Genomic DNA, 56,576 nt, shown 5'->3' with positions numbered 1-56,576 from the left:
ACATGGCGCATCGCTATCCCGACCGCGACCGCCGCGCCGGAGAGGTGCTGTTCGAACTGCGGGGCTGGAACGTCTGGCATCCCGAACAGCGCGATCGCCAGATGATCCGCGACCTGTCGATGACCGTCCGCGCCGGAGAGGTCGTGGGCATCGCCGGGCTGATGGGGTCGGGCCGGACCGAGCTGGCAATGAGCGTCTTCGGCCGCAGCTATGGCCGCGACATCGCGGGACAAGCGCTGGTCCGGGGGCGTCCGGTGGACCTGTCCACCGTCGACCGCGCCATTGCCGCAGGGCTGGCCTATGTCACCGAGGACCGCAAGACGCTTGGCCTGATCCTGGACGAGACGATCCGCCGCAACACCATCCTGGCCAACCTGGACGGCGTCGCGCGCCGCGGCATCGTGGACGAAAGCCGCGAGACCGAGGTGGCCGAGACCTATCGCCGGCAGCTGCGCATCCGCACCCCGTCGGTGTTCCAGAAGGTCATGAACCTGTCGGGCGGCAACCAGCAGAAGGTCGTCCTGGCCAAATGGCTGTTCACCGATCCCGATGTGCTGATCCTGGACGAACCCACGCGCGGCATCGATGTGGGCGCGAAATACGAAATCTATAGCATCATCAATGACCTGAGTGCCGCCGGCAAGGGCGTCGTCATGATCTCGTCCGAGATGCCCGAGCTGCTGGGCATGTGCGACCGCATCTATGTGATGAACGAGGGCCGCTTCGTGGGCGAACTGACCGCGGATCAGGCCAGCCAGGAAGCGATCATGTCGCTGATCGTCAGGGAATAGAAAGGACATGGCCGTGGAACAGACGGACCGCGCGCCGGGCATCGGCATCGGCGACTACATCATGCGGCACATCCGCGAATACGGACTGCTGTTCGCGCTGATCGCGATCATGGTCTTCTTCCAGATCGTGACGGGGGGCGTACTGCTGCGCCCGGTGAACATCACCAACCTGTTCCTGCAGAACAGCTATATCATCATCATGGCGCTTGGCATGCTGCTGGTGATCGTGTCGGGCCATATCGACCTGTCCGTGGGGTCGGTGATGGGGTTCGTCGGCGCGCTGGCGGCTGTGATGATCGTCACCTGGGGCATGCCGGTCTGGGCCGCGATGGCGATCTGCCTTGTCATGGGCATGGCGATCGGCGCGGTGCAGGGCTATTTCGTGGCCTATTGGAAGATCCCGTCCTTCATCGTCACGCTGGCGGGGATGCTGGTCTTTCGCGGGCTGTCGCTGTGGCTTCTGGCGGGGCAGTCGGTCGGACCGTTCCCGGCGAACTTCCAGCTGCTATCGACGGGGTTCATCCCCGACATCCTGGGCATCGGGCGGCCGAACGGGCTGGCCATGGCCGTGGGCGTGATGGCGACGCTGCTGATCGTGTGGCTGGGCCTGCGCACCCGCGCCCGCAACGCCCGCTATGGCATTGAGGACGAACCCTTCGCCCTGTTCGTGCTGCGCAACGCCATCGTCGCCGCCGCGCTGCTGTTCGTGACGTGGAAGCTGGCCTGGTTCCGCGGCCTGCCCAACGTGCTGCTGTCGATGGTGGTGCTGACGGTGATCTATGTCTTCCTGACCGAACGCACGACGATCGGGCGGCGCATCTATGCGGTCGGCGGCAATGCCAAGGCCGCAAAGCTGTCGGGCATCCGCACCGAACGGCTGACCTTCCTGACCTTCGTCAACATGGGCCTGCTGGCGGCGCTTGCGGGCCTGATCTTCGCGGCGCGCCTGAACACCGCCACGCCCCGCGCGGGTTTCGCGGTCGAGCTGGACGTGATCGCCGCGGTCTTCATCGGCGGGGCGTCCATGTCGGGGGGCGTGGGCCGCATCGTGGGCGCCGTGGTCGGCGCCTTCATCATGGGCGTGATGAACAACGGCATGTCCATCATGGGCATCGGCATCGATTACCAGCAGGTGATCAAGGGCCTGGTCCTGTTGGCCGCAGTGTTCTTCGACGTCTACAACAAGAACCGCGAGGTCTGATCCATGTTCCTGTCGCAACTGTCCCTGACCAACGGCACCCGCGCCGTCGCCGCCCGCACCGACGGCGCGGCGCATCTGGTCCCCGGCGCGACCTCGACCCGCGGCCTGGCGCTGGCGGCGATCGCCGCGGGCCGGGACCTGGCGGCCGAGGTCGCGGCCCGCGGGCGGGGGGATGCGGTCGATCTGGCCGAGGCGCTGGACCAGGGCCGCCTGCTGGTGCCGCTGGACCATGACGACCCCGCGCATCTGCACCTGACCGGCACCGGGCTGACCCATCTGGGGTCGGCATCCACCCGCGACGCCATGCACCAGAGCGCGGTCGAAACGCTGACCGACAGCATGAAGATGTTCCGCATGGGGCTGGAGGGCGGCAAGCCCGACAAAGGGCGCATCGGCGCCCAGCCCGAATGGTTCTACAAGGGCAACGGCCATGCGGCGGTGGCCCCCGGCGCGCCCCTGACCTCGCCCGGGTTCGCCCTGGACGCCGGAGAGGAGCCCGAGATCGCGGGCCTTTACGTCATCGCCCCCGATGGCCGCCCGTTTCGGTTGGGCTTTGCCTTGGCCAACGAATTTTCCGACCACGTGACCGAACGCGGCAACTATCTGTGGCTGGCCCATTCCAAGCTGCGGGTGGCCAGCTTTGGCCCGGAACTGCGGGTGGGCGAGCTGCCTGCCGATCTGCGCGGGACCAGCCGCCTGGTCCGCGACGGCGCGGTGGTCTGGGAAAAGCCGTTCTTGTCCGGAGAGGCGAACATGTCCCACAGCCTTGCCAACCTAGAACACCATCACTTCAAGTACGACCTGTTCCGCCGGCCCGGCGACGTGCACGTGCATTTCTTCGGCACCGCGACCTTGTCCTTTGCCGACGGCATCACCACGCGCGACGGCGACAGCTTCCAGATCGAATGCCCGGATTTCGGCCTTCCGCTGGTCAATCCGCTGACGCAACGCCCCGCCGACGCGACGCCCGTCGCGGTCGCGGCCCTGTAGAGGTCCGGCCCATGACATTCACCCCCGCCCCCTGGCCCCGCCGTCTGCGTTCGCAGGAATGGTATGGCGGCACGTCACGCGACACGATCTATCACCGCGGCTGGATGAAGAATCAGGGCTATCCGCATGACCTGTTCGATGGGCGCCCGATCATCGGCATTCTGAACACCTGGTCCGACCTGACGCCCTGCAACGGCCACCTGCGCGAACTGGCGGAGAAGGTGAAGGCCGGCGTGTGGGAGGCGGGTGGCTTTCCGGTCGAGGTGCCGGTCTTCTCTGCCTCGGAAAACACGTTCCGGCCAAGCGCGATGATGTTCCGCAACCTGGCCGCCCTGGCGATCGAGGAGACGATCCGCGGCCAGCCGATGGACGGCGCGGTGCTGCTGGTCGGCTGCGACAAGACTACGCCCAGTCTGATCATGGCGGCGGCGTCCTGCGACATCCCCTCGATCGTGGTGACCGGCGGGCCGATGCTGAACGGCTATTTCCGCGGAGAGCGCGTGGGGTCGGGCACGCATCTGTGGAAGTTCTCGGAGGCGGTGAAGGCCGGAGAGATGAGCCAGGACGATTTCCTGGAGGCCGAGGCATCGATGTCGCGTTCCTCGGGAACCTGCAACACGATGGGCACCGCCAGCACGATGGCCTCGATGGCCGAGGCCTTGGGCATGGCGCTGTCCGGCAATGCCGCGATCCCGGCGGTGGACTCGCGTCGCCGCGTCATGGCGCAGATGTCGGGGCGGCGCATCGTGCAGATGGTCAAGGACGACCTGAAACCGTCCGACATCATGACCAAGCAGGCGTTCGAGAACGCCATCCGCGTCAACGGCGCCATCGGCGGGTCGACCAACGCGGTCGTGCACATGCTGGCCATGGCGGGCCGCGTGGGGGTGGACCTGACGCTGGACGATTGGGACCGCTGCGGGCGGGACGTGGCGACCATCGTGAACCTGATGCCGTCGGGCCAGTACCTGATGGAGGAGTTCTTCTATGCCGGCGGGCTGCCCGTGGTCATCAAGCACCTGGCCGAGGCGGGGCAGCTGCACAAGGGCGCGCTGACCGTCAGCGGCCAGTCCATCTGGGACGAGGTCAAGGGGGTGATGAACCACAATCCCGACGTGATCCGCCCCGCATCGAACCCGCTGACGCCCCAGGGCGGCATCGCGGTGCTGAAGGGCAACCTGGCCCCCCACGGCGCGGTGCTGAAACCGTCCGCCGCCAGCCCGCATCTGCTGGTGCACCGGGGCCGTGCGGTCGTGTTCGAGGACATCGACCACTACAAGGCGCGCATCACGGACGAGGCGCTGGACATCGACGAGACCTGCGTGATGGTCCTGAAGAATTGCGGGCCCAAGGGCTATCCCGGCATGGCCGAGGTGGGCAACATGGGCCTGCCGCCCAAGGTCCTGCGCCGGGGCATAACGGACATGATCCGCATCTCGGATGCGCGCATGTCGGGCACGGCCTATGGGACCGTGGTCCTGCACACCGCCCCCGAGGCGGCGGCAGGCGGGCCGCTGGCCGTGGTCCGCGACGGCGACATGATTGAACTGGACGTGCCGAACCGCCGCCTGCACCTGGACATCCCCGATGCGGAACTGGCCGCGCGGCTGGCCGCGTGGCGTCCGCTGCCCGATCAGCCGACCAGCGGTTACGCCTTCCTGCACCAGGCCCACGTGATGGGCGCCGATACCGGAGCGGACATGGACTTCCTGCGCGGGTGCCGGGGCAATGCGGTCGGAAAGGACAGCCACTGATGAAGATCGCCCTGGTCGGCATCGGCAAGATCGCCCTGGATCAGCACATGCCCGCGCTGGCCGCCAGCCCGGACTGGGACCTGGCGGCCACCGTGTCGCGCAGTGGGCAGGTTCCGGGCGTTCTGGCCTTTCACGACATCGACACGATGCTGGAGGCCCACCCCGAGATCTGCACGATCAGCCTGTGCCTGCCGCCGGTGCCGCGCTTTGCCGCGGCGGTGGCGGTGCTGCGGGCGGGGCGCCACCTGATGCTGGAAAAGCCCCCCGGCGCCACCCTGTCCGAGGTGCATGTCCTGCGCGACATGGCCGCGGCGCAGGGGCTGACGATCTTTGCCACCTGGCACTCGCGCATGGCCCAGGGCGTCGCCGCCGCCCGCGACTGGCTGGCGGGTCGCACCATCCGCGAAGGCCGGATCACCTGGCGCGAGGATATCCGCAAATGGCATCCCGGCCAGGACTGGATCCTGGACGCGGGGGGCATGGGCGTGTTCGATCCCGGCATCAACGCCCTGTCGATCCTGACCGCGATCCTGCCCGAACCTGTGCATCTGCAGGGCGCCGACCTGGACGTGCCCGCCAACCGCCAGGCGCCCATCGCGGCGCGGCTGCAGCTGTCGCAGGGCATCATCGCCGATCTGGATTTCCGCCAGCAGGGGCCGCAGACCTGGGACATCCGCATCGTCACCGACGACGGCACGCTGGTGCTGAGGAACGGCGGCAATATCCTGCAGATCGACGACCGCCCCGTGACGGGCGGCGACAGCATCATGCAGGAATACCCCGCCCTGTATGACCGCATGGCGCGGCTGGTGCGCCAGGGGGCGTCCGACGTGGACCTGGCGCCGATGGTTCTGGTCGCCGATGCCTTTACCTCGGGCCGGCGGCATGCCGTCGATCCGTTCGAATTCTGAAGGAGACCTTGATGACCCACCCCCGCGATGGACAGCACCTGATCCTTGGCCGCTGGCAGGACGCTAACGGCCAGGACGCCGTCGACGCCGCCGCCCGCGCGGCCGAGGCGGCGTTTCCGGAATTCGCCGCCCTGTCCCGCGACGCCCGGGCCGGGTTCCTGGAGGCCATCGCAGACGCGATCGAGGCGCGCGCCGACGCGATCACCGAAACCGGCGCGGCCGAGACCGGCCTGCCCACCGCGCGGCTGCAGGGTGAACGCGGGCGCACCACCGGGCAGCTGCGCCTGTTCGCGGACCACATCCGCAGGGGCGATTACCTGGACCGCCGCCACGACGTGGCGCTGCCTGACCGCCAGCCGCTGCCGCGCCCCGATCTGCGGATGATCCAGCGGCCGGTGGGGCCGGTCGCGGTGTTCGGCGCGTCGAACTTTCCGTTGGCCTTCTCGACCGCGGGGGGCGACACGGCATCGGCGCTGGCGGCGGGCTGCCCGGTCGTGGTCAAGGGCCACCCCGCCCATCCCGAAACCGGCCGCATCGTGGCCGAGGCGATCCTGGAGGCCGCCGGGCGGACCGGCATGCCGGCCGGGGTCTTTGCCTATCTGGACGGGGCGGGGCACCAGACCGGTCAGGCGCTGGTGCGTCATCCGCTGATCCGGGCGGTGGGCTTTACCGGCAGCCTGGGCGGCGGGCGCGCGCTGTTCGACCTGTGCGCCGCGCGGCCCGAACCGATCCCCTTCTATGGCGAACTGGGCAGCATCAACCCCTGCTTCCTGCTGCCCGCCGCCATGGCCGCGCGCGGCGATCAGATCGCCCAGGGCTGGGCGGCCAGCCTGACGATGGGCGCGGGCCAGTTCTGCACCAATCCGGGCGTGGTGATCGTTCCGGCGGACAGGGCCGACGCGTTCGCCGGTGCCGCCGCCGCCGCGCTGGCCGATGCACCGGCCCAGGGGATGCTGACCGACGGCATCGCGCAGTCGTTCCGCGACGGCGTGGCGGCGGTCGCGGGAGCGGCGACGCCCGTGACCGTGGCCGAGGCGTCGGGCCGGAACGCGCGTCCCGCCGTCTTTCGCGCGACCGCATCCGCGTTTCTGGACAACCCCGACTTGGCACATGAGGTGTTCGGCCCGCTTGGCCTGATCGTGGCCGCCGACGGTGATGCGCAGATGCTGGACGTGGCCCGCGCGCTGGACGGCCAGCTGACGGTGACGCTGCAGATGGATAACGGCGACACGGACCTGGCGGCGCGGCTGATGCCGGTCCTGGAACGCAAGGCCGGGCGCATCCTGGCCAACGGCTGGCCGACCGGGGTCGAGGTGTCCGATGCCATGGTCCATGGCGGCCCCTATCCGGCCTCCACGAATTTCGGCGCGACCAGCGTCGGCACTCTGGCGATCCGGCGCTGGCTGCGCCCGGTCTGCTTCCAGAACCTGCCCGACGCCCTGCTGCCGCACGACCTTCGCGACTGAGGGAAGACAGCCGCGCGGACAAAAGTCTAAACATATCCAGGGAGGATGTTCACATGACCCATGCAACCATGCTGACGACCGTCGCCGCGCTGGCCCTGTCGGCCGGGGCGGCCCTTGCCGAGGGAGAGACGATCGGCTTTTCGCAGATCGGTTCGGAATCGGGCTGGCGCGCGGCCGAGACCACGCTGACCCGCAGCCAGGCCGAAGAGCGCGGCTATCAGCTGCAGTTTTCCGACGCCCAGCAGCGGCAGGAGAACCAGATCGCCGCGATCCGGTCCTTCGTGGCCCAGGGGGTCGATGCGATCCTGCTGGCGCCGGTCGTGGCCACGGGCTGGGACAGCGTCCTGCAGGAGGCCGCCGAGGCGGAGATCCCCGTCGTCCTGCTGGACCGCCAGGTCGACAGCGCCGACGATCTGTACCTGACCGCCGTGGGCTCGGATCTGGTCCACGAGGGCGAGGTCGCGGGCCAGTGGCTGGTCGACGAGGTCGCGGGCGAACCCTGCCGTATCGTGGAACTGCAGGGCACCACGGGCTCCAGCCCCGCCATCGACCGCAAGACCGGCTTCGAGAACGCCATCGCGGGCCATGACAACCTGGAGATCGTGCGCAGCCAGACCGCCGATTTCACCCGCGCCCGCGGCAAGGAGGTCATGGAGAGCTTCCTGCAGGCCGAGGGCGGCGGCGCGGACATCTGCGCGCTCTATGCCCATAACGACGACATGGCGGTGGGCGCGATCCAGGCCATCAAGGAGGCGGGTCTGGCGCCGGGCACCGACATCCTGGTCGTGTCCATCGATGCGGTGCCCGACATCTTCCAGGCCATCGCGGCGGGCGAGGCCAATGCGACGGTCGAACTGACGCCCAACATGGCCGGCCCTGCCTTCGACGCGCTGGAGGCGTATTGGGCCGACGGAACCATGCCCGAAAAGTTCATCCAGACCGAATCCAAGCTGTACACGGCGGCCGACGATCCGCAGGGCGAATACGACCGCCGCAAGGACTTGGGCTACTGATACCGCGCGGGCGGGCCGCGACAGGCCCGCCCGATCCCTGAAAGGAATGCCGATGCTGCTGTCGATCCGGTCGCTGACCAAGCTGTTTCCCGGCACGCGCGCGCTGGACGATGTCGACCTGGACATCGCGGCGGGCGAGGTCCACGCCCTGCTGGGCGAGAACGGTGCGGGCAAGTCCACGCTGATCAAGTGCCTGACCGGCGCCTATCGCCGCGACGGAGGCACGGTCATGCTGGACGGCGCCCCGATCGACCCCCGTTCCACCCTGCAGGCGCAGGAACTGGGCATCGGCACCGTCTATCAGGAGGTGAACCTGCTGCCGAACCTGACGGTCGCGCAGAACCTGATGTTCGGCCATGAACCGCGCCGGTTCGGGCTGACCGACACCCGCGCCATGCGCGCCCAAGCGCGCCAGACGCTGGCCCGCTATGGCCTGGACATCGATGTGGACCGCGACCTGGGCCGCTATTCCGTGGCCATCCAGCAGATCGTGGCCATCGCGCGCGCGGTGCGCATTTCCGGCAAGGTGCTGATCCTGGACGAACCCACCGCCAGCCTGGACACGGCCGAGGTGCGGATGGTGTTCGACGTGCTGCGGTCCCTGCGCGACCAGGGGATGGCGATCGTCTTCGTGTCGCACTTCCTGGACCAGGTGTTCGATCTGGCCGACCAGGTGACGATCCTGCGCAACGGACGCCGCGTCGCCAGCCAGCCCATCGCCGGGCTGGACCGCATGACCCTGGTCGAACAGATGCTGGGCCGCGCGCTGGAGGATGTGGTGGCCGGCCCCGCCGCGGATGCCGCGCCCGCGGCCCCGATCCTGCGGTTCCAGGGGATGGGCCGGGCCGGCACCATCCAGCCCTTCGACCTGGACATGGGTGCCGGAGAGGTCGTCGGCCTGGCCGGTCTGCTGGGGTCGGGCCGGACCGAGACGGCCGAATTGCTGTTCGGCATCCGCCCCGCCCAGACCGGCACCGCCCGCGACGACGCGGGCCCCATCGACCTGCGCACCCCCCGCGCGGCCATCGCGGCGGGCTTTGGCTTTGCGCCCGAGGACCGCAAGACAGACGGCATCGTGGCTGACCTGTCGATCCGCGAGAACATCATCCTGGGCCTGCAGGCGCGGCGTGGCTGGGCGCGTCCCATCCCGCGCGCAGAGCAGAACCGGCTGGCCGACGATTACATCCGTCAGCTGGACATCCGAACATCCGGTCGCGAAAAACCCATCGGAGAGCTGTCGGGCGGCAATCAGCAAAAGGCCGTGCTGGCCCGCTGGCTGGCGATGAACCCGCGCTTCCTGATCCTGGACGAACCCACGCGCGGCATCGACGTGGGCGCGCATGCCCAGATCCTGCGCCTGATCCGCGACCTGACCCGGGGCGGCCTGTCCCTGCTGATCATCAGCAGCGAGCTGGACGAACTGGTCGCGGTGGCCGATCGCGTGATCGTGCTGCGCGACCGCGCCCATGTGGCCCAGCTGACCGGAGGCGCGGTCGGCGCGGATGCGATCATGCGCGCCATCGCCGGGACCGGAGAGGCGGCATGACCCTGATGTCGCGCATCGCCCCCCAGCTGATTGCCCTGGCGGCCCTGGTGGCGCTGGTGTCGGTCTTCTATCCCGGCTTCCTGTCCGTCGAGGTGCAGAACGACCGCCTGGTCGGCCCGGTCATCGACATCCTGAAGCGCAGCGCACCGGTCGCCTTGCTGGCGGTCGGCATGACGCTGGTCATCGCCACGCGGGGGATCGACCTGTCCGTGGGCACGATCATGGCGATCTGCGGCGCGGCGGCGGCCTGGGCGCTGACCGCGGGGCTTGGCGCGGGGGCGGCGCTGGCCCTGGCGCTTGGCGCGGGGCTGGTGGCGGGGCTGTGGAACGGCGTGCTGGTCGCGGTCGTGGGCATCCAGCCCTTCGTCGCGACGCTGATCCTGATGACGATGGGCCGCGGCGTGGCCCAGCTGATCACCGAAGGCCGCATCCTGACCTTCACCGATCCGGGCTTTTCCTGGCTGGGCTCGGGGACGGCCCTGGGCCTGCCGGTGCCGGTCTGGATCTGGCTGGCCACCGCCGCGGCCGCGGCCCTGCTGATGCGCCGCACCGCGCTTGGCCTGCTGGTCGAGGCGGTGGGCATCAACCGCCGCGCGGCCCTGCTGGCAGGGGTGAACGCCACGGTGCTGCTGATCGCCGTCTATGTCGCCAGCGGTTTCTGCGCGGCGCTGGCGGGGATCATCGTGACCGCCGACATTCGCGGCGCCGACGCCAACAACGCCGGCCTGTGGCTGGAGCTGGACGCCATCCTTGCGGTGGTGATCGGCGGCAACTCCCTGCTGGGGGGGCGGTTCTCCATCGCGGCATCGGTGCTGGGGGCGCTGATCATCCAGACCATCAGCGCGGGCATCCTGCTGGCCGGGTTCGCGTCCGAATACAACCTGATCATCAAGGCCGGGCTGGTGCTGGTGATCCTGATCCTGCAATCGCCGCGCATCGCCTCGGAATGGCGACTGTGGCGCGACAGCCACCGCGCCCAGGGGGACCGCGCATGAACGCCCGTGCCCTGCCGCTCTATGCGACGATCCTGATATTCGTCGTGGCCTATGCGCTGGCCTACAGCCAGTTCCCGAACATCCTGTCCACCCGGGTGATCGGCAACCTGCTGACCGACAACGCCTATCTGGGTATCGTCGCGGTGGGGATGACGCTGGTCATCCTGTCCGGCGGGATCGACCTGTCGGTCGGCGCGGTGATCGCGTTTTCGGGCGTGTTCATTGCCGTGATGCTGCGCGACACGGGGCTGCATCCGCTGGCGGTCTTTGCGGTCCTGCTGGCGCTGACGACCGCCTTCGGGGCGGCGATGGGGTTCCTGATCGACCGGCTGGCCATGCCCGCCTTCATCGTCACGCTGGCCGGGATGTTCCTGGCGCGCGGTGCGGCCTATCTGCTGTCGGTGCAATCCGTGCCCATCACGCACCCGTTCTTTGGCCAACTGCAGGGCGCCTATGTGCTGATGCCGGGAAAGGGGCGGCTGACGCTGATCGGGGTGCTGATGCTGGCGGTCTTTGCCGTCGGCATGGTCATCGCCCACCGCACGCGGTTCGGCACAAGCGTCTATGCCTTGGGCGGCAGCGCGCAGACCGCCCGCCTGATGGGCGTCCCGCAGGGGCGTACGACGGTGCTGGTCTATGGGTTCTCGGGGCTGATGGCGGGGCTCTCGGGGATCGTCTTCGCGGTCTATACCGGGTCAGGCTATTCGCTGGCCACGGTGGGGACCGAACTGACGGCCATCGCCGCGGTGGTCATCGGCGGCACGCTGCTGTCGGGCGGGTCGGGATACATGTTCGGCACGCTGGTCGGCGTGCTGACGATGGGGCTGATCCAGACCTACATCGTCTTCGACGGCACCCTGTCCAGCTGGTGGACCAAGATCGTGATCGGCCTGCTGCTGCTGGTCTTCATCCTGCTGCAGAAGGGTCTGCTGACGCTGTCGTCGCGCCGATAGGAATGGCGCGCGGGTTTTCCCCGCGCGCCCCCAGGGGCGTCAGCCCAGGATGCGGTTCAGCGTGGCTGACGGGCGCATCACCGCGGCGACCTTTTCCGGGTCCGCGTGGTAATAGCCGCCCAGATCGACGGGACGGCCGCGATCCGCGCGCAGTTCCGCCACGATCTGCTCCTCCAGGTCGGTCAGGTCGCGGGCGATGGGGCGGAACTCCTCGGCTAGGTCGGGGTCGGAAGTCTGCTGCGCCAGCGCCTGCGCCCAATACATCGCGAAATAGTAGTGGCTGTCGCGGTTGTCCGGGTCGCCCGCCTTGCGGCCGGGAGAGCGTTCGTGGTCAAGCACGCCCTGGGTCGCGGCCTCGGCCGCGGCGGCCAGGGTGCGGGCCTTTTCGTTGCCCGTGGCTTCGGCCAGGAAGTTCAGGCTTTCGCCAAGGGCGCAGAATTCACCCAGGCTGTCCCACCGCAGGTGGTTCTCCTCGGCCAGCTGCTGGACGTGCTTGGGGGCGGACCCGCCGGCGCCCGTCTCGAACATGCCGCCGCCCTGCATCAGCTTGACGATCGACAGCATCTTGGCCGAGGTGCCCAGCTCCAGGATCGGGAACAGGTCGGTCAGGTAATCGCGCAGCACGTTGCCGGTGACCGCGATGATGTCCTGGCCTGCACGGATGGTCTCGAAGGACAGGCGCGTGGCCTCGCGCGGGGCCAGAACCTGGAAGCGGTCGGTGACGCCCGCCGCCTCCAGCATCGGTTCGACATAGGCCAGCAGTTCGCGGTCATGGGCGCGGTCCCGGTCCAGCCAGAACACCGCCTTGCAGCCCTCCAGGCGCTGGCGGTCGATGGCCAGGCGCACCCAGTCCTCGATCGCGGCCTGACGGGTGGAACACAGGCGCCAGATGTCGCCCGTATCGACCGCGTGGCGGTGCAGCTCGTCGCCGTTGGCGGCGGTGACGGTCACGGTGCCGGCATGCGGGATCTCGAACGTGGTCGGGTGCGAGCCGTATTCCTCGGCCTTCTGGGCCATCAGGCCGACGTTCTGGACGGTGCCCGCGGTGCGCGGGTCCAGCGCGCCGGTTTCCTTGAAATAGCGGACGCTCTCGTCATAGACGTCGGCATAGGACGTGTCGGGGATCACGCAGTTGGTGTCGGCCTCGGCCCCGTCGGGGCCCCAGCCCTTGCCGCCGGCCCGCAGCAGCGCCGGGATCGACGCGTCGATGATCACGTCGGACGGCACGTGCAGGTTCGTGATGCCCTTGTCCGAGTTCACCATGTACAGCGGCGGGCGCTGCGCCATGATCGCATCGATCTCGGCGCGGATCGCATCGCCCTCGGGCATCTGCGCCACGCGGGCCAGCACGGTGCCCAGGCCGCCATTGGGGTCCGCACCCGCCGCGGCCAGCGCCGCGCCGTGACGTTCGAACACCGGCGCCAGCCAGGCGCGCACGACATGGCCGAAGATGATCGGGTCCGAGACCTTCATCATCGTGGCCTTCAGGTGGACCGAGAACAGCGTGCCTTCGGCCTGCGTCGCCTCGATCTCGGACTGCAGAAAGCGGGTCAGCTCGGCCACGGACAGGAAGCTTGCATCGACCACGGTGCCCGCGGGCAGGTCGGGGCCGTCCTTCAGCACGGTCACCTGGCCGTCCGCGCCGGTCAGCTGGATGCGCACGCGCCCGGCCTGTTCTGCCGTCAGCGTCACCGACGTCTCGTTGCGGCGGAAATCGCCTGCGGGCATCGACGACACGCGGGTCTTGCTGTCCGGGGACCACTTGCCCATCGAATGGGGATGCGCCTTGGCATAGTTCTTGACCGCCCGCGCGGCGCGGCGGTCCGAATTGCCCTCGCGCAGGACGGGGTTCACGGCCGATCCCTTCAGCGCGTCGTACCGGGCGCGGATCTCGGCCTGGGCGTCGTCCTGCGGATCGACCGGATAGTCGGGCAGGTCATAGCCCTGCGCCTGCAATTCCATGATCGCGCCCACCAGCTGCGGCACCGAGGCCGAGATGTTGGGCAGCTTGATGACGTTGGCGGCAGGCGTCTTGACCCATGCGCCCAGGCCCGCCAGATCGTCCGACTGCGCCTGTTCCGGTGTCAGCCGTTCGGGAAACGCCGCGATGATGCGACCCGCCAGAGAGATGTCGCGCGTCGCGACGGTGATTCCGGCCGCATCCGCAAAGCGGCGGATGATCGGCAGCAGCGATGCCGACGCCAGTTCGGGCGCCTCGTCCACCTTGGTATAGATGATCTGGGGTGTGTCGTTTTCGGCCATGGTCTGTTGATCCTCGTTCTTATGCGCGGGATTGTGCGTCGCGTCGGGGGGAAATGTCCACCATCTGACCCGCTATTCCGGGGGGATCGCGGGGCCCTTGGGGTCGATCAGCTGTTTCTGGACCGCCCTCAGGTGGTGATGCATCGCCTCTGCCGCGCCCGACAGGTCTCGTTGGGCGATCGCCGCGGCGATGCGGTCGTGTTCGGCAAAGGAATGGTGGTCGTCCGGCCGCCGTTGCCGCCCCGACCGCAGCGCCCCCCACACCACCGCCCGCCGCACCGCGTTCAGCGCATCGAACAACGCCAGCAGCAGCCGGTTGCCGGTGGCCTGCGCGATCAGGCGGTGGAACTCGTTGTCGGCGGTCTCGTACTGGCGCCAGGTCTGGGCGCTGCGCGTGCGCAGGATGCAGGCGGCCATCGCCTCGATATGATCCTGGGTGGCGTTCAGCGCGGCCTCGCGTGTCAGCATCGGCTCGATCAGCAGGCGGGCGCGCATGACCTCGGCGGGATTGGTCACGCGGTCGATCTCGGACAGGCTCATCACCTCGACGCGGCGCGACCCGATGAAGGTGCCCTTGCCGACATGCCGCCAGACCTGGCCCTCGGCCTCCAGCGTGGCCAGCGCCTTGCGCAATTCCCCGCGCGAGACGCCCAGGATCTCGGACAGGTCGCGTTCCGGGGGCAGGCGGGTGCCGGGCGCGAAATCATGGCGCATCAGCCAGGCGCGCAGCTGCACCAGCGTCGCGTGCCGCGAACCGCCGTCGTCGTCATGGGCCGGATATCCGGGCAGGTGGTCGGGGTTGCCGCGCAAGATCACCATCCGCAACCAATTTGTCAGTTTGGCTAGGATAACTCCAGATTGGTTTGAGGTAATCACGCATAAAAATCATATTATACAATATAAATACTCTGAACTGTCTCGTTGAGAAATTAACCAATCGGGCGCCATAAGCAAACCAATCGGGGTACGCTTGGAATTCACGCTCACATTGCCGCTTTGGGAGGAGCGGGATATGAGGGGTATGAGACCTTTGCACCCAATACGACCTGCCCGACCAGGCGCTGGCCGAGATCATCCCCTACTTCCAGGACGCGGTGGATGACGGCATGCTGCCCACGGCCGGCGGCGCCCAACAGTCATCGACAACCTGAGGTTCCTGGCAGCCGCGGGCCAAGTCCAGGCGCCAGAGTCCGGTCTGGACACCGCACAGTACTGGGATTTCGACCTGCCGGCGGCCGCTCGGGACTGATTGCCCGGCCATGGGCGGCATCCCCGCGGGGGCGCCGCCACCCCCCTGATCCGCGATCCGGCGGGCAGGGGACGCATCCCGCCTTGGGGGACCTGTATCCATGACATCCGCCAACATCACCGCACAGCGACCGCCGTCGCCGTCGGGCCCGGGCCTGCGCCTGTGGCAGTCGGGCCTTCACTGGAAGATCCTTTCGGTCGCCATCTTTGCCCTGATCTGGGAATTCGCCGCCCGGTCGGGATTCAATTTCGCCTTTCCCACCTTCACCGCGACCATGGCCGCCCTGTGGTCGATGATCGCCGACGGATCCAGGGGGCCACCTATCTGCGCACGATGGAGCCCCTCGTGATCGGGCTGATCATTTCGCTGACTGTGGGGATCAGCGCAGGCGTCGCGATGGGACTGCGCCAGACTGTCGAATGGATCACGCTGCCCGTGTTCTTCGTCATGCAGGCGGCACCCATGGCGGCGCTGACCCCGCTGGTCACCTTCGTCCATGGCATCGGGTTGACATCGAAGGTGCTGGCGGTGGTCATGCTGTCGATGCCGGTCGTCGCCATGAACAGCTACAAGGCGGTGCGCAATGTGCCGTCGTGGATGGTCGCGATGTGCGCATCCTACGCAGGAGTCAGACACTGATGCCCCACGATCTTTACCAGCCGACCGATTACGTGATCGCCCCCGCGCCCCCCGCGACCCTGCCGATCGAGGGCAGCGACCAGCGCTTTCCCGTCAACCGGGTGTTCTGCATCGGCCGCAACTATGCCGCCCACGCGGTCGAGATGGGCCACGACCCCGACCGGGAGCCGCCGTTCTTCTTTTTCAAGAGCCCGTCCAACCTGACGTCGGACGGCACCTTCCCCTATCCGACCCTGACATCGGACGTGCACCACGAGGTCGAGCTGGTCGTGGCCCTGTCCACCGGCGGCCGCGACATCGCGGCCGCCCGGGCGCTGGATCATGTCTGGGGCTATGGGGTCGGCCTGGACATGACCCGCCGCGACCTGCAGGGCGAGGCCAAGAAGATGGGCCGCCCGTGGGAGGTCGGCAAAAGCTTTGAGAAGTCCGGCCCCTGCGGCCCGCTGGTGCCGGCATCGCGGATCGGCCATCCCGATGCGGGCGCCGTGACGTTGGACGTGAACGGGGAACGCCGGCAGACCGGCGATCTGAACCAGATGATCTGGAAGATCCCCGAAATGATCGCCGAACTGTCGCGCTATTTCGACCTGCAGCCGGGCGACGTGATCATGACGGGCACCCCGTCGGGCGTGGGCGCGGTCACCCGCGGCGACGTGATGGACGCGCAGATCGAGGGCGTCGGCGCGATCCGTGTCACGGTGGTCTGAAGAAAGGCGCCGCCCCCGCGCGGGGCGGCGCGGCCTTACATGTTGTCGAAGATCTCGTCGATGCCCAGGGTGATGGCAAGCACGAAGGACGCGACCTTCAGGACGGTCTTGTAGGGCAGGTAATGCGCGCGGGCATAGACGTACTGCCCGCTGCGTGCGACCAGGCGGCTGATCTCCAGCCAGGCGCGATAGGGCAGGACGGTCAGATAGCGCGTCGCGGGATATTTCGACGCCCGCAGGTTCATCTGGATCTGCGACGCCGGTTCGTCGCGCTGGTCGACCGGCGGCGGGTCGACGAAGACCGCGCGCAGCCCGGCCAGGTATTCCAGGTCGAAGGCGATGTCATAGGACAGGCGCATCGGCATCAGCCGTCCCGTGATCCACCGGGCCGCGGCGCGGTTGATGACATAGGCGCCGGCGCCCTTTTCACGCGTGAAAGCCTTGGCCAGGCGGCGCCCGCCGGGCAGGTCTCGAAAGCCGAACTTGCGCCCGGTGTTCATCGTGCTCAGCCGCAGGATGTCCCAGCTGTCGTCCTCGGCCATGGCGGCGCGCAGGATTGCGGTGAAATCGGACGGAAAGGCCACGTCGTCCTCAAGGATCAGCGCATGCGTGTCCTGGCTGTCCAGCAGCCGCTGCGCGCAGGCGACATGGCTGAGATAGCAGCCGACCTCGGCCGGGATCACCCGGCGGCCGTGCAGATAGCGATAGCCCCAGGCATCGAAGGCCGGATGTGGAAAGCTGAGCGTCGACCCGTCTACCGCCGGGACCCGTTCGAAGGGCAGGCCCACGGCATCGCATTTCGCGGTCATCCGCGCCAGCCGGTCGACGGCCCGGTCAAGATTGATCAGATAGACCGACAATCCCGCGGGCAGTGCTTGATTCGACATCGGTATTCTCAATTCGATGGCAGACCGTTCCCGCATGTCGGCTGCGCGTCGATCCGTCAAGACGGATCGTCGGGATCGGGGGATCGGCGCATGTCGCGGCGGCGAAAATCGGCGGGGCGGATGCCGTGGCGCGTCAGCTTGTCATAGAAGGTCTTGCGCGGCACGTTCAGCGCGGCCATCGCGCCGGTGGCATTGCCCTGCGCCTCGCGCAGCGCGTCGCGGATCAGGCCGGCCTCGTAGGCCGCGACCAGGTCCGACAGGGGTGGTCGGTCGGGACCGTCACCCGCGGGGCCGATGGGCGACAGGCCCAGTACGTGACCTTCGGCAAAGGCCTGTAATTCGCGCAGGTTGCCGGGCCAGCCATGCGCCGCCAGCCGCGCCAGAACCAGGTCCGTCAGCGGCGGCACCTGCCGCGACAGCCGGTCCGCCGCGGCCTGCAGGAAATGCCGGAACAGCGCCGGGATGTCGTCGCGCCGCGCCGACAGGGGCGGCACCGACAGGCGGGCACGGGCCAGCCGGAAATACAGGCCCGGATGCATCCGCCCCTGCGAATCGTCCTGGGCCGTGGCCAGCAGCTGCAACGCCAGCGGGCGCGGGGCGGCGGCCCCCGCGGGCCAGTATTCGCCGGCCTCGACCAGGCTCAGCAGGCGGGCCTGCAGGTGCTGGGGCAGGGCGGGCGCGTCCTCCAGGCACAGCACGCCGCGATGGGCCTGCTCCAGAAGGCCGGGTCGGCGCGGACCGCGCGGGGTCTCGGTTCCCGACAGCAATGCGTCGAACCCCGCCTCGTCCACGGTGGCGCAGTCCAGCACCACCAACCCGCGGCCCCGTCGCGGCCCAAGGCGGTGGATGGCACGCGCCACCAGCGACTTGCCGGACCCGGACGGGCCGGTGATCAGGGCGTCGCTCTCTGCCTCGGCCACGCGGTCCAGGCCGTCGCGCAGGTGGATCATCGCCGCGCTGTCCCCCATCAGCGGCGGCGCGACGCGGGCGGCGTCCTGACCCGCGCGCCGCACCAGGCGGCGGTTCTCCAGCACCAGCGCCCGCGCCGAGAGCGCCCGGTGGCAGGAGGCGGCCAGCCGGTCCGCGCCAACGGGCTTGGTCAGAAAATCATAGGCGCCCTGCTGCAGCGCCGCGACCGCCATCGCCACGTCGCCATGCCCGGTCAGCAAGATCACCGGCAGGTCGGGGTCCATCCCGCGCAGATGCGAAAACAGCTGCAGCCCGTCCATGCCGGGCATCCGCACGTCCGACAGCACGATGCCCGCATAATCCGCGTCCAGCCCGGCAAGGGCCGAACGGGCATCGGAAAAGGCCTCGACCGCGATCCCGGCCAGCGTCAGCGTCTGCTCCAGCACCGCACGCAGGTCGTCGTCATCGTCGATCAGGCGGACGGTCCCGGTCATGCGGCACGCGGCAGGGTCAGGCGGAACGCGGCCCCCTGGCCCGGTTCCGGGGGCAGGGCGTCCAGCTCGCCGCCGAAGTCGCGGGCGATGTCGCGCGAGATGACCAGCCCCAGCCCCAGCCCCTGCGGCTTGTCCGTGGCAAAGGGCGTGAACAGCTGTGCGGCCATGTCGGGCGACAGGCCGGGACCATTGTCGCGGATGGTCAGCGTGACGCGGGCGTCGTCCGCCTGGACCGCGATGGCGATGCGGGGATCAGAGCGGCCCTCCTGCGCGTCATGGGCGTTGGTCAGCAGGTTGACCAGGATCTGTTCCAGACGCACGGCCTCGGCCCGGACGGCCAGATCCGGGGGCAGGTCGGGCAGCGCGAAATCCATCGCGCTGGTTCGCCGTCGGCTGGCCGTCAGCATCAGCGAGGCCTGGATCGCGTCGGCCAGCGCCACCCGCCCCACGGCCCCCGTCGCCTTGCGGGAGAAGTTGCGCAGTTCGGACGTGATCTGGCCGATCCGGTCGGTCATGCCGATGATCCGGTCCAGGTTCGCGGCCACAGGCGCCGGGTCGCGGTCCAGCATCGCGCGGCCGTTCTCCGCCAGCAGGCGGATCGTGGCCAGGGGCTGGTTCACCTCATGGGCGAAACCGGCGCTGACCTGCCCTAAGGTTGCCAGCTTGTTGGCCTGCACCAAATCGGATTGCAGCTGGACCAGACGCTGTTCGGCGGCGCGGCGCTCGCGCATCTCTCCGGACAGGTCGCGGGTGCGGGCCTCGACCGCGCGTTCCAGGTCGGCGCGATAGGCGGCCTCGGCCCGCGCGCGGCGGGCGGCGCGGCGCAGGCGGGCCATGATCACCGCAACCACAACCCCGGCCAGCAGCACGGCCAGCACGGCAGTCCCTGCCGCCAGCGACGCCACGCGCTGCGCCTCGGCCAGGGGACGGCGGACCAGCAGGGTCCAGTCGGTGCCGCGCACGCTGGCGCGGGCCTGCACCATGCCGCGGACATCCGGCAGGGCCCCAAAGCGCAGCGCCGGCTGGCCCGAGATGATCACCCGGTCCTGTCCGTCCACAACATGCGTGGCCCCGGTGTCGCGCGCCCATGCGGCCTCCAGCGGGTCGAACTCGACCTTGACCACCACCACGCCCAACAGCGTCGCCCCGTCGCGGATGTCATGGGCCAGGTACAGGCCGGGCCGCCCGCTGACCGTGCCAAGCGCGTATTCCTGGCCCGTGCCCTGCGCCACCGCCTGACGAAAATACTGCCGGAATCCATAGTCGTGGCCGATGAAGCTGGACGGCAGGTCCCAGTTCGACGCGGCCACCGACACGCCCCGGCGATCCAGCAGATAGATCACGTCGCTTTGTGTTTCCGCCCGCAGCAGGTCCATCTTGGCCGACACCGCGAAATCGCGGTCGGCGCCACTCTGCTGCAGCAACTGGATCACCTGCTGGTCGACGGCCAGGACGGTGGCGACCGCGCGCTGTCGGTCCAGGATGCTGTCCAGCGTCAACGCGCGGCTTTCGGCGGCGGCTTGCGCGTCCTGGTCTAGCTGCGCCAGCATCCCGTCGCGCGTCACCGTATAGGCGGCCCAAGGCCCCGCCAGCAGAGCCACGACCAGCACCAGAAGCGCGGGATGCAGCCGCCAGCGCGATTCCCGCAACGTCGCCGCCTGTTCCATCCCGTCCCCCGGACTGTTTCGGTTCCCACACTAGCACGCGGCATTTGTGCGGAAAACCACACATTATGGACCCCCGCAGGCCGATAGAAAGCCATGAAATCAACGCATTGCTGCCATGCGCGCGGAAGGCGGGCAGTCGGGTCCGATAGGCTATCCTGTGTCACGTCATCGTCACATGCAGGTCGGAGGAGACCAGATGCAGTTGAACGCCCCCGCGCATCCCCAAGCGCACGCCCCCAAGCCCTTTTACGCCCACCTGTACGTCCAGGTGATCTTTGCCATCGTCGCCGGCGCGCTGATCGGCCATTTCTATCCCCAGACCGGCGAGGCGCTGAAGCCCCTGGGCGACGCCTTCATCAAGCTGGTCAAAATGATCATCGCGCCGGTCATCTTCCTGACCATCGTCACGGGCCTGGCCGGAATGGGCACGCTGCGCGGCGTGGGATCGGTCGTGGGCAAGGCCTTCGCCTATTTCCTGACCTTCTCGACGCTGGCGCTGATCGTCGGCCTGATCGTGGCGAACGTCATCCAGCCCGGCCGCGGCATGAACATCGACCCGTCCACCCTGGATGCCAGCACCGTCACCGGCTATGCCGAGAAGGCGCACGAGACCAGCCTGGTGGGCTTCGTCATGGACATCATCCCGACCACGCTGGTGTCGGCCTTCGTCGAGGGCAACATCCTGCAGGTGCTGTTCGTGGCGATCCTGTTCGGCATCGGCATGATCATGGTCGGCGACCGCGCCAAGCCGGTCCTGTCGGTCATGGAATCGGCCAGCTTCGCGATCTTCCGCGTGGTCGACATCCTGATGAAGGCCGCCCCCATCGGCGCCTTCGGGGCCTTCGCCTTCACCATCGGCAAGTACGGGATCGGGTCCGTCGTGAACCTGGCGGCGTTGGTCGGCACGTTCTACCTGACCTCGGCCCTGTTCGTGATCGTGATCCTGGGCACGGTCTGCATGGTCAACGGGTTCTCGATCTTCCGGCTGATCTCCTATCTCAAGGCCGAGATCCTGCTGGTGCTGGGCACCTCGTCGTCGGAATCTGCGCTGCCCTCGCTGATGGAGAAGATGGAGAAGGCCGGCTGCGCCCGTCCCGTCGTGGGCCTGGTCGTGCCGACCGGCTACAGCTTCAACCTGGACGGCACCAACATCTACATGACGCTGGCCGCGCTGTTCATCGCCCAGGCCACGAACACCGACCTGTCGCTGCAGCAACAGGTCCTGCTGCTGCTGGTCGCGATGCTGTCGTCGAAGGGCGCGGCGGGCGTCACCGGAGCAGGCTTCATCACGCTGGCCGCGACACTGTCGGTCGTCCCGACCGTGCCGGTCGCGGGCATGGCGCTGATCCTGGGCGTGGACCGCTTCATGTCGGAATGCCGCTCGGTCACGAACTTCATCGGCAACGCGGTCGCCACGGTGGTGGTCAGCCGCTGGCAAGGCGCGCTGGACCGCGACCAGTTCGACGCCGCCCTGGCGGGTCGGCCCGTCGGACAGGCTCGTCCCGTGGGCGACCTGGTTCCCGCTCCCGCCGGCCTGCAGCTGGGCGAACGCAGCGCAGACTGATTAAGCCTCGGGGGGCGCTGCAATCCGGCGCCCCCGTTTTTACGAACCGCTGCGCCCGTCACCAAAAATTCCTATGCGCCGCGCAGGATGATTTCGGGCCAGATACAATCGCGCAACGGTTGCGCGCGGGTCGGATCGGTGCTGCGGGCGCCGGTCCGACCTTGCGGCATCGTGATCCGTGCAGGCGGTCCCAGATCGCGCTGAACACATGATCCGACCTTGTGACGGCATCTGGAAACCAACTGAAGAATCCCGGTACTATTATTTATTTTCAATAAGATGAATGCGGGTATTGAGCCATATTCGATCTGGCCGGGGGGCTGCGGTCCCGAACCGGGCCGCAAATTCCCCTGCCGGTAAACGCCTTGCCCGGATGCGCACCACGCTGTTAGAAATTCACGGTCCCCTTTGTCGGGGCAGTGCATGGAGGGCCGCCGGTGAAAAGACGTTCCGTACTGATGCTTGGCGCCGCCTTCGGGCTGCAGGTCGCTATCGGGATGCCACTGACCGCGCGGGCCGCGACACGCACCGAACCGGGGGGCATCGCGGTGGGGCTGTCGGGTATTTCTGACTGGGGGGCCTCTCAGCCATTCATCGACGTGATGCGCCAAAGCCGTGAATGGATGGGCCGGTCCGAGGCCGAGTTCGTGTCCCATACCAACGCCCAGCTGCGCGAGGGCGGGCATCTGGATGCCGACGGCTGGCCCATCAGCATCCCCGACGGCTCGACTGCCGTGGGCACGATCATCCTGTGCGACCTGTCCGCCGACGATATCAGTGTGAACGGCCATTACCGGATGACCTGGGACGGAACCGGCGACGTGCGCATCAACGGGACCGGCACGAACGTGACCACCGGGCCGGGATGGGCCGAGTTCGACTATGTCGCGTCGGACACGGGGATCGTGGCGATCGACATCGTCAGGCAGGACGCCGCCGATCCCGCGCGCAATTTTCGATGCATCCATCAGGACTTGCAGGCCGAATATGATGCAGGACAGATCTTTCGCCCCGAATGGCTGGCGCTGATCGGTGGGTTCCGGGTGATCCGCTTCATGGACTGGATGGCCACGAATGACAGCACGCTGTCCGAGTGGGACGACCGGCCGCGCCTGACCTCGGCCACCTGGACCCTGGGCGTGCCGGTCGAGGTGATGGTGGCGCTGGCCAACCAGCTGGGCATCGATCCGTGGTTCTGCTTTCCGCATCTGGCGACCGACGACCACATCACCCGCTTTGCTGCGCTGGTCCGCGACAGCCTGGATCCGGGCCTGACCGCCTGGTACGAATTCTCGAACGAGGTGTGGAATTTCCAGTTCGGCCAGACCCAGTGGGCCCTGCAGCAGGCCGAGGCGCAATGGCCCGGCCAGGGCGATGGCTGGATGCAGTATTACGGTGGCCGTGCGGCTGAAATGGCGGTGCTGCTGGATGCGGTCTATGCCGATGCGCCCGACCGCCTGCGCAAGGTCATCACCGCCCATACCGCCTGGATCGACCTGAACCATGCCATGCTGGATGCGCCCTTGTGGGTGGCGGACGGTCCGGACCGCCGGGCACCCAAGACCCATTTCGATGCCTATGCGGTGACGGGCTATTTCGACGGCGGCATCGGGCGTCCCGCGAACCTGTCGCTGATCCGGTCCTGGCGCGACATGGGGGATGCGCGGGCGTTCGACCTGATGTCGGAACAGGTGGCCGACGGGCGCCATGTTGCGGGCGAAGAGGGCGGCACCACCATCGCCACGCTGGAGGAGGTCTGGGCCGCCCAGCACGCCATCGCCCAGGAGGCAGGCCTGTCCCTGGTCATGTACGAGGGCGGCAGCCACATCGTCCCCGACCGGGCCGCCATCGACGCCGATCCCGAGCTGTTCGATTTCATCGAGCGGTTCCACTATTCGGATCAGATGGGCGCGCTGTACCGGCGCGCCATCGACGGCTTTGGCGCGGCGGGCGGGGCGTTCTTCAACGCCTTCGTCGAGGTGTCCGGTCCCGGGCCCGCGGGCTTCTGGGGCGCGCGGCGCCATGTCGGCGACGACAATCCGCGCTGGCGCGCCATCGCCGACAGCCGCGCCTGACGCCGTCGTCGCCGCACGCGGCGGCCGGACCTGGGTCAGCCCGAACTGCCGGGCTGTGTCGTGACCGCCTGTTGCCGCGCCAGGAAATGGTCGCGCAGCGCCTGCAGCCGTTCGGGGGTCCATCCGGGCGGGTCGGTGATCGCCAGCCAGGGGTCGATGTGATCGACATGGGCATAGACATGGCCATGCCCGATCGGCACCTCCAGCGCGATCGCCATGTCGAAGGCCAGCTGCAGCTGGGTGATGATCGGATACCAGCGCAGGTCGGGCGACACTTCGGGTGCGCGGGGGTTGGCCAGCCATTCGGGCGGGCGGATCGCGCTGTCGGACCGGAAGAACACGATGGGATCGCTGCCGTATTGCAGGAACACGATCCGCACCTCGCCCCAGGGGCCGCCGTCATGCACCGACTGGCGACCGTCGGTAAAGCGCACGACCTCTCCGGTGGTCAGGTGCGGCAGCCATGCGGGCGATCCGGGGTCGCGTTCGGCGGTCAGCGTCTGCCACAGCTGGCTGACGAAGGGCGGCCCGACCCACAGTGCCCCGTCGATGGGCTGATCCAGCATCTCGTGCAGGCGCAACGACTGCTGAGAGCTGTGCGCGCCCAGGCTGAGACCATAGAGATACAGCCGGGGACGCGTCTCCTCGGGCAGCTGCTGCCAGCGGCGGTGGACGGCCCCGAACAGGGCGCGCCCGGCCTCGGTCGCCTGTTCGGGTTGCACCAACAGCGAGATCCAGCTTTGCAGATAGGAATACTGCAACGCCACGGTCGCGACGTCGCCGTGGTTCAGATGCTCCAGCGGCTCGATCGCGGCGGGGTCCATCCAGCCGGTGCCGGTGGGCATGGCGACGACCAGCGTGCTGCGGTCGAACCCGCCCGCGCGTTCCAGTTCGCGAACCGCCAGATCGGCGCGCGCGGTCAGCGTGTCGGTCGCGTTCAGCCCGACATAGACGCGCAGCGGCTGCCGCGCGGGCTGTCCGGTGACGCCGGCGATGGCCTGGGGGTCGGGGGTGGTGGCCACGAAATTGCGCCCCTCGCGCCCCAGATCCTGCCAGGCGACCAGCGATTCGGCGCTGCCTGTCTGCCAGGGCTGGTCGGGGGCGATCTGTTCGGCGGGGATCAGGTCATCCAGCGCCTGCGCCGACTGGTCGATGCTGGAGACGACGTTGCGCACCAGAACGCCGCTGAAGACCTGATAGGTCACCAGGATCGTCAGCAGCACGCCCAGAACCCGTGCCTGCCGGCGGGGCAGGACCTGCGCGATGCGCGCGCTGACATAACGGCCAAGCGCCACCAGCAGCTTGCCCAGGATCAGCAGGACCGACGCGACCGCAGTGCCAAGCCCCGCCACCACGAAGGGCGCCACGCCCTCGGCCGGGGGCAGGGTCATGGCGGCGCGGATGTCGTTCTGCCATTCCGCGGACCGCAGCAGGAACACGGTCACGATGACCAGCGCCACCGCGCCCATCGCCGGCACCAGCAGGCGCGCCTGACGGTCGGTCATGCGCGGCAGCTGCAGATAGCGCCACAGCGCGCCGGCCAGCACCGCCACCCCATAGCCCGCGGCAAAGCAGAACCCCGCCAGGATGCCCTGGATCTGGGGGCTGCGCGGGATCAGGCTGGGCGTCAGGGAGCCCGCGACGAACAGCGCGCCGGTGACCAGGCCCACCCCGGACGTGCGCCGGTCCAGCCAGTCCAGAAGCGTCAGCATGGCGGCCGTCATCGGCAGGACCTTTTCATTGCGGCGCGGCGGGGGCCGGGGCGTCTGCCCGCAAAATGTCAAACGCCGCCCGAATGGGCAAGCGCGCCCGGACCTGTCAGCGCGTCATGGCAGCCATGACCGGCGGAACCGGGGTTGCCGCTTGCCCAATCCGGGGGCGCATGCGACGCAGAGGTCATGTGCACCCGAACGCTGCCCCGAACCCCGTGACTAGGCGCCCCAGACTTCGCATCGGAACCCGTCGCCGGAAATCCGGCGCCAACGCCATGGCGGGCCTGATGGGCGCCTTCATGAAGACGGCCACCAAGGCGATGACGCAGGCGGCCACCGCCGCCGTGCAGCCGCCGAAAACGGCAAAGCCCAAGCCCGCCAAGTCAAAGCCTGCCGCAAAGCCGCGGGCCGCCGCCCCGCGATCGGCGCGGTTCGAGACGGGGACTCATACCTGCGCCCACGGGACGCGCAAGTACCGCGTCTATCTGCCCTCGGCGATCGGGGCGGGGGTGCCGCTGCCACTGCTGGTGATGCTGCATGGCTGCGGCCAGACGCCCGAGGATTTCGCCAAGGGCACCGGGATGAACGCGCTGGCCGAACAGCGGGGCGTGATCGTGGTCTATCCCGCGCAGCCGCGCGAGGCGCATGCCAACCGCTGCTGGAACTGGTTCCGCCCCGAGGATCAGGGCCGCGACGGCGGCGAACCCGCCCTGCTGGCCAGCCTGACGCGGGACATGCTGGCGCGCTATGGGGCGGATCCGGCGCGGGTCTATGTCGCGGGCCTGTCGGCGGGCGGGTCGACCGCGATGCTGCTGGCGCATGCCTATCCCGATCTGTTCGCCGCCGTCGGATGCCATTCCGGCCTGCCGCCGGGCGCGGCGGGGGACAAGACCTCTGCCATCATCGCGATGAAGCAGGGCAGCCCCGGCCGCCGCCTTGCCACGCCCGTCCCCACGATCATCTTCCACGGCAGCGACGACCACATCGTGACCCCGCGCAACGGCCGCTTCGTGGCGATCCGCGCGGTCGAGACGTTCCCCGGCCTGCGTGCGGTGGAACTGACCCGCACCGTGCCGGGCGGACGGGCCTATGTGCGCACCAGCCACCGGGTGGGGCAGGGCCGGTCCTGGGTGGAACACTGGCTGGTAAAGGGCGCGGGCCATGCCTGGTCGGGCGGTTCGCGTGCGGGTCGGTTCGTCGATCCGGGCGGGCCGGATGCCTCGGCCCAGATGCTGCGGTTCTTCCTGTCCCACAGGACCACGCGCAAGACGCGGACCCCCCCGCCCGCCTGAAACGCAGGGGCCTGAATGGGATGCCCTGATACCGACGTCGTGCCAGACGCTTAGCCCGCCGGGACAGGTTCCGACTGGCCCAACGCACGGTTCCGACGCCCCCGCACCGTCGTTTCTGGCCCGTCGCGCGCTATTTTGGTACCGCAAAGAAGACGGGCGGCACGTTGCCGTGCCGCCCGTCGTAAGATTGGGGATGGCCGTGGCTTATTCGGCCAGTGCCGCGTCATAGCGTTCGGACACGGCCCCCCAGTTCACCACATCCCACCAGCTTTCCAGATATTCGGCCCGGCGGTTGTTGTAGGTCAGATAATAGGCGTGTTCCCACACGTCGTTGCCCAGAAGCGGCGTGCCCTGCGTCTCGGCCACGTCCATCAGCGGGTTGTCCTGGTTCGGGGTCGAGGTGATCTCCAGCTCATCCTGATCGTTCACGATCAGCCAGACCCAGCCCGATCCGAACTGGCCTGCACCGGCCTCTTGAAATGCGGTGCGGAACTCCTCGTCGGAACCGAATGCCGCCTCGATCGCCTCGGTCAGTTCGGGCGACATCTCTCCGGTCTGGTCGGCCGGGGCCATCGATTCCCAGAAGAACGTGTGGTTCCAGTGACCGCCGGCGTTGTTGCGGACGCGGTCGGGATAGGTGCCGGCATTGGCCACCAGATCCTCCAGCGCGGTGCCGGCGGGGGCGTCGCCCTCGGCGATGGCGGTGTTGAGGTTGGTCACATAGCTCTGGTGGTGCTTGTCGTGATGCAGGCCCATCGTCTCGGCGCTGATGACCGGGTCCAGCGCGTCCGCGGCATAGGGCAGGTCGGGCAGCGAGAACTCTCCCTCGGCCTGGGCAAGGGCTGCGACGGGCGTGGCGCAGATGGCAAGGATCGCAAGGGTCTGTTTCATCGGGTTCTCCTGTTGGTGTCGGGGCACAACCGCAGCATGCGCCCGATGTTCCGTTCCAACGCCGATGTCATGGATGCACACGGTTCCGTGATCGGCACGGGCGGCCGGGGTTGTGGGGCGCGCGATTTCGCTCCACGGTGACGGCGACATCAGGAAAAGGGGCACATCGGATGATCACCGGGGATGCGACAAGCCAGCTGGAGGCCCTGCGCGCGGGCACCATCGATGCGGTCGGGCTGATGGCGCTGACGCTGGACCGGATCGCGGCGACGAACCCGTCCATCCACGCCGTCGTCGCGCTGCGCGACCGCGACACTCTGCTGGCCGAGGCCGCGCATGCCCCCGCGGGGCCGCTGCAGGGGTTGCCGATGGCGGTCAAGGATCTGGCGGACACGGCGGGGATCGCCACGACCTATGGCTCGCCCGCGTTTCGCGACCACGTGCCGGTGGCGGACAGCCCGATGGTCGCACGCCTGCGCCGGGCCGGGGCGGTGATCATCGGCAAGACGAACACACCCGAATTCGGGCTGGGGTCGCACAGCTACAACCCGGTCTATGGCGTCACGCGCAACCCCTATGACCTGTCGCGGTCGGCGGGCGGGTCCAGCGGCGGCGCGGGGGCAGCGCTGGCCGCGCGCATGGTGGCGCTGGCGGACGGGTCGGACATGATGGGGTCGCTGCGCAACCCGGCCGGGTGGAACAACGTCTTTGGGTTCCGGCCCAGCTATGGCCTGGTCGCGCCGTCCAACCTGGGCGACCTGTTCCTGTCCCAGCTGTCGACCGAAGGCCCGATGGCGCGGTCGATCCGAGACCTGGAGCTGTTGCTGGCGGTCCAGTCCGCCCCCGATCCGATGCACCCGCATTCCAGCGGCCCCTATCGCCCCGCGCCGCCCAAGGGCAGGCTGCGCATCGGCTGGCTGGGCGATTGGGGCGGGGCCTATGCGATGGAGCCGGGCGTGCTGGACCTGTGCGGGGCCGCCGTGCATGTGCTGGCCGATCTGGGCCATGACGTGGTGCCCATGGCGCCACCCTTTTCGGCCGCCGCCCTGTGGGAGGCCTGGACGACGCTGCGCAGCTGGACCATCGCGGGCAGCCTTGGCCCGCTGCTGCACAGCGCCCCGGATCAGGTGAAGCCAGAACTGCGGTGGGAGATCGAGCGCGGCCTGGCCCTGTCCGCCGCCGACCTGCGCCGTGCCAGCACGATCCGGTCGGACTGGTTCCGCCACACGGCAGGGATGGACGTGGACATCCTGGCACTGCCGTCGGCGCAGATGTTCGCGTTCGACGCGGACTGGACCTGGCCGCGCCAGATCGCGGGACGACAGATGGACAGCTATCACCGCTGGATGGAGGTGGTCGTGCCGGCATCGCTGACCGGGTTGCCGGCGCTGTGCGTGCCGGCGGGGTTCGGACCGTCCGGCACGCCGATGGGATTGCAGCTGATCGGCCATCGCGGGCGCGATGCCTGCGTGCTGAACCTGGGCCGCGCCTACGAGGCCGCGACATCCTGGATCGACCGCCAGCCCGCGCCCTGACGGGTCAGTCCCGCGTCCGGCCGTCGAAATCGGCGTCCAGCCGGTCCAGCGCCGCATCGACATGGCCGCGCCGGGCGGCGATCCATCCGGCGTGATCGTCCAGCCGCGCGCGGGCGATGCCGATCATGCGCGTCATCTCCTGCGGTTGCGGCCCGCCGGAGGTGGCGCGCGCGGCGACGATCGCGGCCGGGTCCAGGGCCTGGCGGAACTGCTCCTGGGTCAGGGGAAGGTCTGCCGGGGCGTCGGTGCCTGCGACGGCATCCGCATAGATGCGCTGCGCCTCGGCATAGGGAAAGTCCAGCGGACCCATCCCGTTCCGGCGCGCATGTGTCACGATCTCGGAGGCGACGTGATGGCCTTCGCGGAAGGGCAGGCCGTGGTCGCGCATCAGCCGGTCGGCGATCTCCTGCGAGGCGGTCCAGTCGCTGTTCAGCTCCTCCAGCGCGCGATCCTGGTCGATGACCAGCGCCTGAAGGACCGCGTCCAGCCGCGACAGGGTGGCGATGCCCGCATCGACCATCGCGGCATTGTCGGCGACATCCTTGGGGTCGGGCATGCCGGGGGTGATGTTGTGCGTCTGCAGGACCGGCCCCATCGCCAGCGCGATGGCCTGCGACGCATCGCTGCGCGTGTTGTTCAGCAGGCCCGGATTGCGCTTTTGCGGCATGGCCGAGGAGACATAGGTGTTCTCTCCGCCCTCCTCCAGCAGCATCCAGGGGCGGGTCTGAGCGTATTGGGTCATGATGTCCTCGACCAGGTTGCCGCTGTGCAGCGCGACCGAGGTGACGATGCCGGCAACCTCGACCGGGTGGTCCATCGACGAGATCTGCGACGCGTCATAGGCGTTCTCGACCAGCGCCGGAAAGCCCAGGTATTCGGCCATCCGCTGGCGGTTCAGCGGCCAGCCGGTGCCGTTCAGGACGGTGGTGCCCATCGCGCTGCGGTCGATGCGGGCATAGGCCTCGCGGATGCGCTGCGCGTCGCGGTCCAGGCCGGCGACATGGCCCAGCAGGTAATGCCCCAGGCTGTTGGGTTGGGCCGCGACCCCGTTGGTGTAATTCGGCACGATGGTGCCCGCATGGCGTTCGGCCAGATCGACCATCGTGGTCGTGGTCGCGTGCAGCTGATCGGCCAGCTCCAGCATCTTGTCGCGCAGCATCGCGGCGCGGAAGGTGGCGTGCATGTCCTGGCTGGACCGCCCGGCATGCAGCAGGGTGACCTGCGGACCGCCCGCATCGATCAGCAGCGGCTCGAAGCTGATGACGGTGCGGGGGCGTTCCCCGTCGGGCGCGTCGCCCGCGGCGATCACCTGCGTCAGCGCGTCGGCGATGTCCGGGGCCAGGGCCGGGTCCAACAGCCCCTCCTGGCTGTTGATGACCAGGCTGGCCTTGTTCATCTGGCCCAGCCAGAAGAACTCGTCGCGCGGCGGCGCGTCGGGACCGGCAGGGTCCTGGGCCGCGGCGGCCTGGGCGTGAAACAGCGTGCCCGCCAGCAGGATCGCGGCGATGCGGCGTGTCGGATGACAGGTCATGGTGGTCTCCTCCCCGTGTTCAGGGGGTCAGGATAGGGGCTGTGGACCGCAGGCCAAGCCCCGGCCCGCCGCCGCCCGCGCCGCTGGCGGATTGCAGCCTGTGCAAGTTGCCGCAGGGCGGTCCAAGCGTCCTTGCCAAGGCAAACCTATTCTGCAACCTTTCCCAAGCGCGGCCTTGGGGAGAGGGTCGCCAGTCATTCACGGAAACGATGAACCGGACCGCCGACCCGGCGGGTGGCCCGTCCACACGCCTGCGGTCCGACACGAGGGAGAGAGAAGACCATGGCTAGACTGTTGACATCGGTGGCGATTTTGGGCGCCACGGCCACCGCCGCGATGGCCCAGGTATCGGATGACGTCGTCAAGATCGGCATCCTGAACGACCAGTCGGGCGTCTATGCCGATTTCGGCGGCACCTATTCCTATCAGGCGGCGCTGATGGCGGTCGAGGATTTCGGCGGCACCGTGCTGGACGTGCCGATCGAGGTCGTGACCGCCGATCACCAGAACAAGCCCGACGTGGCATCGAACATCGCGCGGCAGTGGTACGACACCGAACAGGTCGACGCGATCATGGAGCTGACCACCTCGTCCGTGGCGCTGGCCGTGCAGGCGCTGTCGGCCGAGGCCGACAAGATCACCATGACCACGGGTGCTGCCACCACCGAACTGACCGGCGCGCAATGCACCGCGAACGGGTTCCACTGGGCCTATGACACCCACGCGCTGGCCGTGGGCACCGGCGGCGCGCTGGTCGAGCAGGGCGGCGACAGCTGGTTCTTCCTGACCGCCGATTATGCCTTCGGCTATTCGCTGGAGGAGCAGACCGGCGCCTATGTCACCGCCAATGGCGGCGAGGTGCTGGGGTCGGTCCGCCATCCGCTGTCCACCAATGATTTCTCGTCCTTCCTGCTGCAGGCGCAGGCATCGGGGGCCAAGGTCATCGGCCTGGCCAATGCCGGCCTGGACACCCAGAACGCCATCAAGTCCGCGGCAGAGTTCGGCATCGTGCAGGGCGGCCAGCGCCTGGCGGCGCTGCTGTTCACCCTGGCCGAGGTCCACGGCCTGGGCGCCGAGGCCGCGCAGGGCCTGACCCTGACGGAATCCTTCTACTGGAACCGGACCGACGAAAGCCGCGAATTCGCGCAGCGCTTCTTCGAGCGCACGCAGGCGATGCCGAACATGGTCCATGCCGGCACCTATTCGGCCGTCCTGCAGTACCTGAAGGCCATCGAGGCCGCCGGCACCGACGAGACCGCCGCCGTGTCCGAACAGCTGCATACGCTGCCGGTCAACGACGTCTTCTCTCAGGGCGGCACGGTGGGCGCGAACGGACGCCTGATCACCGACGTCTATCTGCTGGAGGTCAAGGCACCGGCCGACATCACCACGGACTGGGATTACTTCAACGTCCTGGCGACCATCCCCGGGTCCGAGGCGTTCATCGATCCGGCCGAAAGCGGTTGCGCGCTGGTCGCGGCGAACTAGGGCGCGGACGGACCCATGACAGCAATGCCTGTGCAACAGGACCAGCCGCGGGTGGTGTTATCCGCCCGCGGCCTTGGCAAGGATTTCGCCGGCTTCACCGCCGTCAACGATGTCGACCTGGATGTCGAACACGGCCGCATCCACGCGCTGATCGGCCCGAACGGCGCGGGCAAGACCACCGTCTTCAACCTGCTGACCAAGTTCCTGACGCCCACCCGCGGGTCGATCACCCTGCTGGGCCAGGACATCACCGCCAGAAAGCCCGCCGAGGTGGCGCGGCTTGGCCTGGTGCGGTCGTTCCAGATCTCGGCCGTGTTCCCGCATCTGACGGTGCTGGAGAACCTGCGCGTCGCGCTGCAGCGGCCCAACGGGCTGGCCACCCAGTTCTGGCGGTCGCTGTCGTCGCTGGACCGGCTGAACCCGCGCGCGGACGAGCTGATCGCGCAGCTGGGCCTGACGGAATACCGCGACACCCGCGCGATGGACCTGTCCTATGGCCGCAAGCGCGTGCTGGAGATCGCGACCACGCTGGCCCTGGACCCCAAGGTCCTGCTGCTGGACGAGCCGATGGCCGGGATGGGCCTTGAGGACGTGCGCACCGTCGCCGGCATCATCCGCGACGTGGCCCGCGACCGGGCGGTCCTGATGGTCGAACACAACCTGTCGGTCGTGGCCGACATCTGCGACCGCGTCACCGTGCTGCAGCGCGGAGAGATCCTGGCCAGCGGCGATTACGCCACCGTGTCCACCGATCCCCGCGTGCGCACCGCCTATATGGGAACCGACGCATGAGCGCGCTTCTGAATGTCGCCGGGCTGAACGCCTGGTACGGCGAAAGCCACATCCTGCACGGCGTCGACCTGCACGTGAACGAAGGCGAGATGATCTGCATCCTGGGCCGCAACGGCATGGGCAAGACCACCACGCTGCGGTCGATCATGGGCATCCTGCGCAAGCGCACCGGCAGCATCACCTTTGCCGGCAACGACATGATGACCATGCCGCTGCACAAGACCGCCCGCGCCGGCCTGGGCTTCGTCCCCGAGGAGCGCGGCATCTTCGCCAGCCTGTCGGTGCAGGAGAACCTGATGCTGCCGCCGGTGGTGGCCAAGGGCGGCATGTCGGTCGACGAGATCTATGCACTGTTCCCGAACCTGCACGAACGCAGGAACAGCCCCGGCACGAAACTGTCGGGGGGCGAACAGCAGATGCTGGCCATGGCGCGCATCCTGCGCACCGGCGCGCGTTGCCTGCTGCTGGACGAGCCGACCGAGGGGCTGGCCCCGGTGATCATCCAGAACATCGGCACGGTGCTGGGCGAACTGAAGAAGCGCGGCATGACCGTGGTGCTGGTCGAACAGAACTTCCGCTTTGCCAGCAAGGTCGCCGACCGGTTCTATCTGATGGATCACGGCCAGATGACAGCCGAATTCCCGGTGGGCCAGCTGCCCGCCAACATGGACATGCTCAATCGCGAACTGGGGGTCTGACATGACGATGATATTCGGCGTGCCGATGGCTGCCCTGATGGGGCAATTGCTGATCGGCCTGATCAACGGATCATTCTATGCGCTGCTGTCGCTTGGGCTGGCGGTGATCTTTGGCCTGCTGCGGGTGATCAACTTCGCGCATGGCGCGCAATACATGCTGGGCGCGTTCGTGGCGCTGCTGCTGCTGACCTGGACCGGCGTGAACTACTGGATCGCGCTGATCCTGGCGCCGCTGATCGTGGGCACCTTCGGCGCGCTGGTCGAACGGACCATGCTGTCCCGCCTGTATAAGCTGGACCACCTTTACGGCCTGCTGTTCACCTTCGGCCTGGCCCTGACGATCGAGGGGACGTTCCGCTATTTCTTCGGATCATCGGGACAGCCCTATCCAACGCCGCCGGCGCTGGCGGGGGGCGTGAACCTGGGCTTCATGTTCCTGCCGATCTATCGGGGCTGGGTGATCGTGGCGTCGCTGGCGGTCTGCATCGCCGTGTGGCTGCTGATCGAGAAGACCAAGCTGGGATCATACCTGCGCGCGGCCACCGAAAACCCGGTGCTGGTGCAAAGCTTCGGCGTGAACGTGCCGCTGCTGCTGACGCTGACCTATGCGTTGGGCGCGTCGCTGGCGGCATTCGCGGGCGTGCTGGCGGCGCCCATCTATCAGGTGTCGCCGCTGATGGGCACGAACATCATCATCGTCGTGTTCGCCGTGGTCGTGGTCGGCGGCATGGGGTCCATCCTGGGCGCCATCGTGACCGGCTACATGCTGGGCATCGCCGAGGGTCTGACCAAGGTCTTCTACCCCGAGGCATCGAACACCGTGATCTTCGTCATCATGGCGATCGTGCTGATCCTGCGGCCCGCGGGCCTGTTCGGAAAGGACGTGTAAGATGAGCCATTCCGACGCAACCACCCCCGCGGCCCCGGCCAGCGTCCCGGCAGCCGGCCGCATCAAGGCGGTCATCCTGCTGGCCATGCTGGGCTTCCTGCTGCTGGTGCCCATGTTCCTGTACCCGATCTTCCTGATGAAGATCCTGTGCTTTGCGCTGTTCGCCGCGGGGTTCAACCTGCTGCTGGGCTATACCGGCCTTCTGTCCTTCGGGCATGCGGCATTCTTCGGGGGCGGGGCCTATTTCACCGCGCATGCGGTCAAGGTCTGGGGTCTGTCGCCCGAACTGGGGATCCTGGTCGGGGTCGCGGGCGCGGCGGGGCTGGGCCTGATCATGGGGCTGATCGCCATCCGCCGTCAGGGCATCTATTTCGCCATGATCACCCTGGCCCTGTCGCAGATGTTCTTCTTCTTCTGCCTGCAGGCCGCCTTCACGAACGGAGAGGACGGCATCCAGTCCGTCCCGCGCGGCACCTTCCTGGGCATGCTGGACCTGTCGAACCAGATCAACATGTACTACTTCGTGCTGGGCGTGTTCCTGGCCGGGATGCTGGCGATCTGGCGGATCATCAACTCTCCCTTCGGCATGATCTTGAAAAGCATCCGCGAGAACGAGGCGCGGGCCACGTCGCTTGGCTATACCGTGGCGCGCTACAAGCTGGCGGCGTTCGTCATGTCGGCGGCGATCGCGGGCCTGGCGGGCAGCGTGAAAAGCCTGGTGTTCCAGTTCGCGACCCTGACCGATGTCGGCTGGCAGATGTCCGGAGAGGTGATCCTGATGACGCTGCTGGGCGGCATCGGCACGCTGATCGGGCCGGTCATCGGCGCGGGGCTGGTGGTGACGCTGCAGAACTATCTGGCGACCTCGCCACTGCCGGTTACGGTCATCACCGGGGTCGTCTTCATGGTCTGCGTGCTGCTGTTCCGGCGCGGCCTGGTGGGCGAGTTCTATGCCTCGCGGATCGGCCGCAGCCTGGGGTTCAAGTCCGACAGTTGAACCAAGGCCCGTCCCGTCCGCGGGGCGGGCTTCTACAGGTGCAGCTGCTCGCCGGTGACGGCGGTCAGCCGCGCCGCGGCCTCGGCCACCGCCGCGCCGATCGCGCCGACCTGGCGCGTCCCGATCCGATGCGCGGGGGCGTTGATCGACAGCCCGGCCACCGCCCGCCCGGCCATGTCCACGATGGGCGCGGCCACGCAGCGCATCCCCGCCATCCGTCCCTGATCGTCGAACGCAAAGCCCTGCCTGCGGATGCGTGCCAGATCGGGGCAGGCCGTATCGGGCGCAGGCCCCGCATTGATCGCCAGCATCGCCCGCCCGATGCCCGATCCGGTCAGCGACGCGCGCGTTCCGGGCGGAAAGGCCACGCGGATCGGCTGGTCGGATTCGACCTGCGACACGAACATCACGCCACCATCGCTGAGGATGCCCAGGTTGGCCGTCTCCTGGGTCCGCGCGACCAGGTCCTGCAGGATCGGGCGCGCCCGCGCGATCAGTCCCGACCGGCGCAGGAAGGCCGCCCCAAGGCGAAAGCTGGATGGCCCGACCGACCAGCATTGCGTCGCGGCACAGCGTTCGACCATGCCGCGCAGGGCCAGGGTCTGCAGGATGCGATGCGTGGCGGATGCGGGCAGGCCCGTCCGCTGCGCCACCTCGCTCAGCGTCAGGCCGGGATGCAGCGACAGCAGGTCCAGCATGTCCAGCGCGCGGTCCAGCGCCTGGACGGTCAGCGGGCGGTCGGGTCCGCCGGCACAGGGGCGGCCACGGCGGCGGGTCGGGTCGGCCATTGCGATCTCTCCTTGATCACCCGGTGTCGGGTTAACTGTTTGAGTCGCATGCGATGGAAAATCCGTCCAGAAATATTAGTTAATGCCCCGCGGCGTGCGACGCGCCGGGCCATCACCCACCGGCCGGACAGACGGTGGAATATGCAGGCGGATCAACGGCAAGCCACCGCGGTGGTGCGGTCGTCCCGTGCCGATTATCAATCGCCGCTGTAAAGTCCTTGCCCCGGCCTAGAACAGCGGACGCAGCTCCCGCACCGCGTGGTCGGCGAACATGCGGACCTTGGGATCCTGCAGACGCCTGTGCGGGGCAAGGCAGCCGAACTGCGCGGGCAGGGGGCGGTTCGCAGGCAGGACCTCGACCAGGCGACCGTCGGCCAGGTCCTGCGTCACCTCGTATAGCGGGCGGTTGGCGATGCCGTGCCCGGCCAGCGCCCAATCGCGCAGCACGTCGCCGTCGTCAGTGTCGAAGCGCCCCTGCACCATCATCTTGCGCGGCCCGTCCGATGTCTGCAGCGTCCAGTAATATTCCGGGCTGCGTGGATAGCGCAGCAACAGGCAGTTGTGACCCGCCAGGTCGTCCGGCCGCAGCGGCGTGCCCGCGGCGTCCAGATAGGCCTGCGACGCGACCAGCACCCGCGGGCATTCAGCGATCTTGCGCCATTTCAATGCGGAATCGGCGGGCTCTCCCAGAAAGAAGGCCAGGTCGATGGCATCCTCGACGATGTTGACGTTGCGGTCGGACAGGCGCAGGCGGATCTCGATCCCCGGATTGTCGGCGCAGAAGGGCGGGATCAGCGGCGCGACCAGCCGCCGTCCCAGACCCAGGGGCGCGGTCAGGCGGATCACACCCTGCGGCTTGCCCGAAAAGCTGCCGATCAGGGCCTCGGCCTCGTCCAGGGTCTCGATCACGCGTCGGGCATGGTCATAGAAGGCGCGGCCGATCTCGGTCGTGGTCAGCTTGCGGGTGGTGCGGTTCAGCAGGCGCAGGCCAAAGCGGTTTTCCAGATCCTTGATCCGGTTGGATGCGACCGCGGGCGACAGGCGCAGATCGCGCCCCCCCGCCGTGATCGAGCCCAGTTCGACCACCCGTACGAAGACCCGCAAGCTTTCAAGATAAGACATCGCCGTTGGCCCGCTTTCAATGGAACGTGGAAAGTCTTCTATGTCGCGGATGATTCCGCAACCGAAACCGTCGCGCTAGCGTGATCCGGGCGGCGGCGGCCCGCGCGCGTTGCGCATTGGGGGTGGCCGTCCGCGACCCGCCTGCTAAGCATTGCCCGTCCGCGTCGCCGACCTTCGGGTCGTTCCGCTGCGGCCGGGCACCCGGACAACAGCCAAGGAATTCCGATGCAGACCCTGACCCGACTCGATCTCGACGACGCCCGCATCCTGATGGCCGGTGCCGAGGCCCATGCCCGGACGATCGGCGTCCCGATGTGCATCGCCATCACCGACGAGGCGGGCCAGCTGATCGCCTTTCAGCGGATGGAGGGCGGCAAGGTCACCTCGACCACCATCGCCATCGACAAGGCCTTCACCGCGGCCGCGGCCAAGAAGGCGACCCACGACTATGGCACGGCCAGCCAGCCCGGCGCGCCGGCCTATGGCATCGCCTCGGCCATCGGCGGGCGTCTGATGGTGGTCGGCGGCGGTCTGCCCGTCCTGTGGAACGGAGAGGTCGTGGGCGGCATCGGCGTGTCCTCGGGGACGCCGGCCCAGGACCAGGCGGTGGCGCAGGCCGGGATCGACGACTGGATCGCGCGCCAGGCGAAGTGACCGCACCCCCGCGCGCCCGCTGTCGGGTGCGCGGGGGTGACGCTAGATCTGGACCGCGATGGCGATCCCGCGTTCGACCGCCAGATCGACCGCGGCGGATGCAACTGCCAAGTCCTGCAGTCCCACCCCGGTGCCGTCGAACAGGGTGATCTGGTCATCGGACACCCGGCCCGGTCGGTCGCCGTTGATCACCGCACCGATCTGGATGATGTCGTGCGGCGCGATCAGTCCTTGGTCCACGGCGTGCTGGGCCTCTCCGATGGTGACGGATTGGGCGACCTCGTCGGTAAAGACCGACGCTTTGCCCAGCAATGCGGCCTCGACCTCCTGCTTGCCCTTGGTGTCGGTGCCCATGCAGGCCAGGTGCGTGCCGGGCCGGACCTGGGCGGCCTGCAGGATGGGCGCGAATGACGAGGTGATGGTGATGATCACGTCCGCCTGCGCGCCCAACTGATCCAGGTCGACCGCCTGGAACGGGATGCCGCATTCATCGGCGACCTTGGCCAACCGGTCCAAGTCGGCGGGGTTCAGGTTCCAGCCGACGACCCTGTCGAAGTCCCGCTGATCCAGCGCGGCGCGCAGCTGGAAGGTCGACTGATGCCCCGCCCCGATCATGCCCAGCACCCGCGCGTCCCGCCGCGCCAGGTGACGGATCGACACCGCCGAGGCCGCCGCCGTGCGCAGCGCGGTCAGCAGGTTGCCGCCCACCACGGCCCGGCACCGCCCGGTATCGGCGTCGAACAGGAAGATCGTCGACTGATGGTTCGTCAGGCCCTTGTCGGCGTTCCGCGGCCAGAACCCGCCCGATTTCAGCCCAAGCGCCAGCGATTCCCGGTCGAACCCCGACTTGAACCCGTAAAGCGCGTCGGCATGGCCGATCGCCTCGCGGATGACCGGAAAGTTGTAGGCCGTGTCCCGCGCCATCGCGGCAAAGACCTGTTCGACCGCCGCAAAGCAGTCCTGGGCCGAGATCAGATCCGCGATCAGGTGTTCGGGAACGATCAGCAGGGGGGATTGCGTCTGCATCAATAGGCCTTTCCGCGGGCAGAGACCGGCCAGACGACCTCGACCTTGCCGCCCCGGACGCCCACGTACCAGTCGTGGACGTTGCAGGTCGGATCGCAATGACCGGGGATCAGGCGCAGCTTGTCGTTGACGGCCAGCACACCGTCCGGATCCTCGACCACGCCGTGTTCGTCGGAACACTTGATGTATTTCACGTCCGTGCGGCCGTGGATGACGGGCAGGCCGCTGTCCACCGACTGCGCCTTGAGGCCGGCATCGACCACCGCCAGATGCGGCTTGGCATGGCTCATGACGCTGGTCAGGATGAACAGCGCGTTTTCCCATTCACCCTGGTCGATGCGCGTGCCGTCCCGGTCCAGGATGCGCCCGTAATCGGCATCCATGAAGGCATAGCTGCCGCATTGCAGCTCGTTGAAGACGCCCGAGTTGGATTCGAAGTAATAGGACCCCGTGCCCCCGCCCGACACCAGTTCGGGCGTCAGGCCGATCGCGGTCAGCGCCTCGACCGCCTCGCGGACCTGGGCGATGGCCGCGTCCAGCTTGGCCTTGCGGTCGTCAAAGCTGTCCATGTGCTGCATGGCGCCCTGATAGCCCTGGATGCCGGTGAATTTCAGGCCGGGGGCGGCGTCGATGGCCTGGGCGATCTGCACCACCGCCTCGGTCGTCCTGACCCCGCAGCGGCCGGCGCCGCAGTCGATCTCGACAAAGCATTCCAGCGTGGTGCCGTGGCGCTGCGCCGCCGCCGACAGTTCGGCCACGTTGGCGATGTCGTCGACGCAGACGATGATCCGGCTGCCCCGCAAGGGCAGGCGCGCCAGGCGGTCGATCTTGGCCGGGTCGCGGACCTGGTTCGACACCAGCACGTCGCGGATGCCGCCGCGCACGAACACCTCGGCCTCGGACACCTTCTGGCAGCAGACGCCGACCGCGCCGCCCAACCGCTCCTGCAGCTTCAGGACGTCGACCGACTTGTGCATCTTGCCATGCGCCCGGTGGCGCATGCCGTGGGCGCGGGCGTAATCGCCCATCTTGCGGATGTTGCGTTCCAGCGCGTCCAGATCAAGGATCAGGCAGGGGGTCTGGATGTCGGCCTCGTCCATTCCCGGCAGGGCGGGAATGTCGTAGCCGACCTCGAGGCCTGCGAATTCTGCGTGGGCGTTCATTGGGCATCTCCGTTGGTCCAGGGCAGGCGGTCCAGATCGACATTGCCGCCGGTGATGATGACGCCGATGCGCTGGCCGGCAAAGACGTCGCGGTTCTTCAGGATGGTCGCCAGCGGCACCGCGCTGGAGGGTTCGGCCACGATCTTCAGCCGTTTCCAGATCAGCTGCATCGCGGCGATGATCTCATCCTCGGACGCGGTCAGGATGTCGGTCACGTGGCTGCGGACGAAATGCCAGGTCATGTCCTTGAGCGGCACCTTGAGCCCGTCTGCCACCGTCACGGGCGCGTCGTCTGCGATGATGTGGCCCGCGCGAAAGCTGCGCGCCGCGTCGTCGGCCTGTTCGGGTTCGGCCGCATAGATGCGCGTGGCGGGGGCCAGTGCGGACAGGGTCAGGCAGGTGCCCGACACCATGCCGCCGCCGCCGATGGGGGCGATGACCGCGTCCAGGTCGGGGATCTGCTCCAGCATCTCGGCCGAGCAGGTGGCCTGTCCGGCGATCACCCGCGGGTCGTTGTAGGGGTGCACGAATTCTGCCCCCGTCTCGGCCACGACCTGGGCAAAGACCGCCTCGCGCGAGCTGGTCGAGGGTTCGCATTCCACGACGCGCGCGCCATAGCCGCGCACCGCGTCCTTTTTCGCCTGCGGGGCGGTGCGGGGCATGACGACCGTGCAGGGGATGCCGCGGCGTCCCGCGGCATAGGACAGGCAGGTGCCGTGATTGCCGCTGGAATGGGTGGCGACGCCGCGCGCGGCCTGGGCATCCGACAGGCCAAAGACCGCGTTGCTGGCCCCGCGCGCCTTGAAGGCGCCGGCCTTCTGCAGGTTCTCGCACTTGAAGAACAGTTGCGCGCCGGTCAGCTCGTCCAGCATCCGGCTGGTCAGGACGGGGGTGACGTGGACATGCGGGCGGATGCGGTCGCGGGCCGCCAGCATGTCGTCCAGGGTCGGGATCGCGTCCATCACGCAGCCTGCCTGCAGGCCTGGCCCGCGCTGTGCCGGTAATGCGCTTGGGCGGCGGCGACGCCGGAGCCCAGGGTGACGGGCAGGCCCAGATCGACCATCACCATCTCTGCCGTGGCCAGCCCCGACAGGGCCATCACGTCGGTCAGCATCCCCAGATGCCCGATGCGGAAGACCTTGCCCGCGACATCGCCAAGGCCCGTGCCGAAGGCCACGCCATAGGTGTTCAGCGCATGGCTGACGATGCGGTTGGCGTCGAACCCGTCCGGCGTGCGGATCGCGCTGACGCTGTCGGAATACAGCGCGGGTCGCGCAGCGCACAGCGTCATGCCCCATGCCGCGACGGCCTGGCGGACGCCTTCGGCGATGCGGTGATGACGGGCAAAGACGTTCTCCAGCCCCTCGTCCAGCAGCATGTCGGTGGCGACCTTCAGCCCGTTCAGCAGCCCGACGGGCGGCGTATAGGGAAAGCCGTTCGCGGCATAGCCCCGCGCCATGTCGCGGATGTCGAAGAAGGTGCGCGGCAGGCCCGCGCCCTCGACCGCGGCCATCGCCTTGGGCGAAAAGCCGACGATCGCCAGGCCGGGGGGCAGCATGAAGCCCTTCTGCGACCCGGTGACAGCGACATCGACGCCCCATTCGTCCATCCGGAAGTCATAGCAGGCGATGGAGCTGACCCCGTCCACGAACAGCATCGCGGGATGCCCCGCCCGGTCCAGCGCGCGGCGGACCGCGGCGATGTCCGACCGGACGCCGGTGGCGGTTTCGTTATGCGTGGCCAGGACCGCCTTGATGCGATGGGCCGTGTCGGCGGTCAGGATCTCCTCGAACCGGTCGGTGGGGATACCTTCGCCCCAGGACTGGTCCACGATCTGGACGTCAAGGCCGTGCCGCTGGCACATGTCGATCCAGCGGTGGCTGAACATGCCGTTGCGCGTGGCCAGAACCGCGTCGCCCGCCGACAGCGTGTTGGTGATCGCCGTCTCCCACCCGCCGGTGCCGGTAGAGGGGAACACGAAGACCTGCGCCTGCGTCGATTTCAGGACCTTTTTGACCCCCTCCAGCGCGGGATGCAGGATCTTTCCAAACATCGGGCTGCGATGGTCAATTGTGGGCATGTCGACGGCCTTGCGAAGCACCTCGGGGATGTTCGTCGGGCCGGGAATGAAGATCGGGTTCTGGGTGCTCACGGTCGGCTCCTCCTTGATGCGACAAGGTGTAGCACGGGTCCGCAAACCGGTAAATTTTTTTGAAATCGTTTTTCGGAAATCTGGTTTAATGCAGGTTTCGCAGCGAAATCATGGGCGCTTGATTTTTTCATTGCCGAAAAACGGCTTTCATGAAATTATTTTTCTGTGGTGTTACAGACGGAAGGGGCGTGATTCCGATGCAGCAGCCGGTGCGCAAGCGGGGACGGCCAAGAGGCGGCAAGGCCGATCAGCCCGCCGCCAGCATCCAGGCCCTGGACCGCGGGCTGGACGTGCTGGAGGCCCTGGCCGCGCATGAGGGGATCACCCTGACCGGGCTGTCCACGCATCTGGACCAGTCCCCCGCCACCATGCACCGCGTCCTGGCCACCCTGGAACACCGTCGCTATGTCGAGAACAATCCCGACCGGCAGGAGTGGTTCATCGGCCCCGAGGCGTTCCGCCTTGGTTCGGCCTTCCTGCGCCGCACCAACATCGTCGAACGCAGCCGTGCGGTGATGCGCGACCTGATGGCCCTGACCGGAGAGACGGCCAACCTGGGCATCGAACGCGACGGCGACGTGCTGTTTGTCAGCCAGGTCGAGACGCATCAGACGATCCGCGCGTTTTTCCCGCCCGGCACCCGGTCTCCGCTGCACGCATCGGGGATCGGCAAGGCGCTGCTGGCGGCGTTCGACCAGACGCGGCTGGCGATGTTCCTGCGCGACGCGACCTTCACCCGGTTCACAGACAAGACCATCGCCGACGCGGACGCGCTGCAGGCAGACATCGCCCTGATCCGCCATCGCGGCTTTGCCTTTGACGACGAGGAGCGCACCCTGGGAATGCGCTGTGTCGCGGCCTCCATCGTCAACAGCTATGGCGAGGCGGTGGCCGGGGTGTCGGTGTCGGGCCCCACGAACCGCATGACCGATGCCGCCGTCGACCGCATCGGCGGCATGGTCGCCACCGCGGCGGAACGGATTTCGGCCGATCTGGGATCGGGCCGGGGCGGGCGGTGACCGCCTTTTGCCGGGCGTGGAACGGGTGGGCGAATCCCGTTGACAGCTCCGGGGCCTCTGCGCCACAAGGGCGCCGCTACGGTTCCGGCCTGCATGCCGGATCAAAAGGGAACACCGGTGACAATCCGGGGCTGCCCCCGCAACTGTAAGCGGAGAGTGATGGCCGATCATGCCACTGGAGCGATCCGGGAAGGCCGGCCAAGGCATCGACCCGCAAGCCAGGAGACCTGCCGCAGCACTCACCCATTTCCGGCGCGGGGCGTGCCAGGAAAGCGGCTGATCCGCAGTGGTGACAGTCACCGTCCTGCCGCGACCCACCGGGTCCGTGTGCCGGACATTTCTGTTTGCCGCAGGCCGTGCCTGCCTTGAAAGGTCCGTGCCGATGCGCCGTCCGATCTGTCTTCTGGCGACGCTTGTCGCCCTTCCCGTGACCGCCGCCGCGCAAGGTGCGGCACCGGGGGAACCCATCCTGCTGGACGAGATCGTGCTGACCGCCGGCATCACGCCCGTGGCCCAGGACGGCTATGCCCGCGCCCACACCGTCCTGACCGCGACCGAGATAGAGGATCGTGGCATCGTAACCGTCCAGGACGCCCTGCGCGCGCTGCCCGGCGTATCGGTCAGCGGCAGCGGCGCCAGCATCGCGCAGGTCCGCATCCGTGGCGCCGAGGCGAACCACACCCTGATCCTGATCGACGGCATCGAGGCGGCGGGGGGCGAGGACGAATACGTGCTGACCGGGCTGGAGACCACCGACATCGACCGGATCGAGGTGCTGCGCGGGCCGCAATCGGTGTTCTATGGATCGAACGCGTCGGCGGGGGTGATCAACATCATCACGCGCGACGCGCCCCAGGGCCTGTCCTATGGCGGCTCGGTCGAGGCCGGGAACGGCGGGGCGGCCTCGGTCCAAGTCAGCCGTCGTGGGGAGCGGGGCGGGCTGCGGCTGTCGCTGTCGGCGCGCGACGATCTGGGCTATGACCAGTCGGGCGATGGCGGCGGCAAGGACGGGATCAACCGCAAGACCGCCGTCCTGTCCGGCGACGTCCTGGCCACGGACGACCTGCGCCTTGGGGTGGCGCTGCGCCAGTCCACCGAGGATTACGGCTTCGACGCCGAGAACTTTGCCGCGACCGATGCCGAAAGCTATCTGGTCGATGCCGACCTGTTCGGCCGCCGCGACGAGTTTCAGGGCGGGGTCTGGGCGGAATATACCGCGTTGGACGGCCGCCTGGTCCAGCGCCTGGACTATCAGCACAGCATCACCCGGCAGAGCCAGGACAACAGCCCGTTCCGGCGCGGCCAGACCGAAAAGCTGAAATACCGCGCCAGCCTGGGGTTGGACGGGTCGGCCGCCGATGCCTCGCAGCTGCTGAACCTCCTGGCGGAACATCAGCGCGACAGCAACTCGACCGCGCCGGGGCAGTCCCGGGAGATGTCGTCGGTCGCGCTGGAATACCGCGCGATGCTGGCCAGCGGACTGGATGTCCAGGCCGGGCTGCGCCACGACGCGAACCGCGTCTTTGCCGATTTCACCAGCTGGAACCTGGGCCTGTCCTGGCAGATGCCCGACCGTCCGTTCCGCCTGCACGCATCCGCCGGGACGGGGCTGGTAAACCCGTCCTATTTTGAGCTGTATGCCGATGCCGACTTCTTCGGCACCGTCTATCAGGGCAATCCCGACCTGCGCCCGGAAAAGAACAGCGGCTTTGATCTGGGGGTCGAGGCGCAGCTGCCGGACGGTCGCGGGACCATCGACGTCACCTATTTCAACGAGACGCTGGAGGACGAGATCACCGACTATCTGGTCGGCATCGAGGATGGCGTGGCGTTCTATTCCTATCGCAACCAGTCCGGCGAAAGCCCCCGCCAAGGGGTCGAGGTCGCGGCCCGCATTCTGGCGACCGACAGTCTGACCCTGGGGGCCAGCTATACCTATCTGGACGCGGAAAATCCCGATGGCAGCGTCAAGACCCGCCGCCCCCGGCACGAGGCTGGCCTGAGCGCGACACTGTCGGTCCTGGACGGGCGCGGGTCGGTCACGGGCGATCTGCGCCATGTGGCAGGCACCTTCGACACCCAGTTCTGGGGCGGGTTCGAGACGCGCGAACTGCCGTCCTATACCGTGGTCAACCTTGCCGCGGGCTATGACCTGACGCCGAACGTGCGGGCGACGGCGCGGGTGGTGAACCTGTTCGACCGCGATTATTCAGATGTCTGGGGCTTTGCGAACCAGGGGCGGACCGGCACCATCGGCCTGCAGGCGCGCTGGTGATCCGCGGGCTGATCGGGCTGGCGCTGATGGCCGCCCCCGCATGGGCCGACGCGCCCGCGCGGGTGGTGTCGATCAACCTGTGCACCGATCAGCTGGCGATGCTGGTGGCGGCGCCGGGACAGCTGGCCTCGGTCAGCTATCTGGCGCAGGACCCGGTCTCTTCGGCCATGGCGCGCGAGGCCGCGGCCTATCCCACCAACCGCGGCCAGGCCGAGGACATCCTGGCCCTGCAGCCCGATCTGGTGCTGGCGGGCACCTATTCCTCTCCGGCGACGCTGGACATGCTGGACAGGCTGGGTCTGCGCGTGGCGACCTTCGACATGGGGACGGACCTGGACAGCATCCGCACCAACCTGCGCCTGATGGGCGACGTGCTGAGCCGACGGGACAACGCCGACCGCATCGTGGCGCAGTTCGACCGCGACCTGGCGGCACTGCAGGCTGACCCGCGCCCCGACCGCCGGGCGGCGCTGTATGGGGCGAACGGCTACAGCTCGGGTCAGGACAGCCTGGCCGGGGCGATCCTGGCGGCGGCGGGCCTGACGAACGTGGCGACGGAACTGGGCCTGTCGCAGGGAGGCTTCGTGCCGCTGGAGGATCTGGTGATGGCCGATCCCGACCTGATCGTGACCGGCCAGCGTCAGCCCCGTGCCTCGCGCGCCGAGGAGGTGATGGACCATCCTGTCCTGCACGCCATCACGCCGGGGCGGCAGGTCGTCACTGCGCCCGACCGGGACTGGGCCTGTGGCACGCCGCATGTCCTGCGCGCCGTGGCACAGTTGCGCCAGGTCGCGCCATGAGGCTGACGGCCGCGCTTGGCGCGCTTGTGGGCATGCTGTTCGTGACATCGCTGCTGATCGGGACCAGCTGGCAGCCGCCCGGGCCCGCGCTGGCGGCGCTGTTCGGGCGGGGCGATCCGCTGCTGGTCCTGGTAATGCAGGAACTGCGCCTGCCGCGCGCCATCCTGGGCGCGGCGGTGGGCGCATCGCTTGGGCTGGCGGGGGCCGCGATGCAGGGCTTTCTGCGCAATCCCCTGGCCGAACCGGGGCTGATCGGCACGTCGGGCACGGCGGCGCTTGGGGCGGTGCTGGCGATTCAGACCGGGCTGGCCGCGGCTTTTCCCCTGGGCCTGCCGCTGGCGGCGCTGGCGGGGGCGGCGCTGTCGGTCGGGCTGGTCATGGGGCTGGCGGGCCCGCGCGGCGGCGCGCTGGCGCTGATCCTGGCAGGGATCGCCGTATCGGCCCTGGCCGGAGCCGCGACCTCGCTGGTCCTGAACCTGTCGCCCAACCCCTTTGCCGCCAACGAGATCGTCTTCTGGATGATGGGGTCGCTGGTCGACCGCTCCATGCTGCATGTCCGCATCGCGGTGCCGGTGATGATCGCGGGCGCGGTGATCCTGTGGCCCGCCGCCCGTGCCCTGCGCGCCCTCAGCCTGGGAGAGGACGCCGCCGCCAGCATGGGCGTCAACCTGCGCGCGCTGCGGCTGCGGCTGGTGCTTGGCACGGCGGCGCTGGTCGGCGGGGCCACGGCGGTGGCGGGCACCGTGGGCTTCGTCGGGCTGGTCGTGCCGCATCTGCTGCGCCGCGCGGTGGGCGGCGATCCGGGGCGGCTGCTGGGGGCATCGGCGCTTGGCGGGGCGGCGATGGTGCTGGCGGCCGACATCGCGGTGCGGGTGATCCTTCCGGGGCGCGACCTCAAGCTGGGCGTCCTGACCGCCCTGATCGGCGCGCCCTTCTTCCTGCAGCTGATCCTGCGGCTGAGGGCGCGGGCATGACCCTGATGCAGCTGTCCGGCCTGTCCCTGTCGCGCGGCGCGGTGCCGGTGCTGGACCGGATCGACCTCGACGTGGGGCCGGGCGAGTTCGTGGGCCTGCTGGGCCCGAACGGCGCGGGCAAGACGACGCTGCTGCGCGCGGCCTTGGGCCTGTTGCCGGTGACGGGGCGGTCATCGCTGGCGGCGCTGGCCCCCGATGCACGGGCGCGTCAGGCGGCCTATCTGCCGCAGGGCCGTGACATCGCCTGGCCGATGCCGGTGGAGGCGGTCGTGGCCCTGGGCCGCATCGCCCATCCCGATGCCGGGGCACCGCGCGACCACCCTGCGGTCCACGACGCGCTGCGGGCCCTGGGCCTGACGGCCCTGCGCCACCGCGATGCGACCACCCTGTCGGGCGGCGAACAGGCCCGCGTGCTGATCGCCCGCGCGCTGGCGCAGGACACCCCCCTGCTGATCGCGGACGAGCCCATTGCCGGGCTGGACCCCGCCGCCGCCATCGGCGTCATGGACCTGTTCGCGGGACTTGCGCGGCAGGGGCGGGGGGTGGTCGCGTCGCTGCACGACTTGGGGCTGGCCGCGCGGCACTGCACGCGGCTGCTGGTGCTGGACGGGGGCCGCATCGTGGCCGACGGACCGCCCGCCGCCGTGCTGACCCCCGACCTGCTGGCGCGGGTCTTCGGCATCGCCGCGCATCTGGCGGACGGTCCGGACGGTCCGATTTTTCAGCCGCTTCGGGTCACCCCGCGCGCCTAGGCGCGAAAGCGGCCGCGGCATCTGGACCCCGCACCCCGTTCCGGGTCATGGTCCGCGGCAGGGTACAAGGTCAGTGGGCAAGGGGTGCGGATGTCGTCCAGGTTAAGGTGGTTCATCGTCAGGATCTCCCAGAAGATCTGGGTGGTCGCGGCGCTTTACACGGTGATGGGCATCGGCACGGCCTTCGTCGCGCCGCTGATCGGGCCCATGCTGCCCGACGGGCTGGGCGACAAGCTGGGCTCGGGCGCGGTCGAGGCGGTGCTGTCGGTCCTGGCCAGCTCGATGCTGTCGGTGGTCACCTTCTCGCTCGGGATCATGGTGTCGGCCTTCACGGCGGCATCCGGGTCGGTCACGCCGCGGGCGACACAGCTGCTGAAATCGGACCGCACCACGCAGCGCGTCCTGTCGACCTTCCTGGGGTCGTTCCTGTTCAGCCTGATCGGCATCATCGCGCTGAACGCGGGCTTTTATTCCGACAATGACCGGCTGGTGCTGTTCGTGGCCACGATCCTGGTCGTGGTCATCATCGTCATCGCGATCCTGCGATGGATCGCGCACCTGACCGTCTTTGGCCTGATGGACGATTCCATCCGCAAGGTCGAGGAGGCCGCCCGCAGCGCGCTGGACCACCGGCTGGACACGCCCTTCCTGGGCGGTCACGAGGGGTCGGGCCCGCCGCCCGGCGCCCGTGCCGTCCATCACGACCAGATCGGCTATCTGGTCCATGTCGACATGCCGGCGCTGCAGGCGATGGCTGACGACGCGGGCGTGGACATCCACCTGGCGGCCCTGCCGGGCAGGTTCCTGCATCCCGGCCTGCCGGCCCTGTGGATCGCGCGCCAGACCGCGTCCGACCAGCAACCCGATGACGAGGCCCTGTGCAAGGCGCTGACCGTCGCGGAAAGCCGCACCTATGACCAGGACCCGCGGTTCGGCCTGACCGTCCTGACAGAGATCGCCGAACGCGCCCTGTCGCCCGCCGTCAACGACCCGGGCACCGCGATCGACATCCTGGGCCGGTCGGTCCGCCTGCTGTCCGCCTGCGCCGACGCGCGCAAGGTCGCGCTGGACTTTCCGCGGGTCTGGGTGCCCGCCCTGGCGGTCGAGGATCTGCTGGACGACGTCTTCCCGCCCATCGCGCGCGACGGTTCGGCCATCTTCGCGGTGCAGATGCGGTTGCAAAAATCGCTGCTGGCGCTGGCGCAGATCGCCCCGGACCGGTTCGCGGCCTCTGCCCGGCGCCACTCGGCTGAGGCGATGGCGCGATGCCGCGACCAGATGTTGCCGTCGGAACGCGAACGCCTGAACGCGGTCGTCGAGGCCATCCAGACGGTGGGCTAGACCTGGTCCCAGTCCAGCACGATCTTGCCGCTCTGGCCGGCCTTCATGGTGCGGAAGCCCTGTTCGAATTCGGCCATCGGCAGATCGTGGGTGATGACGGCGCTGACGTCCAGGCCGTTCTCCAGCATGGCCAGCATCTTGTACCAGGTCTCGAAGATCTCGCGGCCATAGATGCCCTTGATGACCAGCGACTTGAACACGATGCGGTTCCAGTCGACCAGCGTGGGCGCGGCGGGAATGCCCAGCATGGCGATGCGCCCGCCCATCACCATCGCGCCGACCATCTGGTCGAAGGCCGCGGCATTTCCCGACATTTCCAAGCCCACGTCGAACCCTTGGCGCATGCCAAGGCGGGCGCAGACCGACGGCAGGTCCTCGGAGGCGACGTTGACCGGGACCACGTCGGCCACCCGCGCCGCCAGGTCCAGCCGCGTCTGGTTCACGTCGGTGATGACCACGTGACGCGCGCCGACATGGCGCGCGACCGCGGCGGCCATGATGCCGATGGGCCCTGCGCCGGTGACCAGCACGTCCTCTCCGATCAGCGGAAAGCTGAGCGCGGTGTGCACGGCATTGCCAAGCGGGTCCAGGATCGCGCCGATGCGGTCGGACACGCCGTCGGGCAGCGGCACCACGTTGAAGGCGGGCAGCGCCAGGTATTCGGCAAAGGCGCCGGGGACATTGACGCCGATGCCGCGGGTCTCGGGGTCCAGGTGGAACTGGCCCGACCGGCTCTGGCGGCTGGTATGGCCGATCAGGTGGCCCTCTCCGGAACAGCGCTGGCCCAGGGTCAGGCCGGTGACGTCGCGGCCCAGTTCGACGATCTCTCCGGCGAATTCGTGGCCGATGATCATGGGCGCGGGGACGGTGCGGGCGGCCCATTCGTCCCAGTTCCAGATATGCACGTCCGTCCCGCAGATGCCTGTCTTGCGCACCCGGATCAGGACATCCGACGGGCCGATCTGGGGCACGGGGCGGTCCTGCAGGGCCAGCCCCTCTCCGGGGCCGGTCTTGACCAGCGCCTTCATCGGATCGCCCCGGTTTCGCGACCCGCCTCGACAAAGGCCTGCAGGGCGGTGTCCAGGTCGGCCATGTCGATGGCGGCGTTCATCTGGGTGCGGATACGGGCCTGACCGCGCGGCACGACCGGAAAGAAGAACCCCGCCACATAGACGCCGCGCCGTTCCAGCGCGGCTGCCATGGCCTGCGCCAAGGGGGCCTCGGACAGCATGACGGGCACGATGGGGTGCTGGCCGGGCAGCAGATCGAACCCCGCATCGGTCAGGCCCTTGCGCCAATGCGCGGTCTTGCGCGCGAGGTCCGCGCGCAGGTCGTCCGCGCCCTCGATCAGGTCGATCGCGGCAAGCCCCGCGGCGACGATCGACGGCGGCAGCGCGTTCGAGAACAGATAGGGTCGCGCCCGCTGGCGCAGCAGGTCGATGACCGGCTGCGGCCCGGCGATGTATCCGCCAAGCGCGCCGCCAAGCGCCTTGCCAAGCGTCCCTGTCAGCAGGTCGACCCGCGCGCCCAGGTGCTGCGGCGTGCCCGCGCCCTTCGGCCCCATGATGCCCACCGCGTGACAGTCGTCGACCATCACCACCGCGCCATAGCGGTCGGCCAGATCGCGGATCGCGGGCAGGGGCGCCAGGTGGCCGTCCATCGAGAACACGCCGTCCGTGGCGATCATGATGAAACGCGCCCCGCCGTCCCGCGCCTCGCGCAGGCGGGATTCCAGCTGGTCCATGTCGCCGTTCGCATAGCGATAGCGACGCGCCTTGCACAGACGGATGCCGTCGATGATCGACGCATGGTTCAGCGCGTCCGAGATGACCGCGTCCTCGGGGCCCAGCAGCGGTTCGAACAGCGCGCCGTTGGCGTCGAAACAGGACGCGAACAGAATCGCGTCGTCATGGCCCAGCCACCCGGCCAGGCGCTGTTCCAGCTGGCGATGCAGGTCCTGCGTCCCGCAGATGAACCGCACGGATGCCATGCCAAAGCCGTGGCTGTCCATTGCCGCGACCGCCGCCGCGCGCAGGGCGGGATGATTGGCCAGCCCCAGATAGTTGTTGGCGCACAGGTTGATCGTGGGCGCCCCCGCCACCGCGACGCGGCTGCCCTGGGGCCCGGTGATCAGGCGTTCGCGCTTGGTCAACCCTTCTTGGCCGATCTGGTCCAACTGCTGGCTGACGCTGTCCAGAAACGCGCTTGCATCCGTCATGTGGTCAGTACCTCCGTTTTAACGGAGGCTAGGGCCTTCGCCTCCGCCAGGCAAGATAAAAGAAATCCGTCCGTGATGACGGATCAACTGTCCCGCACGATCATCAGCACGCGGGCGGCGGCATCGCCCGCCGTGACGCTGTGCGGGCGGTCGGCGGCATAGTTCGCGGCATCGTTCTGCGCCAGGGCCGCCCGTTCGTCGCCCGAGGTGATGGTGACCGCGCCCTCCAGCACCACGACATCCTCGCGACAGCCGGTGCGATGAGGCGCGGACTCCAACGCAGCGCCTGGGCCAAGGCGGATCTCGTAGATCTCGTGCTCTCCGACGGTCTGCGGCGCGCTGAGGATGCGGATCACCACGTCGCGCCCCCGGTCGGCGATGACCGGCGCGGCCGCGGCCTGCACCACGCGGATGTCGCTTTCGGCCCGCGCCTCCCATAGGCCGGCGAAATCGACCTGCAGGGCCTGGGTCAGGTTCCACAGGGTCGCTACGGTCGGGCTGGATTCAGCGCGTTCGATCTGGCTGACCATCGACCGGCTGACGCCCGACAGCCGCGCCACCGCGTCCAGGCTGAGGCCCTTGGCGCGGCGCGCCTCCTTCAGGCGGGCGGCAAGGCGCTGGACGATGTCGGTGTTCTGGTTCATGGGGCCTTCGGTCCGTCAGGCAAGCGCGATGGGTCGCTGTTCCTCGATCGCCTCCATCGCGAAATGCGACGTGACGGTGTGCAGTTCGATGCCCGAGATCAGGCGTTGATAGAACAGGTCATAGCGTCCCATGTCCTGCGTCACCACCTTGAGCATATAGTCGTATTCGCCGCCGATGCGGAAAAAGTCGATCACCTCGGGAATGGCCGACACATGCTTGCGGAACATCGCCAGCCAGTCGGCGGAATGGTGGCGAGTCTTGATCATCACGAACACGACCAGCCCCATGCCCAGCCTGTCGCGGTCCAGCGTCACGGTCCGGTTGCGGATCACGCCCGCCTTGTCTAGCGCCTGCATCCGCCGCCAGCAGGCGTTCTGCGACAGCCCGACCCGCTCCGCCACCACGCGCTGCGAAATCGCGCTGTCGCGTTGCAGCTCCTCAAGGATGCGCCTGTCGATGCGGTCCACGCCGTTCCCCCGGTTCATGGGTCATATGACCCAATATCGCCTTCGGAATGCAAGAAACAAGGAATGAAATCGCGCTGTCGCGGGAATAGTCATTGCGAAACGCAGGCCGGATCGGGGTTTTCATGGCACAGTTGGACGAGTTTCGGGCGACATTGACGACCGGCGACGCCGTCGCGGGCCTGCGGGCGGGGCTGATCGGTGATGACGTCGTGATCGACGGGCCCTTCGGTCCGGTGCCGATGATCTATGCCGATTACGTGGCCTCGGGCCGCGCGCTGCGCCAGGTCGAGGAGTTCGTGCTGACCCGCGTGCTGCCCTATTACGCCAACACCCACACGCAGGCGTCCTTTGTCGGCGCCTACTGTTCAGGGCTGAGGGAGGCGGCGCGCTCTTGTGTGGCGGGGATGGTCGGCGCGGGGCCGGGATACAGCACGATCTTTGCCGGGTCGGGGTCGACCGCAGGCCTGAACCGGCTGGTGGGCCTTCTGGACATCGCGGGCATCACGGCGCGCGGTGGCCGCGCCGTGGTGGTCATCGGCCCCTATGAGCATCATTCCAACATCCTTCCCTGGCGCGAAAGCGGTGCCGTGGTCATCGAGATCCCCGAGGCTGCGACCGGCGGGCCCGACCTGCCCGCGCTGGAGGCGGTGCTGGCGGATCAGGCGGGGGCCGATCTGCTGGTGGGCAGCTTTTCGGCGGCCTCGAACGTGACCGGGATCCTGACCGACACGGATGCGGTGACCCGCATCCTGCGCGCGCATGGCGCGGTGGCGATCTGGGATTATGGCGCCGCCGCGCCCTATGTCCCGATGTCGATGCAGGCGGGAACGGATGCGGCCAAGGACGCCATCGTGTTCTCTCCGCACAAGTTTCCGGGCGGGCCGGGGGCATCGGGGGTGCTGGTCGTCCGCGACGCGATCGCGCGCCGGGCGACGCCGACGCTGCCGGGCGGCGGCACGGTCAGCTTCGTGTCGCCCTGGGGGCATGCCTATGCGTCCTCGCTGTCGGCGCGCGAGGAGGGGGGCACGCCCAACGTCATCGGCGACATCCGCGTGGCTTTGGCCATGATCGCGAAGGAGGCCCTGGGTCAGGATGTCATCACCACCCGCGGGCGCGTCCTGCGGGACCGGGCGCTGGCCGCATGGCGGGGCAACCCGGCCATCCAGGTGATGGCCCCCGATGCGCCGGCCGAAAGCCTGCCGATCCTGTCCTTCCGCATTCGCGACGGGCGGGGCGGGCTGGTCCATCACCAGCTGTTCACACGCATGCTGTCCGACATCCATGGCGTGCAGGCCCGCGGCGGCTGCGCCTGCGCGGGCAGCTATGCCCACCGGCTGCTAGGGATCGACCGGGTGCAGTCGGACGCCCTGTTCGCCCGCATCGCGCAAGGAGCGGACACCGAGAAGCCGGGCTGGGTGCGGCTGAACTTCTCGGTGCTGCTGGACGATGCCAAGGCCGACCGGATCATCGCGGCGGTCGATGACCTCGCGCGGAACGCCGCGCGGTGGGCCGGGCTGTATCAGGTCGACCCCGCAACCTCGCGGTTCACCCTGCGGCCCGACGCGTCACTGGCCCGCATCGCATAGGCGGGGTGCAACCAGGCCGCATCTGTGTTTCGATGGCGATGCATCGCAATCGAAGGTCCGCCATGATCCCGCCCGACATCGTCAGACCCCTGTGCCTTGGCATCGCGGGCACCATCCTGTGGGGTGGCTTTGCCGCGGTCCAGGGGGTGGCGGAACCTTGGGATGCCGGCCTCTACTGGACGCTGGCCTATCCGGCGCTGCTGCTGGCATCGGGGCTTGCGGGAGCGTGGCTTGTGCGGCGTGCGTGGCTGGCCGGGCTGATGCTGACGATGGCACAGCTGCCCGCGATGCTGCTGTGGTCGCGGGGCGACGGGATGGTCCCCTTCGCGGTGGCCCTGCTGACAGCACTGGCCGTGCCGGCCATGCTGGCGGCGGGGCTGGGCGGCAGGATGGCGCGTCATGGCTGATCGCGGTTCGGTGCTGCAGACGCCGGACGGGCGTTACATCGTCGTGCGGGGACGGTTGTGGCGGGCATCCGATCCGTGCCTGGACCCGGACACGCGCGCCCGTCATGTCGCGGCCTTGATGGATGCGCGACGGGCGGTCAAGGCGGCCAAGGCATCGGATGATGCGACGGCACTGGCCGAAGCACGCCGCGCCGTGGATGCGGCCAAGATTCTACTGGGCGAACGCGGCCCGGTCTGGTGGACGGATGGGGCCCCCGATCTGGGACGACACATGGTCCACAACACCCCCTATGCCGCCTGGTTCAAGGCTCTGGACGACAAGACGCCCTAGTCGTCCGGCCCGAAACCATCCGGGACCCGGCGACCGGGGACATAGGTCAGGCCGGCATCCTCGATCAGGTCCTGGGCCATGGAGTCGGCATTCAGCGGTGCATTCTGGACATGTTGCCAGATCGCGCGGACGGCGGGCAGCATCTGCGGTTCGGACAGGGCACGGGCGGTGTGCATCCAGATCGCCAGCCCGTCACTGCTGTCATATTCGCGCGCCTTGCGCAGGGCCGCGATCCGCGTGACGGCGCCCGACACGAACCGTTTGTGCGCGGCGGGGGGCCAGTCTGAGAGGCTGTTCAGGTCTTGGCCGTCGGCCAGATGGAAGGCCTGCCAGAACCATGCGGCGGCGGCCTGGCTCTCGACGAAATGCGGCTTGGCGTCTGCCAGCCTGTCGGCCAAAGCCTGCGCCTCGTCGATGAGGACGGTCTTGGCCTTGTCGGCCTTCCAGCTGCTGAACGACATGGCGCCCCCTTTTCAACATGACGACGCCGCCATGATCGCATGGCGGCATCGGATCGCAAGGATGATCAGTTCGCAGGTGCCGCCTGCGCAGGCGCAGGAGCGGGGGTGGCCGGCGCGGGCGTCGCGGGCGCGGCCTCCGGTTCGGCGGGCGTCGGCGCCGGCGTTTCGGCCGGCGTTTCGATCCGGTCCGTGTCGATCGGTTCGGGGATCACCGTGCCATCGGCCGCAGCCACGCGCCAGACCGTGTTGCCGGCATCATCCGCAACCAGCAGCGCGCCGGTCCCGTCGATGCCCAGGCCCACGGGACGTCCATGCACTTTGCCGTCGACCAGAAAACCGGTCACGACATCCTGCATCATCCCGTCCGGACGGCCGTCGGCGAAGGGGACATAGGACACCTTGTAGCCGTTGAACTCGTCCCGGTTCCAGCTGCCGCGCTGACCGACAAAGGCACCGTTCGCGAAGGCGTCGGGCATCGCTGCGCCATTGGTGAAGAC

The 56,576-nt window shown here is 68.5% G+C and carries 51 protein-coding genes, 1 pseudogene and 1 riboswitch (1 of these 53 running past the window's edge); of the genes and pseudogenes, 32 read left to right on the top strand and 20 right to left on the bottom strand.

From position 1 onward, the window contains the following. The 10 genes in view from mmsA to yjfF are tightly spaced (at most 53 nt apart) and all read left to right on the top strand, a layout consistent with a single transcriptional unit that may run on beyond the window. Positions 1-791, top strand: partial view of a multiple monosaccharide ABC transporter ATP-binding protein gene (gene mmsA / locus LZ686_RS10205; RefSeq protein WP_349547696.1) — the 3' portion only. 727 nt of this gene lie to the left of the window's left edge; only the last 791 of its 1,518 coding nucleotides appear in the window; its start codon lies off the left edge, out of view; it ends in the stop codon at positions 789-791. Between the two features lie 7 nt (positions 792-798). Beyond that, the gene (mmsB, locus tag LZ686_RS10200; protein ID WP_046001479.1) at positions 799-1,992 is read left to right on the top strand and encodes a multiple monosaccharide ABC transporter permease; all 1,194 of its coding nucleotides are present in this window, start codon (positions 799-801) and stop codon (positions 1,990-1,992) included. A gap of 3 nt (positions 1,993-1,995) precedes the next feature. Continuing rightward, positions 1,996-2,982, top strand: a complete 987-nt coding sequence (araD1, locus tag LZ686_RS10195; RefSeq protein ID WP_349547694.1) for an AraD1 family protein — start codon at positions 1,996-1,998, stop codon at positions 2,980-2,982. Positions 2,983-2,993: 11 nt separating this feature from the next. Further along, positions 2,994-4,736: an L-arabinonate dehydratase gene (gene araD, locus LZ686_RS10190; RefSeq protein ID WP_295167405.1), complete on the top strand. Its 1,743-nt coding sequence runs from the start codon at positions 2,994-2,996 to the stop codon at positions 4,734-4,736. Continuing rightward, entirely contained in the window at positions 4,736-5,647 is a 912-nt protein-coding gene (locus tag LZ686_RS10185) for a Gfo/Idh/MocA family protein (RefSeq protein ID WP_349547693.1), read from the top strand. The genes araD and LZ686_RS10185 overlap by 1 nt, the downstream gene beginning before the upstream one ends. A gap of 11 nt (positions 5,648-5,658) precedes the next feature. Beyond that, positions 5,659-7,113 carry an aldehyde dehydrogenase (NADP(+)) gene (locus tag LZ686_RS10180; protein WP_349547692.1) on the top strand — a complete coding sequence of 485 codons (1,455 nt, stop codon included), beginning with the start codon at positions 5,659-5,661 and terminating at the stop codon, positions 7,111-7,113. 53 nt (positions 7,114-7,166) lie between these two features. Further along, positions 7,167-8,126, top strand: a complete 960-nt coding sequence (gene ytfQ, locus LZ686_RS10175) for a galactofuranose ABC transporter, galactofuranose-binding protein YtfQ (RefSeq protein ID WP_084693910.1) — start codon at positions 7,167-7,169, stop codon at positions 8,124-8,126. 52 nt (positions 8,127-8,178) lie between these two features. Continuing rightward, positions 8,179-9,672, top strand: a complete 1,494-nt coding sequence (locus LZ686_RS10170; RefSeq protein WP_349547691.1) for a sugar ABC transporter ATP-binding protein — start codon at positions 8,179-8,181, stop codon at positions 9,670-9,672. Next, positions 9,669-10,667 (top strand): ABC transporter permease, encoded by a 999-nt coding sequence (locus LZ686_RS10165; protein WP_148911547.1) that lies wholly within the window; start codon positions 9,669-9,671, stop codon positions 10,665-10,667. The genes LZ686_RS10170 and LZ686_RS10165 overlap by 4 nt, the downstream gene beginning before the upstream one ends. Beyond that, positions 10,664-11,620 carry a galactofuranose ABC transporter, permease protein YjfF gene (gene yjfF / locus LZ686_RS10160; protein ID WP_349547690.1) on the top strand — a complete coding sequence of 319 codons (957 nt, stop codon included), beginning with the start codon at positions 10,664-10,666 and terminating at the stop codon, positions 11,618-11,620. Before LZ686_RS10165 ends, yjfF begins: the two co-directional genes overlap by 4 nt. Positions 11,621-11,659: 39 nt before the next feature. On the opposite strand, the gene LZ686_RS10155 is transcribed toward yjfF, so the two are convergent. Together LZ686_RS10155 and LZ686_RS10150 are read right to left on the bottom strand one after the other, a co-directional pair. Then, the gene (locus tag LZ686_RS10155) at positions 11,660-13,882 is read right to left on the bottom strand and encodes an NADP-dependent isocitrate dehydrogenase (protein WP_349547689.1); all 2,223 of its coding nucleotides are present in this window, start codon (positions 13,880-13,882) and stop codon (positions 11,660-11,662) included. A 72-nt stretch (positions 13,883-13,954) separates the two neighbouring features. Continuing rightward, positions 13,955-14,701 (bottom strand): FadR/GntR family transcriptional regulator, encoded by a 747-nt coding sequence (locus LZ686_RS10150; RefSeq protein WP_349547688.1) that lies wholly within the window; start codon positions 14,699-14,701, stop codon positions 13,955-13,957. 530 nt (positions 14,702-15,231) lie between these two features. Between LZ686_RS10150 and LZ686_RS10145 the strand changes: the two genes are divergently transcribed. The 3 genes from LZ686_RS10145 to LZ686_RS10135 are packed head-to-tail and all read left to right on the top strand — an operon-like array spanning position 15,232 to position 16,477. Further along, positions 15,232-15,480, top strand: a complete 249-nt coding sequence (locus LZ686_RS10145) for a hypothetical protein (protein WP_349547687.1) — start codon at positions 15,232-15,234, stop codon at positions 15,478-15,480. After that, a complete protein-coding gene (locus LZ686_RS10140) occupies positions 15,477-15,770 on the top strand; it encodes an ABC transporter permease family protein (protein WP_349547686.1) in 294 nt (97 codons plus the stop codon). The genes LZ686_RS10145 and LZ686_RS10140 overlap by 4 nt, the downstream gene beginning before the upstream one ends. Then, on the top strand, positions 15,770-16,477 hold the full coding sequence (locus LZ686_RS10135; RefSeq protein ID WP_349547685.1) for a fumarylacetoacetate hydrolase family protein: 708 nt from the start codon (positions 15,770-15,772) through the stop codon (positions 16,475-16,477). The genes LZ686_RS10140 and LZ686_RS10135 overlap by 1 nt, the downstream gene beginning before the upstream one ends. A 35-nt stretch (positions 16,478-16,512) precedes the next feature. On the opposite strand, the gene LZ686_RS10130 is transcribed toward LZ686_RS10135, so the two are convergent. From LZ686_RS10130 to LZ686_RS10120, 3 genes are read right to left on the bottom strand one after another with little or no spacing between them, the layout of a single operon-like run. Beyond that, positions 16,513-17,364 (bottom strand): glycosyltransferase family 25 protein, encoded by an 852-nt coding sequence (locus LZ686_RS10130; protein WP_349547684.1) that lies wholly within the window; start codon positions 17,362-17,364, stop codon positions 16,513-16,515. A gap of 56 nt (positions 17,365-17,420) precedes the next feature. Then, a complete protein-coding gene (locus LZ686_RS10125) occupies positions 17,421-18,767 on the bottom strand; it encodes a sigma-54-dependent transcriptional regulator (protein ID WP_349547683.1) in 1,347 nt (448 codons plus the stop codon). After that, positions 18,764-20,434 carry a sensor histidine kinase gene (locus LZ686_RS10120; RefSeq protein WP_349547682.1) on the bottom strand — a complete coding sequence of 557 codons (1,671 nt, stop codon included), beginning with the start codon at positions 20,432-20,434 and terminating at the stop codon, positions 18,764-18,766. The genes LZ686_RS10125 and LZ686_RS10120 overlap by 4 nt, the downstream gene beginning before the upstream one ends. A 196-nt stretch (positions 20,435-20,630) precedes the next feature. Between LZ686_RS10120 and LZ686_RS10115 the strand changes: the two genes are divergently transcribed. Then, positions 20,631-21,998, top strand: a complete 1,368-nt coding sequence (locus tag LZ686_RS10115) for a dicarboxylate/amino acid:cation symporter (RefSeq protein ID WP_046001627.1) — start codon at positions 20,631-20,633, stop codon at positions 21,996-21,998. A gap of 437 nt (positions 21,999-22,435) precedes the next feature. After that, positions 22,436-24,073: a hypothetical protein gene (locus LZ686_RS10110; RefSeq protein ID WP_349547681.1), complete on the top strand. Its 1,638-nt coding sequence runs from the start codon at positions 22,436-22,438 to the stop codon at positions 24,071-24,073. 35 nt (positions 24,074-24,108) lie between these two features. Here the strand turns inward: LZ686_RS10110 and LZ686_RS10105 are convergent, their stop codons facing one another. Further along, positions 24,109-25,797, bottom strand: a complete 1,689-nt coding sequence (locus LZ686_RS10105; protein ID WP_349547680.1) for an alpha/beta hydrolase — start codon at positions 25,795-25,797, stop codon at positions 24,109-24,111. A 287-nt stretch (positions 25,798-26,084) separates the two neighbouring features. Here LZ686_RS10105 and LZ686_RS10100 point away from each other — a divergent pair, with 287 nt between their 5' ends. Next, on the top strand, positions 26,085-27,077 hold the full coding sequence (locus LZ686_RS10100) for an extracellular catalytic domain type 1 short-chain-length polyhydroxyalkanoate depolymerase (RefSeq protein WP_349547679.1): 993 nt from the start codon (positions 26,085-26,087) through the stop codon (positions 27,075-27,077). Between the two features lie 204 nt (positions 27,078-27,281). On the opposite strand, the gene LZ686_RS10095 is transcribed toward LZ686_RS10100, so the two are convergent. Next, positions 27,282-27,968 (bottom strand): superoxide dismutase, encoded by a 687-nt coding sequence (locus LZ686_RS10095; RefSeq protein WP_045983476.1) that lies wholly within the window; start codon positions 27,966-27,968, stop codon positions 27,282-27,284. Between the two features lie 170 nt (positions 27,969-28,138). Here LZ686_RS10095 and LZ686_RS10090 point away from each other — a divergent pair, with 170 nt between their 5' ends. Continuing rightward, positions 28,139-29,503, top strand: coding sequence for an amidase (locus LZ686_RS10090; RefSeq protein WP_349547678.1), 1,365 nt, complete (start codon positions 28,139-28,141; stop codon positions 29,501-29,503). Positions 29,504-29,507: 4 nt separating this feature from the next. Here the strand turns inward: LZ686_RS10090 and LZ686_RS10085 are convergent, their stop codons facing one another. Continuing rightward, complete coding sequence (locus LZ686_RS10085; RefSeq protein ID WP_349547677.1) at positions 29,508-31,034, bottom strand: argininosuccinate lyase; 1,527 nt, start codon at positions 31,032-31,034, stop codon at positions 29,508-29,510. A gap of 282 nt (positions 31,035-31,316) precedes the next feature. Here LZ686_RS10085 and LZ686_RS10080 point away from each other — a divergent pair, with 282 nt between their 5' ends. From LZ686_RS10080 to LZ686_RS10060, 5 genes are read left to right on the top strand one after another with little or no spacing between them, the layout of a single operon-like run. Further along, positions 31,317-32,522: an ABC transporter substrate-binding protein gene (locus LZ686_RS10080; protein ID WP_349547676.1), complete on the top strand. Its 1,206-nt coding sequence runs from the start codon at positions 31,317-31,319 to the stop codon at positions 32,520-32,522. A 15-nt stretch (positions 32,523-32,537) separates the two neighbouring features. Further along, positions 32,538-33,314 carry an ABC transporter ATP-binding protein gene (locus tag LZ686_RS10075; protein ID WP_045983480.1) on the top strand — a complete coding sequence of 259 codons (777 nt, stop codon included), beginning with the start codon at positions 32,538-32,540 and terminating at the stop codon, positions 33,312-33,314. Next, positions 33,311-34,012, top strand: coding sequence for an ABC transporter ATP-binding protein (locus LZ686_RS10070; RefSeq protein ID WP_349547675.1), 702 nt, complete (start codon positions 33,311-33,313; stop codon positions 34,010-34,012). The genes LZ686_RS10075 and LZ686_RS10070 overlap by 4 nt, the downstream gene beginning before the upstream one ends. Before the next feature lies 1 nt (position 34,013). Next, entirely contained in the window at positions 34,014-34,901 is an 888-nt protein-coding gene (locus LZ686_RS10065) for a branched-chain amino acid ABC transporter permease (protein WP_045983482.1), read from the top strand. 1 nt (position 34,902) lies between these two features. After that, positions 34,903-35,898 (top strand): branched-chain amino acid ABC transporter permease, encoded by a 996-nt coding sequence (locus LZ686_RS10060; protein WP_127899797.1) that lies wholly within the window; start codon positions 34,903-34,905, stop codon positions 35,896-35,898. Positions 35,899-35,930: 32 nt separating this feature from the next. Here the strand turns inward: LZ686_RS10060 and LZ686_RS10055 are convergent, their stop codons facing one another. Together LZ686_RS10055 and LZ686_RS10050 are read right to left on the bottom strand one after the other, a co-directional pair. Further along, the gene (locus LZ686_RS10055) at positions 35,931-36,686 is read right to left on the bottom strand and encodes an IclR family transcriptional regulator (RefSeq protein WP_349547674.1); all 756 of its coding nucleotides are present in this window, start codon (positions 36,684-36,686) and stop codon (positions 35,931-35,933) included. 228 nt (positions 36,687-36,914) lie between these two features. Next, entirely contained in the window at positions 36,915-37,808 is an 894-nt protein-coding gene (locus tag LZ686_RS10050; RefSeq protein WP_045983485.1) for a LysR family transcriptional regulator, read from the bottom strand. Positions 37,809-38,033: 225 nt separating this feature from the next. Here LZ686_RS10050 and LZ686_RS10045 point away from each other — a divergent pair, with 225 nt between their 5' ends. Next, positions 38,034-38,462 carry a GlcG/HbpS family heme-binding protein gene (locus LZ686_RS10045; protein WP_046001618.1) on the top strand — a complete coding sequence of 143 codons (429 nt, stop codon included), beginning with the start codon at positions 38,034-38,036 and terminating at the stop codon, positions 38,460-38,462. A 42-nt stretch (positions 38,463-38,504) separates the two neighbouring features. Here the strand turns inward: LZ686_RS10045 and bhcD are convergent, their stop codons facing one another. Genes bhcD through bhcA form a run of 4 tightly spaced genes read right to left on the bottom strand, consistent with a single transcriptional unit; the run spans position 38,505 to position 42,803 of the window. Next, positions 38,505-39,470 carry an iminosuccinate reductase BhcD gene (gene bhcD, locus LZ686_RS10040; RefSeq protein ID WP_349547822.1) on the bottom strand — a complete coding sequence of 322 codons (966 nt, stop codon included), beginning with the start codon at positions 39,468-39,470 and terminating at the stop codon, positions 38,505-38,507. 17 nt (positions 39,471-39,487) lie between these two features. Next, positions 39,488-40,651, bottom strand: coding sequence for a 3-hydroxy-D-aspartate aldolase BhcC (gene bhcC / locus LZ686_RS10035; RefSeq protein ID WP_046001617.1), 1,164 nt, complete (start codon positions 40,649-40,651; stop codon positions 39,488-39,490). After that, complete coding sequence (gene bhcB / locus LZ686_RS10030; RefSeq protein ID WP_349547821.1) at positions 40,648-41,613, bottom strand: beta-hydroxyaspartate dehydratase BhcB; 966 nt, start codon at positions 41,611-41,613, stop codon at positions 40,648-40,650. The genes bhcC and bhcB overlap by 4 nt, the downstream gene beginning before the upstream one ends. Beyond that, positions 41,613-42,803, bottom strand: a complete 1,191-nt coding sequence (bhcA, locus tag LZ686_RS10025) for an L-aspartate--glyoxylate aminotransferase BhcA (protein ID WP_347919912.1) — start codon at positions 42,801-42,803, stop codon at positions 41,613-41,615. The genes bhcB and bhcA overlap by 1 nt, the downstream gene beginning before the upstream one ends. A gap of 197 nt (positions 42,804-43,000) precedes the next feature. On the opposite strand from bhcA, the gene bhcR reads away from it, so the two are divergent. The 6 genes from bhcR to LZ686_RS09995 all read left to right on the top strand — a co-directional run bounded on the left by bhcR (position 43,001) and on the right by LZ686_RS09995 (position 49,964). Next, on the top strand, positions 43,001-43,822 hold the full coding sequence (gene bhcR, locus LZ686_RS10020) for an HTH-type transcriptional regulator BhcR (protein WP_349547820.1): 822 nt from the start codon (positions 43,001-43,003) through the stop codon (positions 43,820-43,822). A 62-nt stretch (positions 43,823-43,884) separates the two neighbouring features. After that, a riboswitch (cobalamin riboswitch) is annotated at positions 43,885-44,071 on the top strand. Between the two features lie 133 nt (positions 44,072-44,204). Next, positions 44,205-46,097: a TonB-dependent receptor plug domain-containing protein gene (locus LZ686_RS10015; protein ID WP_349547673.1), complete on the top strand. Its 1,893-nt coding sequence runs from the start codon at positions 44,205-44,207 to the stop codon at positions 46,095-46,097. Then, entirely contained in the window at positions 46,094-46,897 is an 804-nt protein-coding gene (locus LZ686_RS10010) for an ABC transporter substrate-binding protein (RefSeq protein WP_349547672.1), read from the top strand. Before LZ686_RS10015 ends, LZ686_RS10010 begins: the two co-directional genes overlap by 4 nt. Then, the gene (locus LZ686_RS10005; RefSeq protein ID WP_349547671.1) at positions 46,894-47,871 is read left to right on the top strand and encodes a FecCD family ABC transporter permease; all 978 of its coding nucleotides are present in this window, start codon (positions 46,894-46,896) and stop codon (positions 47,869-47,871) included. The genes LZ686_RS10010 and LZ686_RS10005 overlap by 4 nt, the downstream gene beginning before the upstream one ends. Beyond that, positions 47,868-48,623, top strand: coding sequence for an ABC transporter ATP-binding protein (locus LZ686_RS10000; protein ID WP_349547670.1), 756 nt, complete (start codon positions 47,868-47,870; stop codon positions 48,621-48,623). The genes LZ686_RS10005 and LZ686_RS10000 overlap by 4 nt, the downstream gene beginning before the upstream one ends. A gap of 90 nt (positions 48,624-48,713) precedes the next feature. Beyond that, entirely contained in the window at positions 48,714-49,964 is a 1,251-nt protein-coding gene (locus tag LZ686_RS09995; RefSeq protein ID WP_347919920.1) for a DUF2254 domain-containing protein, read from the top strand. Here LZ686_RS09995 and tdh read toward each other — a convergent pair. The 4 genes from tdh to LZ686_RS09975 all read right to left on the bottom strand — a co-directional run bounded on the left by tdh (position 49,961) and on the right by LZ686_RS09975 (position 53,312). Then, entirely contained in the window at positions 49,961-50,992 is a 1,032-nt protein-coding gene (gene tdh, locus LZ686_RS09990; protein ID WP_045982088.1) for an L-threonine 3-dehydrogenase, read from the bottom strand. The two genes, LZ686_RS09995 and tdh, sit on opposite strands and share 4 nt — an antisense overlap. Next, positions 50,989-52,182, bottom strand: a complete 1,194-nt coding sequence (locus LZ686_RS09985) for a glycine C-acetyltransferase (protein WP_349547669.1) — start codon at positions 52,180-52,182, stop codon at positions 50,989-50,991. The genes tdh and LZ686_RS09985 overlap by 4 nt, the downstream gene beginning before the upstream one ends. An 83-nt stretch (positions 52,183-52,265) precedes the next feature. After that, positions 52,266-52,826, bottom strand: a complete 561-nt coding sequence (locus LZ686_RS09980; RefSeq protein ID WP_045982090.1) for a helix-turn-helix domain-containing protein — start codon at positions 52,824-52,826, stop codon at positions 52,266-52,268. Between the two features lie 15 nt (positions 52,827-52,841). Further along, on the bottom strand, positions 52,842-53,312 hold the full coding sequence (locus LZ686_RS09975; RefSeq protein WP_045982091.1) for an Lrp/AsnC family transcriptional regulator: 471 nt from the start codon (positions 53,310-53,312) through the stop codon (positions 52,842-52,844). A 104-nt stretch (positions 53,313-53,416) separates the two neighbouring features. Here LZ686_RS09975 and LZ686_RS09970 point away from each other — a divergent pair, with 104 nt between their 5' ends. The 3 genes from LZ686_RS09970 to LZ686_RS09960 all read left to right on the top strand — a co-directional run bounded on the left by LZ686_RS09970 (position 53,417) and on the right by LZ686_RS09960 (position 55,618). Continuing rightward, positions 53,417-54,880 carry an aminotransferase class V-fold PLP-dependent enzyme gene (locus LZ686_RS09970; RefSeq protein WP_349547668.1) on the top strand — a complete coding sequence of 488 codons (1,464 nt, stop codon included), beginning with the start codon at positions 53,417-53,419 and terminating at the stop codon, positions 54,878-54,880. Positions 54,881-54,942: 62 nt separating this feature from the next. Then, on the top strand, positions 54,943-55,287 hold the full coding sequence (locus tag LZ686_RS09965; protein WP_349547667.1) for a hypothetical protein: 345 nt from the start codon (positions 54,943-54,945) through the stop codon (positions 55,285-55,287). Continuing rightward, the gene (locus LZ686_RS09960; RefSeq protein WP_349547666.1) at positions 55,280-55,618 is read left to right on the top strand and encodes a hypothetical protein; all 339 of its coding nucleotides are present in this window, start codon (positions 55,280-55,282) and stop codon (positions 55,616-55,618) included. Before LZ686_RS09965 ends, LZ686_RS09960 begins: the two co-directional genes overlap by 8 nt. Here LZ686_RS09960 and LZ686_RS09955 read toward each other — a convergent pair. Together LZ686_RS09955 and LZ686_RS09950 are read right to left on the bottom strand one after the other, a co-directional pair. Further along, on the bottom strand, positions 55,615-56,079 hold the full coding sequence (locus LZ686_RS09955; protein WP_349547665.1) for a hypothetical protein: 465 nt from the start codon (positions 56,077-56,079) through the stop codon (positions 55,615-55,617). The genes LZ686_RS09960 and LZ686_RS09955 overlap by 4 nt on opposite strands. Before the next feature lie 65 nt (positions 56,080-56,144). Further along, positions 56,145-56,576 (bottom strand): annotated as a pseudogene (locus tag LZ686_RS09950) (PQQ-dependent sugar dehydrogenase); the annotation flags it as partial.

This window comes from Paracoccus sp. NFXS7 (assembly GCF_040148865.1).
GTDB classification, from domain to species: domain Bacteria; phylum Pseudomonadota; class Alphaproteobacteria; order Rhodobacterales; family Rhodobacteraceae; genus Paracoccus; species Paracoccus marcusii.
This window is presented reverse-complemented; position numbering and strand designations above follow the sequence as displayed.

Coding starts and splice junctions, on each gene's coding strand:
- mmsB (WP_046001479.1), top strand. CDS start 799: ATGGCCGTGGAACAGACGGACCGCGCGCCGGGCATCGGCATCGGCGAC.
- araD1 (WP_349547694.1), top strand. CDS start 1,996: ATGTTCCTGTCGCAACTGTCCCTGACCAACGGCACCCGCGCCGTCGCC.
- araD (WP_295167405.1), top strand. CDS start 2,994: ATGACATTCACCCCCGCCCCCTGGCCCCGCCGTCTGCGTTCGCAGGAA.
- LZ686_RS10185 (WP_349547693.1), top strand. CDS start 4,736: ATGAAGATCGCCCTGGTCGGCATCGGCAAGATCGCCCTGGATCAGCAC.
- LZ686_RS10180 (WP_349547692.1), top strand. CDS start 5,659: ATGACCCACCCCCGCGATGGACAGCACCTGATCCTTGGCCGCTGGCAG.
- ytfQ (WP_084693910.1), top strand. CDS start 7,167: ATGACCCATGCAACCATGCTGACGACCGTCGCCGCGCTGGCCCTGTCG.
- LZ686_RS10170 (WP_349547691.1), top strand. CDS start 8,179: ATGCTGCTGTCGATCCGGTCGCTGACCAAGCTGTTTCCCGGCACGCGC.
- LZ686_RS10165 (WP_148911547.1), top strand. CDS start 9,669: ATGACCCTGATGTCGCGCATCGCCCCCCAGCTGATTGCCCTGGCGGCC.
- yjfF (WP_349547690.1), top strand. CDS start 10,664: ATGAACGCCCGTGCCCTGCCGCTCTATGCGACGATCCTGATATTCGTC.
- LZ686_RS10155 (WP_349547689.1), bottom strand. CDS start 13,882: ATGGCCGAAAACGACACACCCCAGATCATCTATACCAAGGTGGACGAG.
- LZ686_RS10150 (WP_349547688.1), bottom strand. CDS start 14,701: ATGGTGATCTTGCGCGGCAACCCCGACCACCTGCCCGGATATCCGGCC.
- LZ686_RS10145 (WP_349547687.1), top strand. CDS start 15,232: ATGACATCCGCCAACATCACCGCACAGCGACCGCCGTCGCCGTCGGGC.
- LZ686_RS10135 (WP_349547685.1), top strand. CDS start 15,770: ATGCCCCACGATCTTTACCAGCCGACCGATTACGTGATCGCCCCCGCG.
- LZ686_RS10130 (WP_349547684.1), bottom strand. CDS start 17,364: ATGTCGAATCAAGCACTGCCCGCGGGATTGTCGGTCTATCTGATCAAT.
- LZ686_RS10125 (WP_349547683.1), bottom strand. CDS start 18,767: ATGACCGGGACCGTCCGCCTGATCGACGATGACGACGACCTGCGTGCG.
- LZ686_RS10120 (WP_349547682.1), bottom strand. CDS start 20,434: ATGGAACAGGCGGCGACGTTGCGGGAATCGCGCTGGCGGCTGCATCCC.
- LZ686_RS10115 (WP_046001627.1), top strand. CDS start 20,631: ATGCAGTTGAACGCCCCCGCGCATCCCCAAGCGCACGCCCCCAAGCCC.
- LZ686_RS10105 (WP_349547680.1), bottom strand. CDS start 25,797: ATGACGGCCGCCATGCTGACGCTTCTGGACTGGCTGGACCGGCGCACG.
- LZ686_RS10100 (WP_349547679.1), top strand. CDS start 26,085: ATGAAGACGGCCACCAAGGCGATGACGCAGGCGGCCACCGCCGCCGTG.
- LZ686_RS10095 (WP_045983476.1), bottom strand. CDS start 27,968: ATGAAACAGACCCTTGCGATCCTTGCCATCTGCGCCACGCCCGTCGCA.
- LZ686_RS10090 (WP_349547678.1), top strand. CDS start 28,139: ATGATCACCGGGGATGCGACAAGCCAGCTGGAGGCCCTGCGCGCGGGC.
- LZ686_RS10085 (WP_349547677.1), bottom strand. CDS start 31,034: ATGACCTGTCATCCGACACGCCGCATCGCCGCGATCCTGCTGGCGGGC.
- LZ686_RS10080 (WP_349547676.1), top strand. CDS start 31,317: ATGGCTAGACTGTTGACATCGGTGGCGATTTTGGGCGCCACGGCCACC.
- LZ686_RS10075 (WP_045983480.1), top strand. CDS start 32,538: ATGACAGCAATGCCTGTGCAACAGGACCAGCCGCGGGTGGTGTTATCC.
- LZ686_RS10070 (WP_349547675.1), top strand. CDS start 33,311: ATGAGCGCGCTTCTGAATGTCGCCGGGCTGAACGCCTGGTACGGCGAA.
- LZ686_RS10065 (WP_045983482.1), top strand. CDS start 34,014: ATGACGATGATATTCGGCGTGCCGATGGCTGCCCTGATGGGGCAATTG.
- LZ686_RS10060 (WP_127899797.1), top strand. CDS start 34,903: ATGAGCCATTCCGACGCAACCACCCCCGCGGCCCCGGCCAGCGTCCCG.
- LZ686_RS10055 (WP_349547674.1), bottom strand. CDS start 36,686: ATGGCCGACCCGACCCGCCGCCGTGGCCGCCCCTGTGCCGGCGGACCC.
- LZ686_RS10050 (WP_045983485.1), bottom strand. CDS start 37,808: ATGTCTTATCTTGAAAGCTTGCGGGTCTTCGTACGGGTGGTCGAACTG.
- LZ686_RS10045 (WP_046001618.1), top strand. CDS start 38,034: ATGCAGACCCTGACCCGACTCGATCTCGACGACGCCCGCATCCTGATG.
- bhcC (WP_046001617.1), bottom strand. CDS start 40,651: ATGAACGCCCACGCAGAATTCGCAGGCCTCGAGGTCGGCTACGACATT.
- bhcB (WP_349547821.1), bottom strand. CDS start 41,613: ATGGACGCGATCCCGACCCTGGACGACATGCTGGCGGCCCGCGACCGC.
- bhcR (WP_349547820.1), top strand. CDS start 43,001: ATGCAGCAGCCGGTGCGCAAGCGGGGACGGCCAAGAGGCGGCAAGGCC.
- LZ686_RS10015 (WP_349547673.1), top strand. CDS start 44,205: ATGCGCCGTCCGATCTGTCTTCTGGCGACGCTTGTCGCCCTTCCCGTG.
- LZ686_RS10005 (WP_349547671.1), top strand. CDS start 46,894: ATGAGGCTGACGGCCGCGCTTGGCGCGCTTGTGGGCATGCTGTTCGTG.
- LZ686_RS10000 (WP_349547670.1), top strand. CDS start 47,868: ATGACCCTGATGCAGCTGTCCGGCCTGTCCCTGTCGCGCGGCGCGGTG.
- LZ686_RS09995 (WP_347919920.1), top strand. CDS start 48,714: ATGTCGTCCAGGTTAAGGTGGTTCATCGTCAGGATCTCCCAGAAGATC.
- tdh (WP_045982088.1), bottom strand. CDS start 50,992: ATGAAGGCGCTGGTCAAGACCGGCCCCGGAGAGGGGCTGGCCCTGCAG.
- LZ686_RS09985 (WP_349547669.1), bottom strand. CDS start 52,182: ATGACGGATGCAAGCGCGTTTCTGGACAGCGTCAGCCAGCAGTTGGAC.
- LZ686_RS09980 (WP_045982090.1), bottom strand. CDS start 52,826: ATGAACCAGAACACCGACATCGTCCAGCGCCTTGCCGCCCGCCTGAAG.
- LZ686_RS09975 (WP_045982091.1), bottom strand. CDS start 53,312: ATGAACCGGGGGAACGGCGTGGACCGCATCGACAGGCGCATCCTTGAG.
- LZ686_RS09970 (WP_349547668.1), top strand. CDS start 53,417: ATGGCACAGTTGGACGAGTTTCGGGCGACATTGACGACCGGCGACGCC.
- LZ686_RS09965 (WP_349547667.1), top strand. CDS start 54,943: ATGATCCCGCCCGACATCGTCAGACCCCTGTGCCTTGGCATCGCGGGC.
- LZ686_RS09960 (WP_349547666.1), top strand. CDS start 55,280: ATGGCTGATCGCGGTTCGGTGCTGCAGACGCCGGACGGGCGTTACATC.
- LZ686_RS09955 (WP_349547665.1), bottom strand. CDS start 56,079: ATGTCGTTCAGCAGCTGGAAGGCCGACAAGGCCAAGACCGTCCTCATC.